The sequence below is a fragment of the Enterococcus rotai genome, from assembly GCF_001465345.1.
GTDB classification, from domain to species: Bacteria; Bacillota; Bacilli; order Lactobacillales; family Enterococcaceae; genus Enterococcus_L; species Enterococcus_L rotai.
Genome location: NZ_CP013655.1, coordinates 3,062,092 through 3,119,762, shown reverse-complemented (window position 1 = coordinate 3,119,762; position 57,671 = coordinate 3,062,092). Strand labels below are relative to the sequence as shown.

The window sequence follows — 57,671 nt, the reverse complement described above, 5'->3', positions numbered from 1 at the left end:
GCAAAGAATAAACCATTAACTAATTTACTTTCCATTGTTTTAGGTTGAATCTCTTTTAGCGAAATACCTCCTCCAGTTACAAAAGACTTTTCAATTGGCAAAGTTTTTTCAGCAGTTATCTTAAAAGACTTTAATTGCTGGATAAATTGATCTAGTTGTTGATCAGAGACTTGTTTAGATGAAAGATCAGACATGATAAGTTGGCTTAAAATAAAATCCATTAGACGTTCTGGAATAAAATTTTTCAAAGCATTTTTGACTGATTTTTCAGGTTGGTCGAAAAACTTTGTATTAACTTCTTTTTTCAGATTTTGCCTTTCTACTTCGGGGAACAGATCTAATTGTAAAGTAACGGGATGCTGTTCGTTTTTAGTCAGTTCTTGATTCACAAAGCTTGAACATCTTAAAGCAGCAGGACCTGAAAGACCAAAATGAGTGAAGAGCAAATCCATCTGATGTGTAACAACTACTTTGCCTTTCTCATTTAAAACAGAAAGAGCAATATTTTGTAATGAAAGTCCTTGTAATGTTTTATCTTGAATAAAGTGATCATTTGAGATAATAGGTGATTCTGTGGCATATAAAGGACTGATGGTATGTCCAAGTCTTTTTGCTAACTTATATCCATCACCTGTGGAACCGGTAGAAGGATAGGTGCGTCCACCTGTTGTTAAAATGACACATGGTGCATAAATTTTTTCATGTTCCAATGCGATTCCAATCGTTTGTCCGTCTTTGTGTAATACTTTCTCCACTTTTGCTTCCGTATAAATTGTCACACCAAGTTGTTCTAATTGGTTGAAGAGTGTTTCTACAATTGTTTTAGAACGATCAGTAACAGGAAACATCCGTCCATGATCCTCTTCTTTTAAGTGGGTGCCATTTGACTCAAAAAATTCCATAATATCATAATTATTGAATTGTGAAAAAGCACTATATAAAAATTTACCATTTCCTGGTATGTGGGCAATGATCTCATCAGCGGGTCGGTTATTAGTGACATTACATCGCCCACCACCAGTCAATAATAGTTTTTTTCCGACACGTTTGTTTTTTTCTATTAGTAAAGTTTTGCTGCCAGCTGTTGCTGCTGCGATAGCGGCCATCATTCCACTAGTTCCAGCGCCAACGACAATAACGTCATATAATTTCATACATTCTCCTCCGATTCAATGGTAGTTTAACACAATTTTCAAAACTTTTTCTACTTTTTTTGCAATTCATAGTAAAAAATTGTGGAAATTTTCAGAATTTAGGTTAAAATAGGATTATAACAATGAGAGGGTGATTAAATGGAAGCAAAACAGTACGTGGAAGAGATTCAAAAGAAGATTCATGAAAACGATCGAGGGCAAGTTGAATACTTGCAAGCAGTAGACGAATTTTTACCAACGGTTGAGGTATTCTTAAAAGAGAATCCAGCATTCATTGAAGCCAACATTTTAGGGGTTTTAATTGAGCCTGAACGAATGTTACAATTCAGAGTACCGTGGCAGGATGATCAAGGCAATTGGCGTGTAAACCGTGGTTACCGAGTACAGTACAATTCAGCGATTGGTCCTTATAAAGGTGGCTTACGTTTTCACCCTAGCGTGAATTTAAGTGTGATGAAGTTTTTAGCATTTGAACAAATTTTCAAGAATAGCCTAACTGGATTACCGATCGGTGGCGGCAAAGGCGGTAGCGATTTTGATCCTAAAGGGAAATCAGATGCTGAGGTCATGCGTTTTTGCCAAAGCTTCATGACAGAGTTGCAAAAACATATTGGACCAAGCACTGATGTGCCAGCAGGTGATATCGGTGTAGGTGCACGGGAGATCGGTTACTTATTTGGGACGTACAAGCGTTTGAGAAATTACGATGCAGGCGTTTTAACAGGTAAACCGTTAGGGTACTGGGGAAGCCAGGCTAGAACGGAAGCAACAGGTTATGGTTGTGTTTATTTCGTAAAACATCTGTTAGCTGATGCAAATGATTCATTTGCAGGTAAAAAAGTCGTCGTTTCAGGAAGTGGTAATGTATCAATCTATGCTATGGAAAAAGCGAAGGAATTAGGCGCAACAGTGTTAACGTGTTCTGATTCAAATGGTTTTATCTATGATCCAGCTGGTATTGATGTTGAATTAGTTAAAGAATTAAAAGAAAAAAATCGTGAACGAATTTCAAAATATGTTGAGACACACAGCGATGCTACTTACTATGATGGTCAGTCTGTTTGGGATTTCGAAGTCGCTTATGATATTGCTTTACCTTGTGCGACTCAAAATGAAATCAATGATCAACAAGCTGAACTCTTAGTGAAAAACGGCGCCAAAGTTGTGGCAGAAGGAGCAAATATGCCTTGTACACTAGCTGCTGTTGAAGTATTTGATAACGCTGGTGTTCTATATTGCCCAGGTAAAGCTGCTAATGCTGGTGGAGTAGCCGTTTCTGCATTAGAAATGAGTCAAAATTCAGAACGTCTATCTTGGTCTTTTGAAAAAGTTGATGGTATGTTAGACGACATTATGAAAAATATTTATGAAACTTGTCGTGATACTGCCAATAAATATGATGCCGCTAATAATTTTGTGCTGGGAGCGAATATTGCTGGATTTGAAAAAGTTGCAACAGCGATGCTTAGTCAAGGTTTAGTTTAAGAGAGGATGGTTAAAAAAGAATGACCGTGATTTTTTCTCACGGTCATTCTTTCATTTTGGAAGAACCACTCAAAATTTCCATTAGAAAATTAGCTTTTTAAGTGTTTTAAAATAAAATTGGTACATACGTTCATAAATTGCTTGAAAAAAGGGTGAAAAGAACGTAAAGTAGATACTGTATTAAGTTTAATTTCAAGGAGGAGAAGGAATGTCACACATTCAATTCGATTATTCCAATTTGACACCATTTGTTGCTGATCATGAATTGGAATACATGCAGACACAAGTGACTGCAGTGGACAAAGCATTAAGAGAAGGAACTGGAGCTGGCAGTGATTTTACTGGCTGGATTGACCTACCAGAAAATTATGATAAAGACGAATTTGCCCGTATTAAAAAAGCGGCTGAAAAAATCCAATCTGACTCAGAAGTTTTAGTTGTGATCGGTATTGGTGGTTCTTACTTAGGTGCAAGAGCAGCTATCGAATTTTTACATCATTCATTTAATAATTTACTACCCGCAGATGAAAGAAAAACGCCACAAATTTTCTTTGCTGGAAATAGCATCAGCTCAACTTATCTAGCTGATTTGATCAATGTGATCGGTGACCGTGATTTCTCTGTTAATGTGATTTCTAAATCTGGAACAACAACAGAGCCAGCAATCGCTTTTAGAGTATTTAAAGAATTATTAGTGAAAAAATATGGTAAAGAAGAAGCAAACAAACGGATTTATGCTACAACGGATCGTGCCAAAGGTGCTGTTAAAGTTGAGGCTGATGCGCAAGGTTGGGAAACATTTGTGATTCCTGACGATGTTGGTGGTCGTTTCACTGTGTTGACACCAGTAGGTTTATTACCAATTGCCGTTAGTGGTGCTGATATCGATGGCCTAATGACAGGTGCTAATGACGCCCGTAAGGAATATGCTTCTACAACTGATTTAAGCAAAAATCAAGCTTACCAATATGCAGCGTTAAGAAATATTTTATATCGTAAAGGTAAAACAACTGAAATGTTGATCAACTATGAACCTGGGATGCATTATTTTTCTGAATGGTGGAAACAACTTTTCGGTGAATCAGAAGGAAAAGATCAAAAAGGTATTTTCCCAGCTGCTGCTGATTTTTCAACTGACTTACACTCAATGGGACAATACGTGCAGGATGGCATGCGCAACTTATTTGAAACAGTTGTAAAAGTGGAAACACCACGTCATGCTGTATCAATCCCTGAATTGGCTGAAGACTTAGACGGATTAGGCTACCTACAAGGCAAAGAAATCGACTTCGTCAATACAAAAGCCTTCCAAGGAACCTTACTTGCCCATACTGATGGCGGTGTGCCAAATATGATCGTTAAGATTCCAGCAATGGATGCTTACTCATTAGGTTATGTTATGTATTTCTTTGAGATTGCGGTCGGTATTTCTGGTTACTTGAATGGTGTGAATCCATTTGACCAAGAGGGCGTTGAAGCATACAAGAAAAATATGTTTGCTCTACTTGGGAAACCGGGCTTTGAAGACTTAGCGAAAGAATTGAATGCACGTCTGTAATCAATATGATAAATTATGTACCGTTAGCAGGAACCTAGAATCCTGCCAGCGGTATTTTTTATTGAGTTTAGAGGACAATGAAAGTTGTAAAATAAAAAAAGCACAAAACTAAATTGTAGTTTTGCGCTTTTTTTATTTGAAATCATCATCTTTCGGATAAGGAAGAATCTGTAATGGATCTTCCTCTTCAATAATATCTTGAGAATGTGAATTCTGCTCATAATGATTTTTTGTTTCCGACTCTGTTCTGAATTCATTATGATAATCTGAATTATTTTGCCTAAATTGCCGCTCTGATGGAGGTGTAGGGGTGTTTTGAGCTAATCGCTCTCTAGCAGCTTCTTCAGCTTGATGTATCTTGTTATGACGTGGTTGCTTATTACCTCCTGTAAACGTTAAATAAATAATTAATGCAATCATAATAATTGTTACTATAATTAAACCAATAAACATGCCGAATGAAATAAACATAATGCTATCCCTCCTTTGTTCAACCTATACTCCATCAGTTTATCAAAAGATCCGTATACAGTCATCTATTTTTCTTGTATATTAGTAATTAAGTTTGATTATTATAAAAAAATAGGGAATTAATGGAGGAATAGAGATGAATACATTGGACGCAATGAATTATTTAAAGAAGAAAAAGTGGATTGATTTAAGTCATGAGATACATGAGTCAATACCTAGGTTCGGTGCTTTTAACGGATCTCAAGAAAAAACATTATTTACAATTAAAAAAGATGGCTTTTTTGCTAAAGAATATACCTTGCCAACACAATATAGCACACACATCGATGCGCCTATACATTTTGCTGAAGGAAAACGTTACTTACATGAAATAAAATTAAAAGAATTAGTTTTACCATTGTATGTGATTCACAAAGAAGACGTTGTTCAACATAACCATGATTATTGTTTGACGGTTCAGGATATACTTGATTTCGAAGCAGAATTTGGTCCGATTCCAGAAGGCTCTTTTGTTGCGTTTGCAAGTGGTTGGTCAAGTCGCTGGAAATCTACAGAAGCCTATTATAATTGTGATAAAGAAGGGGCAGCTCATACACCAGGATGGAGTCTAGCAGCGTTGAAATATTTAAGTGAGATAAGAAATGTTACGGCGATTGGGCATGAGACTTTGGATACGGATAGTGCTGCTGATTTCAGAAAAAATCAGGGATTACTAGGTGAATATTATTGGTTGAAGCAAAATAAGTATCAAGTCGAAGTGATGCGGAATCTGAATCAAGTGCCTGCTGTTGGGAGTGTGATTGTAACTAGTTTTCCTAATCTACTAAATGCTCCAGGTTTCCCTGTACGTTCAATTGCACTATTACCGGATTAAATGAAATGTTAGTATGCGAAAAAGCATACTGAAATCGATTGCTAAATAGCCATATTCTTGATAAAATTATTATTGTATAATAATTATTACAAAATGATTTTGATTATAAGTTGTATGATGACTGGACTAGTGATCGGCTTTTACCTAGGTAAAAACGAATGTATATGCCAACGTTATTTTTGACTATATAGATGACTGCTTTGTCCTGCTCGTACAACTTACGAGGAGGGCTTTTTTTGAAAGTAAGCATTTTTTCTACTTGTGTTGTTGATTTACTATTTCCAAATGTGGGACAGGCGATGGTAGAAGTTTTGGAGCGATTAGGTTGCGAAACAACGTTCCCAGATAAGCAAACTTGTTGTGGACAGCCAACCTACAATAGTGGCTATGCTGAAGAAAGCTATGCCACGCTGAAAAATCAAATCGATTGTTTTGAGGATGCAGAGTATGTGGTGGGACCTGCTGGATCATGTGTGGGAATGCTAAGAGAGTATCGGCACTTTTTAAAAGATGATCCTATCTATGGACCCAAAGCGGAAGCTCTAGCAGCGAAATCATTTGAATTCAGTCAATTTCTATACCGAGTGTTAGGCGTCACTGATGTTGGTGCAACATTAAATGCCAAAGCGACTTATCACCGTTCATGTCATATGACCAGAATTTTGAAGGAACGTGAAGCGCCATTTATCTTGTTGGACCATGTAGCAGGTTTAGAGATGCTTCCATTAAACCATATTGAAAATTGTTGCGGATTCGGTGGTACTTTTTCAGTAAAAATGCCGGAAATATCTGAACAAATGGTTACGGAAAAAATGAATGATGTGATCGACACTGGTGCTGAAATCTTAATTAGTGCAGATATGGGCTGCTTAATGAATATTGGTGGGAAATTCAACCGAGATGGTAAACAGATCAAAATCATGCATATTGCAGAGGTTTTAAATCAACAAGTGGATAAGAAGCGAATGGATCAACCAAAAATAATGACAGTCATTTAGGAGGAAATAGTGTGGGATTAACGACTAGTACGAAGCCTTTCAAACAACGATTAGAAGAGAGTAAAAACGATGTTTTTATGCAAAAAGCTGTAGCAAAAGCGCAAGATGATCAGTGAATCAAACGAGAAGGAGCTAGAGCAGAGCTTGGTCATTGGGAGCAATGGCGAGAACTTGGCGAACAAATCAGGCAGCATACGATTTCGTATTTACCAGATTATCTAGAGCAGTTTAGCGATAAAGTTGCTGAACAAGGTGGAAAAGTCTTTTTTGCTCAGACGGCGGAAGAAGCAACGGACTATGTAAAACAAGTGGTTTTAGAAAAAAATGCAAAAAAAGTAGTGAAATCAAAATCAATGGTAACCACAGAAGTCGATATCGATCCTATGTTGTTAGAGCTAAATGGTGTCAGTGTGATGGAGACCGATTTAGCAGAATTTATCTTGCAAATGGATGATTGGGATGAGCCGTCTCATATTGTTTTCCCTAGTATTCATAAAAATCGCGAGCAAATTCGGCAAGTTTTTGCAGAAAAATTAGGTTATAAAGGGGATAACGATCCAGTTAACTTAGCTCGATGTGCTAGAGAGGTTATGCGTAAGTTCTTCTTGGAAGCGGAAGTAGGAATAACAGGGTGTAACTTTGCGATTGCTGACAGTGGCTTAATCAATCTGAATACGAATGAGGGGAATGCTGATTTAACAATAAGTATCCCTAAAACACAAATCGTCTTGATGGGGATGGAGCGAATCGTACCCAGCATGAGGGAGGCTGAGGTGCTAGATAACCTCTTAGCTAGAAGTGCTGTTGGACAAAGTTTAACAACTTATGTCACTTTTGCGGGTATCAAAAATGAAGATGAATCAGATGGTCCTGAAGAGTTTCATGTTGTGATTTTAGATAATGGTCGTTCTAATGCGTTAGGTACAGCTTTTGAACCTGTTTTACAGTGTATTCGTTGCGGTTCTTGTTTAAACGTTTGTCCAGTATATCGCCATATTGGTGGTCATGGTTATGGATCGATATATCCTGGCCCGATTGGCGCGGTGTTATCCCCAGTGTTAGGCGGCTACAAACAATTTGGAGAGTTGCCTTATGCCTCTAGTCTTTGTGGTGCGTGTACGGATACTTGTCCAGTGAAGATTCCATTACATGAATTATTGATCGAGCATCGACGTGTAATGACCGATGAATTAAAGATGCAACATGGCTTTGATGATTTTCAAATGCGCGTTGTAGGAAAAGCAACAGCAACACCAAGCTTATTTAAAACAGCCATGAAAGTCGATCATATGGGATTAGCACCATTAAGTAAGAAAAAAGACATTACGGTAGATAATATGTTCCAGTACGGTGGCTATGTTGCAAAAGGGCCAGGTCTTGTGAAAGGCTGGACTGATGTTCGTGATTTACCACGTCCACCAAAAAGTTCAGAAAACTTTAGAAGCTGGTATAAAAAGCACAAAGCAGGTGAAAAAAATGACTAATACCAATATACAAAATAGAGAGTCTTTCTTAAATAAGCTGACGGAAAAACTTGGTACAAAACGTCAAAATACTTTAGAGCATCCATTCAAGCCAATTAATGATTTGCCCGAAACAACGCTTGCAGATAAATCTCAAGATGAATTGTTAGAAATTGCTAAAGCACGAGTAGCGAAAATCAATACCACCCTTGTCGAAACCACGAAAGCCAACTTAAAAGCAACGATTAATCAAATGGTCAAATCATTTGGAGGCGGGAAGATACTGCTACCGATTGATAAACGATTTGCCGAATTTGGCTTACAACAGTTTACACCAAATCCAGATCAAGAATTAGAAGCAGCGCAGGAAGAGCTGCTATTTTGGAAACCTGGATCAACTCATAGAGAGACAAATATAGCTAACGCAGAGAATGCAAATATAGCGATAGTTTTTGCTGAATTTCTATTAGCTGAATCAGGCTCAATTGTAGTTGAAACAAATGCAGGTCAAGGTCGTTCGTTACACTTTTTGCCTCAACACTATATTTCAATTATTCCGATGAGCAAGATCGTCCCACGTTCTACCCAAGCGGCTGCATATTATGCAGAGAAACAGAAGAATGGTGAAAAAATCGGGTCAGCGATTCATTTTATTTCAGGACCTTCCAATTCTGGTGATATAGAAATGCAGCTAGTTGTTGGGTTACATGGACCTTTAGCTGTTTGCTATATTGTTGTAAAAGATATGTAACACCATTATCTTAACTCTTTACCTTACTTCATTCCAAAGTAGTCGACTAAATAAAATCTTAAGGGAAAAACGAAAAATTCACCCAAAAAAGAAACAAATCTGTTGAAATTTCTTGGTCTGTGGTAAACTATAGAAAGCAAGTTTTTGGAGGAATGAATTTGAAATCTAAAGAGTTATTAAATACTATATTATTTTTTGTTGGTCTAGCAGCGCTGCTATTTTTATTAAGGCAGTTTGTTTTTACCCCAGTCGTGGTCAAAGGCCATTCGATGGATCCAACATTAGCAGATGGTGAACGCGTAATCGCATTAAAAAATACCGAAATCAAACGCTTTGATATTGTGACGTTTCCAGCACCAGATGAACCGAAAAAAAGTTACATTAAACGCGTGATCGGCTTACCAGGAGATACCGTGGAATACAAGGCTGATGTTCTGTATATTAATGACAAAGAAGTAAAAGAACCCTATTTAGATGAGTTTAAAAGCGCAGTAACAGATGGCTCACCCTTGACGCTTGATTTTACCTTAAGTGAAGTCACAGGTGAGAAAAAAGTCCCTGAAGGGGAATATTTTGTGATGGGAGACAATCGCAGAAATTCAAAAGATGGACGAATGATCGGATTTATCAACAAAAAAGATATATCAGGTGATGTTAAATTCGTCTTATGGCCATTAAATCGTTTCGGTACTATCTAAGTATCGGTTAGATAATAAAAAAGAGTTCTCTTTTAATTAAGAGGCTTTTTTTGTTGGACAATGAAAGGCGTGTTCAAGGTGATTTTATGATAAACTAAGAAGGTAAGACTGAAATAAAGGATGTGATGAAATGAGTTTGCAATTTATTCGAGGAACAGCTGAGATGGACTTGGAAGAGGCGCTTTTGCAAGCATCTGTTCAGTGGTTAGCTGAAGATGATGCACATGAAGTGTTTTATTTAGTGCCCAACCATATGAAGTTTGAACAAGAAATCAATGCCCTTAAACGCATTAAAACCATCCAAAATAATCAAAGTGATTCTATCGCAACAATGCGTTTTCAAGTATTTAGTTTTTATCGATTGGCTTGGTATTATTTACAGCATACTCAATTTTACAGTTCAGAAGTGCTTACCGAAGCTGGAGCTGCAATGGTTTTTAGAAAAATCTTATCAGAAAACGAGGAAGCGTTAAAGGTTTTTCGTGGAGAAGTCAATAAATCAGGGTTTATTCAGCAATTATTTGATCTGTATCAGGAAATAAAAGAAGGCAATGTTGATTTAGATGATTTATTTGCTCACTTATCAGGAGCAAATTCAGATAGTAAAGAGCAAGACCTACAATTAAAAATCCAAGATATTAAATTAGTTTTTTCAAAATTTGAAGAAACTATGAGTCAGTACGGCATAAAATCGGCAGAAATCATCAATTATTTGACGGACTATTTAGAAACAAAAGACCTAAGTCATGTATTATTTGTAGTAAATGGATACCATAATTTTTCTGCTAGAGAGCTAAAATTGCTCGATACATTGATGCGTCGTGGTGGTCAAGTGAAAATATCTTTGGTTTTAGATAAAAAATACCCAAATGACGTGCCGCCATTGATGAATTTATTTTACGAAACAGGTACGACTTATTATAAACTCTATCAATTAGCTAGAAATTCTAATGTAGCGATATTACCCGACTACGTTGAACAAAAGAAAAAGCTGATTAAAAATGACAGCCTTCAAACACTAGAAAAATATTGGGTCAATGCCCAAGAAAGCCATACGAAAAAAGTAAAAGAACAGATCAACGATGATCATCTTCAATTTTGGTGTGCAGAAAATCCTAAAGAAGAAATCAATCATATTGCAAAGGAAATCAGAAGATTAGTTGTTGAAGAAAATTATCGCTATAAAGACATTCAAGTGCTAACACGTGAATTAGATAGCTATGAAACCATGATCGAACCGTTATTTTCCATGCATGAAATTCCTGTTTACTTGGATCGAGATATGGCGATGGAGCAGCATCCGCTAGTGGAATTTATTCAATCATTGTTTGCAATCAATAGTTACCATTATCGTTATCGAGATGTTTTACGCTTTTTAAGAACAGAACTATTTTTTCCGATAGAAGATCAAATGACTATGGAAGAATGGAAAATACAGCGTAATGAATGGCGTCGGAAAATCGATTTAGCTGAAAATGTTGTCTTGGCTTATGGCTATGAGGGCTATCACTGGGAAAAAGAAAAGGACTGGCATTTTATCCGCTACGATTTTGAAGCCGAACAACAAGACGATACAGAATTGATTGAAAAAGATGCTAATGCTGTGCGAAATAGGGTCCAACAAACACTGCCAGCTTTTTTCAAACAAATGCAAAAAGCGCATAAAGGGATCGAAGCGGCAGATTATTTCTATCGTTTCTTAGTCAACAACGGTATCGAAAAGCAGTTGATGATGTGGCGGAACCAAGCCATTGAGAGCGGTCAATTAGAAGCGGCTCGCAACCATGAGCAGACTTGGGAAGCTTTAATGACGTTACTGGATGAATATGTCACGATTTATGGGAATGAATCTTTTGATCTCTCAGTATTTGAAGAAATTTTTTCTAGTGGTTTGGAAGGGTTACGCTATAATAAAGTTCCCACAGCGATCGATCAAGTTCAAATTCGTTCACTTGATCTGGCACGACCTGGACAAGCCAAAATCGTTTTTACGATTGGTTTAACGGATCAAGTTTTACCACAAAAATTTGATAATAAGACATTACTTTCTGATGAAGAGCGGCAATATGTGAATGGCTATCTAGAGGAAGGGCAATTTTTACTAAATGATACTAGAAAAAGCATTGCTAAAGAGCCATTTAAGGCTTATATCATGTTTTCTTCCGCAACAGATCGGTTGTATTTTTCTTACCCAAGTGTAAAAGATACTGCTAAAGACGTTAAAGTCTCGGCATACTTAACGAATATTCAAAAAGATTTAGGCGTACAAATGCAATTGAAAAATGCACTGACAATATTAGATAACGAACAAATTAGTTTAGAGCATGTAGGAACTTATCGCACATTAATCAGTGATTTAACGAACTTAAAGCGTCAGAAAAAAGAAACGCAGGAAGGCATCCTAGCTTTTTGGCTTGCTCTGGAACGTGAGTTAATGAAACAGGAACAAGCGAATTTAGCTCACCGTGTTTTTGAAAGTTTAGGGCATCAAAATCTTCCAGAAAACCTAGAAGAACATCTGGCTGATGAATTATATACAAAACATATTTATACATCCGTTTCTAGGATGGAAAGTTTCTATCGTTGTCAGTATCAATATTTCACTCGATTTGGTCTAGGTCTGAAAGAAAGAGATGTTTTTGGACTGACACCTGCTGCAACAGGAGATTTTTTCCATGAAGCACTAGATCAGTTTTTCAAATTATTGATTACGCAAAACAAGCAGCTATCTGAATTGACTGATCGTGAAGTGAACGAATTTACAGAACAAATCCTCAATGCCGTATTCGGTGAGATTAAATTTTCGATTCTTGATACGTCAAGTCGGATGAATTATATTCGCTATCAATTAGGCCAAACGATCAAAAAAGTTAGTTGGGCTTTAAAACGTCAAAGTGAGCGTAGTGGGATGTCGACGGTTCAGACAGAAGTTTTGTTTGGTCAGATTGCCAGTCAAAAGGGAATCAAAGGCTTAGACTTACCGCTGGCTAACGGTGGTAATATCAGCGTCAGAGGAAAAATCGACCGTTTAGATCAATTAGTGACACCAGATTCTTTATATTTAGGTGTTATTGATTATAAATCAAGCCACAAGAAATTTAATATTACAGAAGCGTACTATGGTTTAGCGATGCAAATGTTGACATACTTGGATGTCGCGTTGATGGATGCTGTGAATCTTGTCGGTCAATCTGCTAAACCAGCAGGCTCATTCTATCTACATGTTCATAATCCAATTCTTCCTTATGAAACAGAAGATAAGAAAGAGCAGCAGCTTTTAAAGAAATTCCAATTTGATGGGTTGTTATTGAATGATCCCGTTTTACTTGAAAATCTGGATAAAAGTTTACAAGCTAAACAAAGCTCGCTGATTTTTCCAATTGAAGAATCTGCTAAAGAAATTATCAAACCAGGACGCCGCCAAGAAGATAAATTTGTGACGGAACCTGAATTAGATGCCTTATTAACGCATAACCGCAGCAAGTTTATCGAAGCTGGTAATAAAGTTACCAGTGGCGAGATTGATTTAAACCCAGCTTATCAAGGGAAAGAGCGAATTGCTTGCCGTTACTGTCCGTTTAGGAGTGTTTGTAATTTTGATGTTATGTTAAAAGAGAATAACTATAATCGAATTGAAACATTGACGAAAAAAGAAGTGATGGATCGTTTAATTGAAAATGAGTCGGAAGGAGGAACTATTGATGAGTAAGACTATCCCGTTACGTCCAGAAAATGAGCAATTTACTGATAATCAATGGCAAGCCGTTTTTGATGGTGATGAGAACATTTTAGTTTCTGCTTCTGCTGGCTCTGGAAAAACAACGGTTCTAGTGCGCAGAGTGATCGAAAAGCTCAAAAGTGGTGTGGATATCGATCGCTTGTTGATCGTAACCTATACAGAAGCGGCCGCAAAGGAAATGAAAGAAAGAATCCAAGTGGCTTTACAAAAAGCAATCACAAATGAGAGTGAGCAAGAGAAAAAAAACCATTTTATTAAACAGTTGACTTTACTTCCAACTGCCAATATTAGTACGCTACACGCATTTTGTTTAACTGTGATCCGTCGTTTTTATTATCTGATCGAAATGGATCCAGTTTTCCGATTATTGACAGATGAAACAGAAATGTTGCTTTTGAAAGAAGATGTTTGGGATGAACTTAGGGAACAATTTTATGGCGAAAACCAAGAAGCTTTTTATCAATTGACAAGTAATTTTTCTAATGATCGAAGTGACGATGGACTGACTCGATTGATCTTTTCCTTGTATGACTTTGCCCGTGCTAATCCGGACCCAGAGGAATGGCTAGCTCATTTGGCTGACAGTTATCAAGTGACTGGGCAATTAGGTGATTCGGTGCTATTCCAAGACTATTTGAAACCTCAAGTGATGGAAAGCCTGTTACGTTGTGTAGAGCGCTACGAAGAGATGATTCGTTTAACTGAAGGAGAAGAAAAGCTAGAAAAAATTGCCAATCTTGCTAGAAATGAAAAAGAATTTGTGGAAACATTCAGCAGTCAGTTAGCAGACAATGATCTAGAGTCAGGCTTTGATATTTCAAAAACAATCACATTTGAACGTTATCCAACAGTGCGAGTAGAAGAATTAAAAGAAACTGCTGCTCAAGCTAAAAACTTACGAGAACAAAATAAAAAAGCGATTAATGCTATTTTAGAAAACCTATTCACGTTATCACCAGAGGAAATGAAAGAAATTTTAGACCGCTCTCGACCACTAGTTGAGGAGATGGCGCAAGTTGGAAAAGCCTTTATTGATACGTATAGCCAACAGAAACTAAAAAAAGGGTTAGTTGATTTCAATGATTTGGAACATTTTACCTTGAATATTTTAGCAAAAAAAGAGGCGGGTGATTGGCTCGCAACAGAAGCTTCAAATTATTATCGTGAGAAGTTTGATGAAGTATTAGTTGATGAATATCAAGACATTAATCGATTACAAGAAACGATTCTTTATTGGTTAAGAAGACCAGCAGCTTCTGAAGGAAACCTGTTTATGGTTGGTGATGTTAAGCAATCGATCTATTCATTTCGTTTAGCTGATCCAACATTATTTATCGAAAAATACAATCAATATGGAGCCAATAAAGAGGGGAAACGAATCGTTTTAGCTGAGAACTTCCGCTCTAGAAAGAATGTATTAGATTTTACCAATTTAGTTTTTGAACAATTGATGGATGAACGTGTCGGACAAATCGCTTATGATGAAGCAGCTCAACTCGTCCATGGTTTTGATCAGTTTGCAGAAGCAGAAAATTATGATACTGAACTGTTGATCTATGAAAAAAAATCAGAACGTGTGGAAGAAATACTCGAATTGGACGATTCTCAACTGATTTTAGAAGATAAAACAGAAGGCGAATTGCATATGACTGCGCTGAAAATCAGAGAGTTGATCGATAAGAACTTTTTGATCTATGACAAAACAACAAAAGAAAATCGACCATTGACCTATAAGGATATTGTGTTGTTGACGCCAACTAAGAAAAATAATTTGACGATTTTAGAGATATTTAAATTAGCAGGTATTCCAATTCAAGTAAATGATGCCCAAAATTATTTTCAAGCAACTGAAATCCAGACAATGGTGGCTCTTTTGCAAATTATTGACAATCCCTATCAAGATATCCCCTTAGCGGCGGTGTTGCGTTCGCCCATTGTAGGATTAAAAGAAAATGAATTAGTAACGATTCGATTAGCTGCTAAGAAAAGTTCTTATTATGAAGCTTTTCTGACCTTTAATCAAAATGAAGCGAAAGAATCTGCCCAACTGGCGTTGAAAGAAAAAACACTGACATTTGCTTCCCAACTTGAACAATGGCGCGAAATGGCCCGAAGAAATCAATTAGCAACCTTAATCTGGCAAATTTATCAAGACACGGCTTATTTAGATTATGTAGGCGGTATGCCAGCAGGGAAACAAAGACAGGCGAATTTATTTGCGCTGGTCGATCGAGCCGCTAGTTATGAACAAACCAGTTTCCGCGGACTATTTCAATTTGTTCGGTTTATTGAAAAAATGCAGGAAAAAGATAAGGACTTAGCAGAACCTGTTATTTTGAGTCAAGAAAATGCTGTTCGCGTTATGACGATCCATGCTAGTAAAGGATTGGAATTTCCAGTTGTTTTCATTTTAGATATGACAAAAGAGTTTAATCTTGGTGATCTGAATGAACGGTATATCTTTGACGATCGACTTGGTGTTGGGATTCGTTATTTAGATCAGACAGATCGGATGCTGTATGAGACATTGCCGTTTTTAGCAATCAAGCAGGCAAAATTGAAAAAATTACTCTCAGAAGAGATGCGCAAATTATATGTAGCGTTGACTCGAGCAGAACAAAAGCTTTATCTTGTGGGGTCATATAACAATCAAGAAGCAACGTTTAAAGAGTGGCTGAAAGTAGCTGATGTTCAAACTAAAGTATTACCAAGCGAAAATCGGTTACAAGGAAAGAGTAGTTTGATGAACTGGGTGGGAATGAGTTTGGTTCGTCATCAGAAAATGGCCGAATTTCAAACGGCGTTTACAACTGAAAAAATCGCTGGGATCACACAACATCCAGCGGGATTCTCGGTTTCCTTCATGACTGAACAAGCTATCCAAGAACAATTTGCTGCCCTTCAATTTATCGATACAGGTTTGAGTAAAGCTGAAAATTCTAAAAGCAGCGACCCTAAAGTAGTAGAGCAAGGGCTATACCGTTTAAATTATGATTATCCCTACCAGCTCTCAACCAAAACGACTAATTACCAATCTGTATCAGAAATCAAACGTGTGTTTGAAGACCCAGATAATAAAGAAATCGCTAAAATAGAAGTAAATGAAAAAAATACACTTCAGCCAACTCCGATGATCGTTCACCGAATGAGTGAAGGTGAGTTGGGGAAACCTAGATTTATCGAAACGATTCGTAAACCATCAGCTGTGGAGATCGGTTCAGCAACACATTATTTATTACAATTATTGGATTTAAACAAAGAGCCAACCAAAGAAAGTATTACCCAATTGATCGAAGAATTAGTTCAAACGAAAATTATTCAAGAAAATGTAGCAAAACAAATCAAGATTGATCAGGTACTCTCTTTTTATCAGACGAACTTGGGCCAACAACTGTTAGAAAATCCAACTAAAGTTGTGCGAGAACAACCATTTTCAATGTTGTTGAGAGCAGAAGAATTGATCAAAGATTATCCCAAAGAAACACAAGATGATTTATTGATCCACGGAATGATCGATGGTTATCTTGAACAAGACAACAACTGTATTCTTTACGACTATAAAACAGATTTTGTTCAAGATATCGAAAATCTCCAAGAGATCAAAAAAGTCATTCAACGTTACCGTGGTCAGTTAAATTTATATCGAAAAGCACTTGCTCAAGCAACAAGCAAAGAGGTAAATAATGTTTTTCTAGTCTTATTATCTGCTGGTATCATTATCGATATGGATGAAGAACAGATCATTGAAAAAATGAAGTAAAACGAAAGCAAATCTACTTACAAATTGTAAGTTGTGTGCTATACTCAGTTCACGAGGTGAGGAAAATGGAGCAAGTAAAAACAACCGAATTTTCACTATGTCCTAAGTTTGAAAAGGCTTTTGCGATTTTAGGGAAGAAATGGAATGGTTTGATTATTGATGTCTTGTTGGAAAATGGTCCTCAACGATTTGGTGAGTTAAGACAAAAAATCCCTGAACTAAGCGATCGCGTATTAGTCGAACGCTTGAAAGAATTAGAAGGTGAAGGGATCATCTCAAAAGCAGTTCGCTGTGACGAGAGTAGCCGTCTTGAATATTTCCTCTCAATCAAAGGCAAGGACTTACAACAAGCAATGGAACAAATCCAACATTGGGCAGAAAAATGGGTCACTGCTGAAGAATGCAGTTGACCTAAGACCTAATTTCTTGTAAACTGTAATCAATTGAATAGCAAAAAGCGTTGATGGAAAAGAGTAATTTGGCTGATACGAAAAGGGAAAACTTGTCTTAGACTGAAAACAAGTTACGTAATCGAAAAATGAAGTTCACTTCCGGAGTTTGTTTGTTCCAAGTGTTCAGACCGGTGAAAGCCGTTATAAGAATTGAGTGCATGATTTTTTGTCATGAAGTAGGATGGTAACACGATAGCTCGTTCCTTTAGATAGGAGCGGGCTATCGTTTTTATTTTATCAAGTACCTACAATTAATGTACTTGGTTCAATTATTATAGAAAAGAAAGGATTAGAAAAATGACATTAAAAGCGCAATTAGAAGCTTTAAGAGATGAAACATTGACGAATATTCAAAATGTAGCGGATCTTAAAGCCTTAAACCAAATCAGAGTGGAAACACTAGGTAAAAAAGGACCCATCACAGAAGTCTTGAGGGGAATGAAAGATTTATCAGCAGAAGAACGTCCAGTAGTGGGGAGCTTTGCCAATGAAATCCGAGATTTATTGACTGAAGCTGTTGAAACTCGCAAGGAAGTTTTAGAGACAGAGGCGTTGAATGCAGCCTTAGAACAGGAAACAATCGATGTAACATTACCAGGTAAACAGATGACACATGGCACTCGTCATGTATTATCCCAAGTGATGGAAGAAATCGAAGATATTTTTGTAGGAATGGGTTATCAAGTTGTAGAAGGCTATGAAGTTGAGTCTGATCATTACAATTTTGAGCGGATGAATTTACCAAAAGATCACCCAGCACGTGATATGCAAGACACTTTTTACATCTCAGATGATATCTTGATTCGCACCCATACTTCTCCTGTACAAGCAAGAACGATGGAAAAACATGATTTTTCAAAAGGTGCACTTCGCATGATTTCTCCAGGGAAAGTTTTCCGTAGAGATACAGATGATGCAACACATAGCCACCAATTCCATCAAATCGAAGGGCTAGTTATTGATAAAAATATTACAATGGGTGATCTAAAAGGCACATTAGAAGTTGTGATGAAAAAAATGTTTGGTGAAGATCGTAAGATTCGTCTGCGCCCAAGTTATTTTCCGTTTACTGAGCCTTCCGTTGAAGTGGATGTTAGTTGCTTCAAATGTGGTGGTGCAGGCTGTAATGTCTGTAAACAAACTGGCTGGATCGAAATTTTAGGTGCCGGCATGGTTCATCCAGATGTTTTATCGATGTCAGGTATTGATCCAAAAGAATATACTGGTTTTGCTTTCGGTTTAGGGCCAGATCGTGTTGCAATGTTGCGTTATGGCGTTAACGATATTCGTAATTTCTATCAAAATGATTTACGTTTCTTAAATCAGTTCAAGGTAAAGGAGTAGTCGACGATGTTAGTTTCTTATAAATGGTTAAGTGAATATTTAGATCTATCAAAAATCTCAGCAAAAGAATTATCTGATCAAATGTCTTTGACAGGGATCGAAGTTGAAGGCGTTGAAGTTCCAGAAGATGGTTTGAAAAAAATCGTCGTTGGTGAGGTCAAAGAATGTGTTCCTCATCCTAATTCAGATCATTTATCGATTTGTCAAGTGGATATCGGTGAAGAAGAATTATCGCAAATTGTATGCGGTGCACCTAATGTGAAAGAAGGGATCAAAGTAATCGTAGCGTTACCTGGATCTCGAATAACAGGGAATCAAAAAATCAAAAAAGGTAAAATGCGTGGAGAAGTTTCGAACGGCATGATTTGTTCTTTACAAGAATTAGGGTATTCAGATAATGTAATTCCTAAAGCTTATTCAGATGGAATCTATTATATGCCGGAAGATGCTGTTAATGGCGATGATGTCTTTTCATACTTAGATATGGATGATCATATTATCGAATTATCGATCACGCCAAATCGTGCAGATGCATTGAGTATGCGTGGTGTTGCGTATGAAGTTGGGGCTATTTACCGTCAAACACCCAAGTTTAATGATGAGCCCTTAAAAGAGGATACAAGTGAAACAGCTGCAGATTACATTTCTGTGGAAGCGACCGACAAAGAAGATACACCAGCCTACCAAATCAGAGTCATCAAAGATGTAAAAATCGCTGAAAGCCCATTATGGCTGCAAACACGTTTAATGAATGAGGGGATTCGCCCAATCAATAATGTAGTTGATATCACAAACTATATTCTTTTATTATTCGGACAACCGTTACATGCGTTTGATTATGATAAACTAGCAAGTAAAGCTATTTTAGTAAGACGTGGTAAAACAGGCGAAGAAATCGTCACGTTAGATGGAGAAACACGCAAAGTATCAGAGGAAAATATCGTCATTACAAATGGGCAAGTTCCTGTTGCTTTGGCTGGAGTTATGGGTGGAGCCAACTCAGAAATTACTGATGAAACAACAACTGTAGCTTTGGAGTCAGCTTTGTTTAATTCACTATCCGTTCGTAGAACATCAAAAGAGTTCAATTTGCGGAGTGAGTCTTCTAGCCGATTTGAAAAAGGGATCAATCATGCAACGATTGGTGAAGCTGGGGATGTGGCTGCTGCGATGATCGCTAAATTAGCTGGAGGAACAGTTGTTTCAGGTAAAGCGATTGGCTCAGAAGTAACACTTGAAGAGGTTATTGTAAGTGTGACGATTTCACGAATCAATGAATATCTAGGAACTAAAATGGATCAAACAACGGTCAGTGAAATTTTTGACACATTAGGTTTTGACTATGTACTTGATCAAGAAAAATATACTGTGACAGTTCCACCTAGACGCTGGGATATTAAGATCGAAGCTGATTTGATCGAAGAAGTGGCACGGATTTATGGGTATGATAACTTACCTTCCACATTGCCAAAAGGTGAGACGGTGGCAGGGAGCTTAACGAGTGGACAACTATTAGTTCGTAAGATTAAGAGTTTACTTGAAGGATGCGGGGCCAGTGAGGCAATTAGCTATGCTTTGACAACTGAGGAAAAATCTCGTCAATTTATGATGAGAGAAAGCCAAACAACAAGTCTACAGTGGCCGATGAGTGAAGAACGTTCTGTCTTAAGAATGAACTTGATTTCAGGATTATTAGATGACGTAGCCTACAATGTTGCCCGTAAAAACAACAATATCGCACTTTATGAGGTTGGACGAGTTTTCTATCAAGACAACGATCCTAAAAAAGAATTGCCATATGAAGAGAACCATCTAGGGATTGTCTTATCTGGGAATAGTAAAGTGAAAGATTGGCAAACAAAGGAAACGCCTGTTGATTTTTACACAGTGAAAGGGATGCTTGAAGAATTATTTGACTCTGTCGGGATTTTAAATAAAATCTCTTACGAAGCCACAAAAGAAAATCAAGATCTACATCCAGGAAGAACGGCTTTGGTAAAATTGAATGATACGGTCATTGGATTCATCGGGCAAGTTCATCCAACTGTAGCAAAAGAATACGAGATTCCAGAAACATATGCCGCTGAATTAAATCTTCAAGCAATCATCGCAGAAGAAAATGACGCATTAGTGTATCAACAAATCTCAAAATTCCCAGCAGTTTCACGGGATATTGCTTTACTGGTCGACGAATCAGTAACAAGCCAAGAATTAGTAGGAACTATTTCCAGAAATGCTGGAAAATTCTTGCAATCCGTTCACTTATTTGATGTTTACCAAGGGGAGAATATCGCTGAAGGGAAAAAATCAATGGCTTATAGCTTGACGTTTGTAAATGCTGAAGCAACTTTGGTTGATGAAGAGATCAATCAATCAATGGAAAAAGTAGAAAAAGCGTTAGTGGAGCAATTTGCTGTAACGATTCGCTAAAAGAAAAAAGTTCCGCAAAACTAAAAATAGTTTTGCGGAACTTTTTTTAGTCGATTAAGCCCAATTTCTAGATAACCATCTTGAAAACTGAGAAATCGAAAAATTAATGACAAAATACATCAAGGCGACAAGGCCATAAATTGCAAAAACTTGACTTGTTTGAGCATAGCGACCCATTAATATATAAGATTTCCCGAAGAGCTCTTGTAGCGCAATAACGGAATATAAAAAACTAGTATCCTTAATTACCGTCACAAATTGAGAAACGATTGCGGGCAATACATTGCGAATGGCTTGAGGTAAAACGATATATATAAGAATTTGAAAATTACTAAATCCTTGAGAACGAGCGGCTTCTTTTTGTCCTTTGTCAACACCATTTAAACCACCACGGATAATTTCAGCTAAAGCTGCGGTTGTAAAAACAGTAAAGCTAACAATTCCAGCAGGAGTAGACTTAATTTTAAAAATTAAGAAAATAACATAGATCCATAGTAAATTAGGTATATTACGAACGATTTCGATATATAAACTAGCTAGAAACTTTAAAGGACCTTTTTTTTGATTTCTTAAAACAGCTAAAATAGTACCGAAAATCGTACTTAAAACAATTGATACAAAAGAAATGTAAAGAGTAAGCTTCAACCCATCGAATAAAAAGCGCAAGTTATTGCCGGTGAGAAGTTGACTCATTTGTTCTGAAAAAGACATATTTGCGACCTCCTATCTGGTATAAGCTTTCTTATTATTTTCTTCTAATTTCCGAGCCAATTTAGCTAACGGGAAGCACAGGATAAAGTAAAGGAACCCTGCTAGCGCAAAAGCTGGAATATAGTTTAGGTTGATCGAAGACCAACTATTTGCTGTAAACATCACATCTGCACCCGAAATAATCGCAACGGTTGAGGTGTTTTTGATTAAATTTACGATTTGATTTGTAAGCGGCGGTAGCATAATCCGCCAAGCTTGAGGCAGTACAACATAGCGCATTGTTTTTCCATAAGAAAAACCTTGCGAATAAGCTGCTTCAAATTGCCCTTTAGGTACAGCACCGATCCCAGAACGAACAACTTCTGAGATATAGGCACCATGGTAAAGCCCCACACAGATGATCGCAATCGTTGTTGTCGAAAAAGTTAGCATTGGGCTAATCAATGGGAAACCATAATAAACAACGATAAATTGAATCAACAATGGGGTGTTCTGGAAAAATTCAACATAAATTCGGCTGATTAGATTCAATAATTTGTTGTGCATCGCAGAGAGGCTCCCAAAAAATATCCCTAATAACATCGCCACGATCAATGATCCGACCGCAAGTAAAATGGTATAAAGGAAAGCATCGCCAAAAAGTCTCCAGTCTTTAAGTAAAGCTTCCCAACGATAAAGCGCAAATGGCCCTGAATTCGCTATAATGAACATTTGATTTCCTCCCAAATTCTAACGAAATTGTATAGAATCGGGAAAAATTAGTCCAGATTCCACGTTTTGTAGATTTTTTCCAAAGTACCGTCTTTTTCCCATTTTTCAATGGATTTATTTAACTGATCGTTTAATTCCGTATTTGCTTTCTTCGTAGCGATTCCGTATTCTTGTGGTGAGAAACCGTCTTTCAGAATTTCTGTACTATCATCTACATAACCAGTTAAAATTGATTTATCTACTGAAAAAGCATCGATTCTTTTAGATGTTAAGGCTGTTTTTAGTTCAGGATATGAGCCTAGTTCTTGATATTTGAATGTTACACCTAATTCCTTTGCCTGCTTTTCAATGGCTTCTTTGGTCGTTGCGGATTGAACGACACCAATTGTTTTACCATCTAAACTAGCAGTGTCGGTAAATTTGTCTGCTTTTCTAACCAAGAAACCAACTTCGTCTTTATAATATGGCGTTGTGAAATTATAGGTTTCTTTCCGTTCATCGGTGATGGTAAACGTTGCGATCACCATATCCAGTTCGCCATTATCTAATAACGGGCCCCGAGTTTTTGCAGTCACACCAACAAACTCAACATTCTCTTCACTACCAGTTAATTCTTTTGCAATCAAGCGCGCGATATCTGGCTCCATACCTTCATTTTTATTCGTATCAGGATTCATATAACCAAAGTTCGGAACATCTTCTTTGACACCGACTTTAATTACACCAGCATCTTTGATTTTTTGAAGATCAGTCGTTCCTTTGTTACCAGAATCAGTCGAATTTTTATCTTCGCCACTACCACAACCGACAATCAAGCCGAGTAATAATGCAAGGGACAATGCACCGAATATTTTTTTTGTTTTTTTCATTTGAAATTCCTCCTTAGGTCTATTTTATTGTATTAATTATGAATGATTTTACTTAAGAACTCTTTAGCACGTTCGTTTTCAGTGCTAGTAAAGAAATGTTCTGGTGTTCCTGTTTCGATGATTTGCCCATCATCCATAAAAATCACTTTATCAGCGACTTGACGAGCGAAACCCATTTCATGAGTGACGCAAATCATCGTAATATTTTGTTTAGACAAGTCAACCATTACATCTAAAACTTCTTGGATCATTTCTGGGTCAAGAGCTGAGGTTGGTTCATCAAACAAGATGATTTCCGGATGCATATTTAAGGCTCTGGCAATCGCGACACGCTGTTGTTGCCCACCAGAAAGCTGGGCAGGATAGGCATTTGCTTTATCTGCTAAACCGACTCTTTCTAAGTATTCCATTCCTGTTTTAGTTGCTTCTTCTTTACTGACACCTTTGACTTTTATGGGTGCTAATGTAAGATTTTGAATAATTGTTTTGTGTGCATAGAGGTTAAAACTTTGAAAAACCATTGCTACTTTTTGACGAACCTTTTGAACGGGAGCTTTAGGTTCTGTGATATCGATGCCATCGACTAATATGTGTCCGTCGGTAACTTTTTCTAAACGATTGATACAACGGATCAGAGTGCTTTTACCGGAGCCAGAAGGTCCGATGATGACAATTTTTTCTCCTTCGTTGACCGTTAAAGAAACATCTTTCAATACATGATGGTCCCCAAAATACTTATTTACATGTTCCAACGAAATCATAGCCATTCTCCTTTATGTATAAAATTATCACATCATTTATAATGATTGTTGATTTATCAGGGATTGAATAGATTGGATAAAAATGAAAAAAAGAACGTTAAAAAGTTAAACTGAGAAAATGATAAGAAATACTTAATAATGAATAGTGTATGTAGAATAGGTTTTATTGAGAAAAAAATGCACTATCCTATTTTCTTTTTATAAAAACAGTTTTCTTTTATATCTAATGATTTCATCATAAATCTATCTGTTTGTTAATGTTAGAAATTATAACATATGAAAAATGAGATTACCAGTTTTTTTTGAAATGCTGAAAAAGAAGAACAATTTCAACACGAATAATCAAATAAAAAATTATTAGAGAAAGAATGATATAATAGAAGAAACGATAATAAAACTTGAAAAAAAACACCAAAAAGTAGAAAATAAGAGTGTTGAAAAAATACTGTAAAGGTTGATTGACTTGAATAATCATGAAGCAATAGGATTTATAGATTCCGGAGTCGGTGGACTTACGGTAGTAAAAGAAGCAATGAGGCAACTTCCGAATGAGCGTTTGATTTATCTTGGTGATACAGCACGCTGTCCGTATGGTCCTAGGCCGGCTGAGCAAGTCGTGCAATTTACTTGGGAAATGACCAATTTTCTTTTAGAGAAGAACATTAAAATGTTAGTGATTGCGTGTAATACAGCGACTGCAGTTGCCTTAGAAGAAATTAAAGCTCAATTGGATATCCCAGTTGTAGGCGTGATTTTACCTGGAACAAGAGCTGCCTTAAAAGCAACAAAAAATAATCGTGTGGGTGTGATTGGAACTGCTGGAACCATCAAAAGCCTTGCCTATGAAACAGCATTAAAGAGTAAAGCGCCGAATACATTTGTTTCAAGTTTGGCCTGTCCAAAATTTGTTCCAATCGTTGAAAGTAATGAGTTTCACTCTTCTGTAGCGAAAAAAGTTGTATCAGAAACGTTAAATCCACTACAATTGAAAAAATTAGATACATTGATTTTAGGCTGTACGCATTATCCATTATTACGCCCTTTAATCCAAAATGTTATGGGAAGTCACGTAAAATTGATTGATTCAGGGGCTGAAACGGTAAGCGAAGTCAGTATGTTATTAGATTATTTTGATATAGCGAATACGCCAAACTATGCAAATGAAGCGAATGAATTTTATACGACTGGATCAGCGAAAATGTTTAAAGCGATTGCTGATGATTGGTTAAACTTAGAAACGATAACTGTTGAGCAAGTTCGCTTACCTATTGAGAAATGAGGAGAAATGAATGATGATCAGACATGATGGAAGACAGGCGAAAGAATTAAGAAAAATCACCATTGAGACAAATGTTTACAAACATCCAGAAGGATCTGTCGTGATTTCTTTTGGGGATACCAAAGTAATTTGTTCTGCGACTGTGGAAGAAAAGGTTCCACCATTTTTAAGAGGCGAAGGGACCGGTTGGGTGACCGCAGAGTATAGTATGCTTCCAAGAGCGACAAATACAAGAAATATCCGGGAAAGTGCCAAAGGAAAATTAACAGGTAGAACAATGGAAATTCAACGTTTGATCGGTCGTTCATTACGTGCAGTGATCGATTTAAAAAAATTGGGTGAAAGAAGTATTATCGTAGACTGTGACGTTGTCCAAGCGGATGGTGGCACGCGAACCGCAAGTATTACAGGCGCATTTGTTGCTATGAAAATCGCAGTAGCTAAAATGCTGAAAAATGGCGACTTACAAGAAGATCCAATCAAAGAGTACTTAGCAGCTGTTAGTGCTGGGATTTTAAATGATGGTCAATGTGTTCTTGATTTGGACTATACAGAAGACTCAACAGCCGCTGTAGATATGAACTTGGTTATGACTGAATCGGGTAATTTTGTTGAACTCCAAGGTACAGGGGAAGAAGCGACTTTTTCAGGGGATGAACTAAACTCGTTATTATTCTATGGCAAAACCGGGATTGAACATTTGATTGCCTACCAAAAAGAAGCGTTAATGTATCAAGCAAGTGAAATGAGTTTTCCAATAGAAGATAAAACGATCGTGATTGCAACAAGAAATCCTGGAAAAGCCAAAGAGTTCACGAAACTTTTCGCTGAAAAAGGCTATCAAGTAAAAACGCTATTAGATTATCCAGAATTACCCGATGTTGAGGAGACAGGGAGAACGTTTGAAGAAAACGCCCGTTTAAAAGCAGAAACAATTGCTGCTATTTTAAAACAACCTGTTTTAGCTGACGATTCAGGTTTGATTGTCGATGCGTTAGATGGCATGCCAGGAATATTTTCAGCCCGCTTTGCTGGCGAACCAACGAATAATGCTGCAAACAACGCTAAATTACTACATGAATTAACTGGAGTACCTAAGGAAAAACGGACAGCGACATTCCATTGCACGCTCGTGTTTGCAGCCCCAGACAAAGAGAGCTTAGTCGTAGAAGGTGATTGGGCAGGCGAAATCGGTACGATTCCGCGTGGTGATCATGGATTCGGCTATGATCCATTATTTTTCGTACCTGAAGAGCAAAAAACAGCAGCGGAACTTTCGGATGAGCGCAAAAATGAAATCAGCCATAGAGGGTTAGCAGTAGCGAAACTAAAAGATCAATGGGAAAATTGGTTGAAAAACTAGGAGGGTGTGCATGAAGTATTTAGTGGTAAGTGATAATCATGGTGATCGAGACGTATTGGTTGATTTAGCCGCGACTTATCGTGGAAAAGTAGATAAGCTGTTTCATTGTGGTGATTCTGAATTGGAAGCTGACGATGTATTATGGAATGATTTTATCGTCGTGAGAGGGAATTGTGATTATACCTCTGAGTTTCCTGAGACTATCGTAGAAAAAATAGGTGAAGATACGATTTTTATGACACACGGTCATCTGGCTAATGTGCGTTCTGGCTTGACTACTCTTGCTTTAAAAGCGGAACAAGTCAAAGCGACTATTGTATTATTTGGTCATACTCATGAAATTGGTTGTGAGGTTCGGACCAATGTTCTGTATTTGAATCCAGGAAGTATTAGCCAACCCAGAGGAGCTATTCAACTAAAATCATATGCGATCATTGAAAGCACGACAGATCGCTTTATCGTTCAATATTATGGACGAGATCACCAACCATTTAAGGAACTGCATTTTGTTTTTAATAAGAAATAATAAAAGTAAAGAAGCGTTTAGGTTGAGAAATAAGCCAGCATTCACGAAAATCGTTTTTCAAATTATTGTGAATGCTGGCTTATTCTGTTCCACCGTTTATTCGAGATTATCGTATTTAATAAAAAAGAGAAACGACTTTCGTCCCAAACACTTTATTTAGTTTCGCCAAAAATCAAGTATGAAGAAACTAAGGTCAAATGTTAATTTTTTTTAAGAGTTATGAAAAAAGTTTGAATTTCAAGACATTTGCATCCGTTTTCTGTACAATGATAGTTGTGGCAAAGAAAATGAAATGGAGGCACTCCAAATGATTGGAACTGCTGTAAAAGAATTACTATTAGAAAAACAAGAAACTTTTTTGATCCCTGCGGAAAATGTCGCAAATGTGATGTGTTTAAATCCGTTGAGTCATGCGTTATTAGTTTTATCTCAAGTAAAGTATTCAAAAATCCCTGTATTGGATAAAGGTGATCGCTTTGTAGGGTTGATCAGTTTATCTGATGTAGTGGATAAAATGTTTGATATTACATCTGTTGATTTTGATAAATTAAAAGATTTTACTGTAGCAGATGTCATGGAAGTTAATGTACCAGTGATCGGTGAACAATGGGAGCTAGAAGATGTCCTTCACTTATTAGTAGATGCGGCTTTTCTTCCAGTTGTTGATAACAATCAATGTTTCAAAGGGATCATTACACGCAAAGAATTGTTAAAAGCAATCAATCATATGGCTCACGAGTTAGAACGTAAAAACATCATTTTACCAAAATCAGATGAAGAGTCTAGAGAAATGAAAGTGATTTAATTTTTGTTCACTTTTTTTCAGTTTTCTGATAAGCTAAACATCTAAATGTAGCAGAGTATTTTTAATACTGAATTAGCTACGTAATTTGAAGGGAGTTATTTGATGGACGCATATGAAATTATTAACTATATCGGGAATGCTGAGAAAAAAACACCAGTTAAAGTTACTTTAAAAGGTAAATTGAAGGAAGTCTCTTTTCCAGACGAAATACAAGCTTTTACTAATTGTAAAACGGGAACTTTATTTGGCGAATGGAACATCATCAAAAAGTTTTTAGAGGATAATCAAGAATACATTCTTGATTATGTCATCGAGAATGATTCAAGAAATTCTGCGATTCCAATGTTGGATATCAAAGAAGTCAATGCCCGTATTGAACCAGGTGCAACAATTAGAGATCAAGTTGAGATTGGCGATAATGCGGTAATCATGATGGGGGCAGTAATCAATATCGGTGCTGTGATTGGCGCTGGGACAATGATCGATATGGGCGCCATTTTAGGTGGACGTGCAACAGTTGGCAAAAATTGTCATATCGGTGCAGGAACTGTGCTAGCGGGTGTTATCGAACCACCAAGTGCAGAGCCGGTTGTAATCGAAGATAATGTCTTGATCGGCGCAAATGCGGTTATCTTGGAAGGCATTCGAGTAGGTGAAGGTGCAGTTGTTGCTGCAGGGGCGATCGTTGTGAATGATGTAGCACCATACACTGTTGTTGCTGGTGTTCCTGCTAAAAAGATCAAAGATATCGATGCAAAAACAAAAAGTAAAACGAATATGATGGAAGAATTACGTAAATTATAATAGCGATATAAAGAGTGAGTCATAGCTAGTAATAGTTTGGGCTCACTCTTTTTTTGTTTAAAGTTGAGTTGTTATATTGAACTTGCAAATGTGTAAGCCAAATACATGACTATTCAATTTTCTATCCGCTTGTTTCCAGCTATAATCGATTATATAAGATTAAGTAGGGGGAACAAGTATTATGAAAAGCAAAAAATTTAAATTAGTTATTGGTGGTATTTTAGTTGGAATATGTGTAGGAAGCTATTTTCTATTTTTTTCCTCCCCTAAAAAAACGGAGCCTAGCTACAATGTTTTTACGTTAAATCAGTTGGATCCATTACTTTTAAAGGGTGAAGTGAAAGCAGCACAAACAGAGGATATTTTCTATGACCAAACATTAGGAACAATTGCAGACATTCCAGTAAAACATGAACAAGAAGTGAAAAATGGCGATGTTTTACTTAATTATTTAAATGGAGAAGCGCAAACTAGAGCAGACCAACAACAAAGAACAGTCAATAAAAGTAGTTTATCAGCTCAACAAGCATCACAGAATCTAAGTCGTGCGCAAACTCGCTATAATGAAGCACAAGCAAGTTTAAATCAAAGTAAAGCTGAATTTGATAGAGAAGTAGACCCAGAAAAAAAAGAAGAACTTAAAAGCAAGGTTGAACAACAAAAAACAGAAGTGACTAGTATAAATAATGAAGTAATTCAAGCACAACAAGCACTAGATTTAGCTAATACGGAAGTAAATGATGAAGCAGCCGCTTTAGAATCAGAACAAGGAAAAGTTACGTCAACTGTTAAAGCGACAATTGATGGTGTCGCGATGGTCAATGAAGCAGGTAAAAAATCATTAGAGCAGCCTTTGGTTCAAGTACTAAGTAAGACCAAACAAACAAAGGGGATTGTGACAGAATATGATTTAGCAAAACTAAAAACTGGGCAAGAAGTCAGCGTAACATCCGTTGGTTCAAACCAAACCGCTCAAGGGAAAATCAGTTCGATCAATCAATTGCCTAAAACAAAAAATGGAGCTGATTCAGAGATCCCTACCTATGAATTTATTGTGGAGGGAGACTTTCCATGGGCATACGGTTCATCTGTTCAAGTATCGTTGCCGCAACCTCAACTAGTTTTACCTGAAAAATCAATTGTTACGAAAGAAGACAAAACTTTTGTATTCATCTATAAAAACGGTCGTGCAGTGAAGACGGATGTCAAAGTGGTTGAGATGAATGGCGTTAAAAATGTAGAATCAGGTGTGACAAAAGGCACTAAAATCATTGGAAACCCAGACGACGTGTTAAAAGATAATACAGAAGTGCAGGTGGTTGAAAATGATTAAACTTGAACAAATCAACAAGTATTATGCTTTAGAAGAAGAAAAGTTACATGTTTTAAAAAATATCAACTTTGAAATTAAAGAAAAAGAGTTTGTCGCAGTTATGGGACCGTCTGGTTCAGGTAAATCAACATTGATCAATCTGATCGGTTTTATTGATAAAAAATTTGAAGGGACCTATTTGTTTGAAGGCAAAGAGATCACAGATTTCTCTGATAAAGAACTTTCTGCAATACGTAATCAATCAGTAGGATTTGTTTTTCAAAACTTTAGTTTGATCGAAAATAACACCGTTTTTGAGAATGTTGAGTTACCGCTACTGTATAATGGTTCAGCTTATACAGATACAAAAAAGCGAGTCCAAGAAGTGTTAGCGAAGGTTGGTTTAGCTGATAAAGGAAATAAATACCCAAAACAACTTTCAGGTGGTCAGCAGCAGCGGGTAGCCATAGCAAGGTCTATTGTGAACTCTCCAAGATTTATTATCGCAGATGAGCCTACAGGGGCCCTAGATTCAAAAACCTCGGAAGATATCATGCAGTTATTTCAGGATTTGAATAAGCAAGAAGGTGTAACCATTATTTTGGTAACACACAATCCTGAGATGGTCTCTTACTGTGATCGGTTGATTCGGGTCAAAGATGGGGCAATTGTTGAAGAGGAGCTGATCAAATGAAAAACTACGTCATTTGGAAGACAGCCTTAAAATCAATTTTAAAAAATAAAAAACGCAGCTTTTTAACAATGTTCGGGATTATTATCGGGATTGCCTCAGTGATCACGATCGTATCCATAGGTAATGGTTTTAAACGAGATATGATCGACAAAATGTCCATGACCAATACAAATGAAAATGTTAGTAATATTACGTTTAACTATTATGATGTCGCCAATGCATTTAAAGAAGGCGAAGTCTTTAAAAAGAGTGATTTAGATTTAATTAAAAACGTCAAAGGAATCAAAAAAGTAGCTTTTTATAAACCTAAAATTATATTGACTGAACGTCAAATAGAACTCAATGTTCGAGGTAAAAAACTGACAAAAAAAGTAGAACGGGTTGAGCAAACATCGGCTCCATTGTTAAGTGGTCGTCAAATAGAACCTAAAGATAATGAAACGTTGAATAAAGTTGTGGTCGTTGATGAAGTGCTGGCTCAGAAACTGTATGGTGAGCCAGAAAAAGCGATTGGTAAAGGCTTTGAAGTCATGAATGAATTATTCACAGTCGTAGGTATCAAAGCGAGTGAAAGTGGCACTTTGTCCATGGAAAATCAAGCTCCGTTAGCGTACTTTCCGATTAAAACCTATGATCACTACTTTAATAAACCAGACAGTCAATCAATTTTGGATTTGGAAATTGATGCAGGTGAAGATAAAGCCCAAGTAACCTCAGAGGCCTTAAAACAGCTCAACTTCAATGGGAGCATGAGAAATATTGGGGAGTATGAAGTGTATAATCCCAAATCAGATATTGATCAGATGGGGAGCATTTTGGATAATCTAACACTTTTCATTTCTGCTGTCGCGGGTATTTCGTTGTTTATTGCCGGGGTGGGGGTTATGAATATGATGTACATTTCTGTTTCAGAACGTACGAAAGAAATCGGTATTCGCCGAGCTTTGGGTGCTACAGAAAAAGATATCCGAAAACAATTTTTAGCTGAAGGGCTAACGTTGACACTCCTTGGTGGGATGATCGGTTATTTACTAGGAATGATCTTAGGCGTTGTTTCCTCGATCTTTCTACCATTCGCAGTACGTCCGGATTTATTTACAATAGGATTAGCTGTAGGGATTTCGGTTCTGATCGGTGTTATCTTTAGTTATATGCCAGCATCTGCCGCATCTAAGAAAGACTTGATTGATATTATGAAATAATCAAAAAAAGCCGACTAAATGAAATTTTAGTTGGCTTTTTTAGTAATGTCACATGTTCTTATTGTTTCTGTAATTGATCATCGAGCACGGAAACAGCTTTTGCTAAAAAATGATTGATCAGTTCTAGTTCTGATTCAGAATACTCTTGTGCTAAATGTCGCATAGCAATATCTAATGGTTGATAGGCACTTTTTATTTCTTCTCTGTCGTCATATGTCGGTACAATAATCACACGCCTTCGGTCATTTGGATCTTTTTCTCGTCGAGCATAGCCGATTTTTTCTAATCGGTCGATCAAAGCAGTAATGGTTCCAGTAGATAAACCAGTTTTATCGGCTAATTCTCCTGCTGTAAGTGGGCCTAGCTCGTTCAATAGGTCGATTGAGATATAATCATTGGCTGGAATTCCTAAAGATTGTACGATTGCTTGTTGATGTAAAATAGAACGTGAGCCAAATCCTCGTAATAAAGTGGTGAGTTGATCAGTTGTTTGGTTAGTCTGCGGGTTTTGATTGTTTGACAAATAAGCTTCCTCCCTTTATGCTTAATTTATCTCGTTCGACGAGATTCTTTTATATCGAAATATAATTAGCTAAATCTATCATAACAAGCTTCCTATTAACTGTAAAGCAAAGCAGGAATCGAGGGTGAATCAAATGAAAACAGTGATTATTTATGGAACTAAGTCTGGTGCATCAAGAGAATGTGCACAACGTTTAGGGAAAGAAATAGAGAATACAACAATCATTGATATTGATCAAGTCCAACCAAATATAGAGGAATTTACTCATGTGATTATTGGGGCAGGTGTACGAAACGATAAAATGTATAAACCGATCAGAGATTTTTTGAAAAAAAATCAAACAGACTTATTATCTAAAACGATTGCTTGTTATTTATGTAATTCAAAACCAAAAACAACAGAAGCGGTGATTGCAGCAAGTATTCCAGAAGCAATTCGGGCACAGGCGATTGAAATTGTATCGTTCGGCGGTTATAAGCCTTCATGGGTTCCCGTAAGCCCTGAAAACAAGCTAAAAGGAATTGATTTAGAGAAAATCAGTGAATTTGCTCAACACTATTTAGAGCACTTATAAAAGCTGAATAAGGTTAAATTTGCTAAAAGTCAGAAAATTTCTCTTAGTCAAGGATTGACAGAAGAATTATTTTATTTAACAATAAGATATAGAGAAATAGAAAAGAGGCAGATGAACAGTGATTCAAGAACAATTGATCGAGATTCGCAGACAACTTCACCAAATACCAGAAATTGGTCTGGAAGAAGAAAAAACACAAAAACACTTATTAGAAATTATCCTGTTGCTTGATAAAGAGTTTATAGAGTATAAAACATGGCGAACTGGAATCATGGTTTTTGTTCATGGCAAGAATCCCAAAAAAACGTTTGGTTGGCGTGCTGATATTGATGGCTTGCCAATTACTGAAGAGGTAGCATCTGATTTCCAATCTAAGCATGAGGGATATATGCATGCTTGCGGACACGATTTTCATATGACAATCGGTTTAGGCTTGTTGGAACAAATGACAGTTGAGCAACCTGAAAATAATTACTTATTTTTATTTCAGCCAGCAGAAGAAAATGAAGCGGGCGGTATGTTGATGTATGAGGCGGGAGCTTTTGGTGCTTGGTTACCAGATGAATTTTATGGTCTGCATGTAAATCCAGCGTTACCAGTTGGGCACATTACAACGAAGGTCGGCACACTATTTGCAGCAACTTGCGAAGTTCAAATCACTTTAACGGGGAAAGGCGGTCATGCTGCATTTCCTCACGCTTCAAATGATATGATCGTAGCTGGAATGAGTCTAGTTCAACAAGCTCAAACAATCGTTAGCCGAAATGTTGATCCAGTTGAGGGAGCGGTAGTGACGTTTGGTACCTTTCATGCTGGTTCAGCGACTAATGTGATTGCAGGTGAAGCAACAATATCCGGCACAATTCGGACATTAACAGAAGCGATGAACCAATTGACTCAAATCAGAATCAGAGAAATTGGCGAAGGAATTGCAAAGTCATTTAACTGCGAGGTCGTTGTATCATTAGATCAAAAAGGGTATGTTCCTGTAATTAATGATCCGCAAACAACAGAAAAATTTATCTCCTTTATGAAACAAGAGCCTGATGTTGTATTTGAAGAGGCAGAAGTGGCTATGACGGGTGAGGACTTCGGGTATTTATTATCCAAGGTTCCTGGCACAATGTTTTGGCTCGGAGTTGATAGTCCTTATGGTCTGCATTCTGCTAAGTTTGAACCAAAAGAAGCAGCAATTCCATTTGCAGTAGAACATATCAGTCATTTTTTGAAATTTTTGGATAAATAGAAAGATGATCCTGACTGTAAAAAGCCAGGATCATTTCTTTATTTTAATGTAATCGGTGTATTTGGAATGGTGAAGTTTGCTTCAGATAGTGTTTTTACATACTGTGCTAAAAACTCTTCTCTGATCGGTGCTTGTTTTCCGTTTAAAACGTACATAGTTGTACGAACGGCAAAATTTCCATTTCCTAAATCAACCATTCCAAAAATCGTTGGACCATTTTGAATGATCTCAGCATATTTTTCTTTCAATTCTTGATTGACTTGATCAATAAGCGCTGTGATTTGATCATACCCTTCATCTGGCATGATACGCACATCAATCAGGACTTGCATGTTTGATCTAGAAAGGTTACTGATTGTGGTGATGTTTCGGTTAGGAATAAAATGAACAGTTCCATCTAATGCTTTCATCTGGGTTGTTCTAAGACCAACGGCAGTAACTGTTCCCTCAATGCCAAGAGCAGTTAAACGTACATAGTCGCCAACATCCATTTGTTGTTCTAAAATGATAAAAAAACCAGTGATAATATCATTCATAAAGCCTTGTGCTCCCAGACCAATTGCCACACCAGCAATCCCAGCTCCTGCAAGAAGTGAACCGACAGGAACGCCGATCACCGTAAGTAGTGAGTAAATGAAAAAGAAAAAGAGCGTGTATTGAAAAGCGTTATTGATCAGTGTATGTAGTGTTTTCAAACGACTTTCACTGAAAGATTGTTTTTTACTGTAGTTGCCATATGTTTTATCTATAAGTGTTTTACCTATCCGGTTAAGCAGGGCAAAAAGTAAAATAAGAAATAATAGGTAAATCACTTTTTCAATCAATGTTGCAATAATTTGATCCCAATTGATTCCATTCCAAAAACGTTGCAGTGCATTGACTTTGTTTTCAGTGACAGCTTTGATATCAAGAGCAGAATCCATGGTACTGTCAACCGTTGTATTGGATCCTGATTGGCCAATATTAAACAAGGAAATCCCAACTTTCTTTTTTAGCGATAATTACTCTATCATTATACTTGAATTTGAAAAAAGATGTCATTATTTCTGTAAAAAGCTTAACAAATTCATTGGAAATGTGTTACAATATTCTGAAAATAAGGAGTGATCATATGACAATTGATTGGGATAACTTAGGCTTTGATTATATAAAAACACCATTTCGCTACATTTCAACTTGGAAAAATGGCCAATGGGATGAAGGAACGTTAACAGAAGATAATACATTGCATATTCATGAAGGTTCAGCAGCATTACATTACGGACAGCAATGTTTTGAAGGGCTAAAAGCTTATCGCTGTAAAGATGGATCAATCAATTTATTTAGAGTAGACGAAAATTCTAAACGAATGAATCGTAGTGCGAAGCGATTATTGATGGCTGAAGTTCCAGAAGCTAAATTTATCCACGCAATTGAAGAAGTTGTAAAAGCGAACGAGGCATTTGTTCCGCCATATGGTAGTGGTGCTACGTTATATATTCGCCCGCTTTTGATCGGTGTTGGAGAAGGGATCGGTGTAAAACCTGCTCCTGAGTATCTATTTACAGTTTTCTGTATGCCTGTAGGTGCTTATTTTAAAGGAGGTTTAACACCAACGAACTTTATCTTTTCTGATTATGATCGTGCTGCCCCTCAAGGAACTGGAGCAATTAAAGTTGGTGGAAATTACGCAGCTAGTTTTATGCCTGGCGAAGAAGCTAAGGAAAAACACTTCTCAGATTGTATTTACCTAGATCCCAAAACACATACTAAAATCGAAGAAGTCGGTTCTGCTAATTTCTTTGGAATCACTAAAGATGATCGTTTCATTACACCGTTATCCCCTTCAATACTACCAAGTATTACGAAGTATTCGCTACTTTATTTAGCGGAGCATAATCTTGGAATGGAAGCTGCAGAGGAAGATGTTTATATTGATTCTTTAGATCAATTTAAAGAAGCTGGTGCTTGTGGAACGGCTGCAGTCATCTCGCCAATCGGAGGGATTCAAACATATGATGACTTTCATGTATTTTACAGTGAAACAGAAGTCGGTCCAGTAACACAAAAACTTTATGATGAGTTGACTGGCATTCAGTTTGGAGATGTAGACGCTCCAGCTGGCTGGGTTAGAAATATAAACGTATAATAAATAAAAAAACGTCAAGGTTCGCTTTGACGTTTTTTTTATTGAGTCAAGACAATTTAGAAAAGCACTCGTATTTTGAATTTAGGTTTAGTATAATGAATTCTAGGGGATTATTTTATTCAATATACTAAAAAGAGTTGGGGAGTTAAGATGAAAAAATTTATTTTGGTTTTTGTATTATTAGTAACATTGGCAGGTTGCAATAAGCCACTTACGAAAGAAGCAACACTTAAGCGGATGGACGCACAGGAAGGTAAGATAGACAGCTATTCATTAGATATGGATCTTAGTGTAAAAGTGAGTGCCTTAGGACAAAAAAATAACTCAGCTGTTGAAATGAGTTCAGAAGTTGATCGCAAAAATAATGCGTATAGTATCGATTCAACCAATGCAGATGGAGAAGAACTTGAATTTATCATTAAGGATGGTAAAGCATACTTAGAAGATCGACCTGGTGTTTGGAAGAAAACAGCAAAGGTTGATGCCAAAGAATTTAGCAACCAAGCTGATTATAGTGTGCCATTAGAATTACTTGGGTTAGTATCAGAAGATCTAGAGTTTGAAACGACGGATGATGAGTATCATTTCATGTATGATGGTTATGATAAAAAATTATATAAAACATTGAAAAAATATTATAATATTTCATTTACAGGTTTTGATACGGAGGATGATTTGACGATTACAATGAATGTAAGTGTTGATAAAAAAACATTTAACGTAAAAGAAATGGTAACAAAGGTTATCGGTGAAAATAAAAAAGGAAAAGTCATTGTCAGTATTGACTCAGAGTTTGATAATTTCAATACAATTGAAAAAATAGAGTTACCCGAGGAAGATTAATTTTTGATCAATCAAAAAAGAAAACGACAAAGTCATTTGTTGTTTTCTTTTTTTGTACTTAAACAAGAAAGAATAGAGCTATTTTTGATCAGAAAGGAAATTAATTGCGTATTACTATTTTAGAAGAATGATCAAGAATAGGAGATGCTCATGAAAAAGAAAGTGTTGTTTACAATTTTAATGATGATTACAATAACATTACCAAGTTTGGCTGTTGGTGCACCAATTAAAGAGCTGCAACGATCTCAAACGACAGATTCATCAAACTATTTGGAAAATCGCAATGAAGAGATAAGGGAAAATCAACCTGTAAAAGAAGAACAAGTAGTTGAAGTGCCTACCTCATACCTAGCTGATAAGACTTTTGAGAAGGTGGATGAGGAAGTGGATACAGCGTTATTGATCAAAAATCAAAAAATAGAAGACTTTATTCAGGCTATTAGTGGTTTTGCTGAAAGGCTTGCATCTAAATATGACTTGTATGCTTCGGTGATGATTGCCCAAGCAATTTTAGAGTCAGGAGCTGGCAGTAGTCGTTTATCTGAGGCGCCATTTTACAATTTATTTGGAATTAAAGGAGATTATAAAGGCAGATCAATCGTCATGGAGACGCAAGAAGATGATGGTGAAGGTCATTTTTATATCATTGAGGCACTATTTCGGCACTATCCGTCATATGAAGAATCTTTAGAAGATTATGCTCGCTTGTTAAAAAAGGGATTAGTTGGAAATTCTGATTTTTATAAAGGGGCTTGGAAAAACGAAACAAACAATTATCAGGAAGCAACGGCTTTTTTGACTGGAAAATATGCTACGGATATCCAATATGCTGAAAAATTAAATCAATTGATCGCAGTTTATCAATTAACGAATCATGATGAATATAGTAAGGAGGAAATCAATGAACGACAAAAAGATAATTGCTCAACGATTGATGAACTGAAAAAGAATGAGTACTCAATAAGAATTAATTCGATACGCGAACTAACCAATTAGAGTAAATGGTTAGTAAGGATTATTTTCAATAGAAAAGTAAAAGTTACGCCCATATAATCTACATATTTTGCTTCTGATATTTTAAGGAGTATACTAAAATTAGTATTACTTTTTCAAAGAAAGGATGAAAAAAAGATGTCATTTAAGAAAACAAAAGAGTTAGCGAATGGTTCAATTATTCCGCGTTTAGGTTTAGGGGTCTGGCAAGTGAAGGACGGAGCGGAAGCAGTTGATTCTGTAAAATGGGCTTTGCAAGCTGGTTATCGCTTGATCGATACTGCTGCAGCTTATAAAAATGAAGTCAGTGTTGGTGAAGGGATTCGAGCATCAGGTATTCCAAGAGAAGACATTTTCGTAACAACAAAATTATGGAATGAAGATCAAGGTTATGAGTCAACGCTAAAAGCGTTTGATGAAAGTGTAACAAAACTTGGTTTGGACTATGTTGATCTTTATTTGATCCATTGGCCTGTAGAAGGTAAATATAAGGATTCTTGGCGTGCTATGGAAGAAATCTATCAAAGTGGTCGTGCGAAAGCGATCGGGGTATCAAACTTCCATGAACATCATCTTGAAGAGTTGTTGAAAGAAGCTAAAGTCGTTCCAATGGTTGATCAAATCGAAATTCACCCTACGTTGACACAAGAACCATTACGTAAATTTTTATCAGAGAACAACATTGCAGTTGAAGCGTGGTCTCCATTAGGACAAGGCAAAATTTTAGAAAATCCAACGTTAGTTGAGATCGGTAAAAAATACAATAAAACAGCAGCTCAAGTGATCATCCGTTGGCATTTGCAAAGTGATATCATCGTAATTCCAAAATCAGTTCATGAGGAACGGATTAAACAAAACTTTGATGTTTTTGACTTTGAATTAAGCGGAGCAGATATGGAACAAATCAACAACCTGAATACAAATGAGCGTTTAGGTCCTGATCCAGATAATTTTGATTTCTAAATCAAAATAGACTAATTAAAAAGTACGGTAGAAGATCGATAGTTGTCGATTTCTTACCGTACTTTATTTTTATAATTGATTTACAAAATAGTCGAATAATTTAAATTCTTTAGAGTCAACCTCATAGCGAAGCTCTGGGTGCCATTGAACGCCTAACAATCGTTGGCTCGCATCAATCGCTTCAATTCCTTCTACGATCCCATCTGCCGATTTTGCAGTGATTTTTAGAGACGATGCCAACGTGTTGATTGCTTGATGATGATAAGAATTGACGCGGTATGTTTGTCCAAATACTTGATACAAAGTGCTGTCTTCTTCAATTTGAATGCTGTGAGTTGCGAATTGTGGTTGTGTTGGTTGCTGACCATGTTTTATAGTCCAGTCAGTGTATAACGATAAATCTTGATATAAAGTTCCACCTAGCGCAACATTGATTAATTGCATGCCACGGCAAACAGCAAAAATCGGTTTATGTTGTTTGATCGCTTCTTTGATTAAAGCCAATTCAAAGAGATCACGATTTCGATTCGTTTCTTCAAGTTTAGGATGTGGCTCTTCTCCAAAGAAATCAGGCGAAATATCTTGTCCCCCTGCTAACAATAATTTGTCGATTTTAGAAATATAGGCAGCAGCAGTTTCCTCTGCACCGATAGGTAAAATGATAGGTAATCCGCCTGCATTTTGAACAGCCGTCACAAATCCTTGTGGCGTATAACTCACATGGTTTCCGTTAAATACATCAACCGATTGAATAATTTGATTTCCAGCAATACCGATAGTTGTTGTCATTTGATCACGTCCTCAATTAATATGTAGAATAACAGTGTATCACTTTTTCAAAAAATAAGGTTACAAATCAACTTTAAATCAGTTGCAACTAGTTAAGTACGGTAATTAGTCAAAAAGAAACAGTCACTCACACCTTAGGTAAGACCTAAAAAGTAAGTAACTGTTTTTAGACTAGCGAGTACGAATAACTTCGATTTTGTAGCCATCTGGATCAGTAATAAAATAATATGATGGCGGAGTACCTGGTAAACCTTTCATATCCGTAACGGTGAAACCAGCATTTTTTTGTTCTTCATGAAGCTTCTCAATTTCATCTGTGCTAATTGCGATATGACCATAACCGTCTCCTAAATTGTACGCTTCATGATCATAATTATACGTTAGCTCTAGTTCATAACCGTCACCAGGTAAAGTTAGGTAAACTAAAGTAAATTTATGTTCTGGGAAATCACGACGGCGGCTTTCTTCAAAATTGAATGCTTTTTGATAAAACACCAACGATGCTTCTAAATCTTTGACACGAACACAAGTGTGAGCCATTTTCATATGAGTTATCTTCCTTTCAGAAATGGGTAATTATCGCAGATCATAACAAAAATCTGCAGATATTTTTATAGTAGCATAGACTTTATGGAAAATGTGAGTAAAACGATAAGATAATACTTGTTCATGAGAAAATTCTCATGTAAAATTAGGTTAAAAGAAAAGGGAGTTGTTTTTATGGAAACACCGTCATTCGGTGAAAAATCGGAAACACTAGTATATAAAAAAAGGCTGGGTGCTTATATTATTGTATCAAGAAGTAATGGTGCAGAAATAGTCTTAGTTCAAGCACCAAATGGAGCTTATTTTTTACCGGGCGGCGAAATTGAACCAGGCGAAACAAAAGAAGTAGCGATTCATCGGGAAATGCTCGAAGAACTCGGGGTAGAAGTGGAGATTGGTAATTATTTGGGACAAGCAGACGAATACTTCCATTCAAGGCATCGAAGTACCGATTATTATAATCCAGGCTATTTTTTTGTTGCAGATAGTTGGAAACAAGTATGTGAACCATTGGAGAAAACCAACACGATCAGTTGGGTATCCGTGGAGCAAGGAATTAAGTTGCTAAAACGCGGTAGTCATAAATGGGCGGTGCGTCAATGGCAAGCAGAGCAACAAAAATAAGCAAATAGAGTCAAGAAAGCAAATCGAAACTGATTTGTTTTCTTTTTTTTGAAAATGAAAACAATTATGGAAAAATCATGAGAAAATACAATCGATTTCTTGAATTTAAACGATTCGGTTCAATTATTGTTTATAAGAAAGCTATTTATTGAAATGAATAAGTCGATCAAGAAACCGTTTGATCGAGATATATGACATTTGATGAATCCTTTTTATCAGATAGCTGATTTTGTTGAACTTCCTTGATTTTCAAGACCACTCTTTGTTTCAGAGGCAAACAAAATAAGGAATCAAAAGAGATTGAAACCCTTTCATAAACAGCTTATATTGAAAAGGAACCAATAAGTCGTACGCTTGGTGAAATTCAAAAGGGGTGTTGCATATTGTTAAGTGAGATGATAAAACCAGAATTTATTCAGCTAGATGTTGAAGCGCTAGATTGGGAGGATGCGATTAGAAGATCTGCCGAACCTTTACTAAATGGAGGGAAAATCACAGCTGACTATATCGAAAAAATTATTGAAACAACACAAACGCTTGGACCATATATTGTAGTCACAAAACATGTTGCACTGCCTCATGCGCCTACACAATGTGGTGCACTGGATTTAGCAATGGGAATTACAACGTTAAAAAATCCTGTGGTGTCTGGTAATGAAAGTAATGATCCTGTTAAGTATCTTTTTTGCATGAGCGCTAAAGATAGTGAATCGCATCTAGAGTCAATGGCTGAGCTAGTTAATTTATTAAGTGATCAACGTTTTTATCAGATTTTAGACACGGCGGAAAAACCAATGGATATTTTAAACTATATCATTAAAACAGAATAGGAGATGAAACGGATGCATAAAGCACTTGTAGCATGTAGAGCAGGAGTAGGTTCAAGTTTGATGTTAAAAATCAAAACAGAGCAAGTCATCAAAGAAAATGGGTTTCCAATCCAAGTTGAACATTCCTCATTAGATGCAGTACCGGGATTTGACGGTGATTTATTGATTACTTTAGCGGATGTTGCTAAGGAACTAGAAACACAGGGATTAAAACAAACAATCATTGGCATCAATAACATAGTAGATAAAGTTGAGATTGAAAGTAAATTAAGTCATTTTTTGAATAGCTGACACCGCTGTACACATAAGGAGATGAAAAAAAGTGGATTTTATTATTAGTTTTTTAAGTACACCAGCAATTTTGCTTGGTATTGTTGCCTTTGTTGGACTTGTCGCTCAAAAGAAGACAGGAACAGAAATTTTAACTGGAACATTTAAAACGATTATCGGCTTTATGGTTTTTAGTGCGGGTGGCGCATTGATGACAGGTGCTTTGCAAAATTTCAATAAACTGTTTCAAACAGGGTTCAATATTGTCGGCGTTGTTGCTTCACCTGAGGCTGCAACTGCTATGGCACAAGAGCAATATGCTTTGGTGACATCCTGTACGTTGATTTTAGGATTTGTAATGAACTTAATTTTTGCGCGGATCACACCAATGAAAAATATCTTTTTTACAACGGGTCATAGTTTATTTTTCGCCTGTGTTCTGTCATTGATCATCAAATCCCACGGTATTTCAGATGTTGCTGCAATTATTATTGGCGGAACAATCTTAGGATTTTGTTCAGCAGCGTTGCCTCAGCTATGTCAACCATTTATGCGAAAAATTACTGGGAGTGATGATGTTGCGATCGGCCATTTTAATATGATTGGTTACTCATTGTCAGGCTATATTGGTAAACTGTTTAGTAAACATGAAGATAAAAGTACAGAACATATCAATTTTCCTAAATGGCTATCTTTTTTCAGAGACTTTTTAATGGGTGTTGCAGTGATTATGTTGATTCTATTTTATGTATCCGCTTTAAAAGCTGGTCGTGAGGTTACACAGGAATTGGCTGGCACTACTCATTGGCTAGTTTTCCCAATGATTCAAGCATTTACATTTACTGCAGGAATGTCGATTTTAATGACGGGTGTTCGGATGTTCTTAGCGGAAATTACAGCAGCATTCGTTTCAATATCAGAGAAGTTTATTCCGAATTCTCGTCCAGCTCTAGATGTACCAACCGTTTTCCCATACGCTCCAACAGCCGTGATCGTAGGTTTTCTGTCAGCGTACGCTGCAGGACTCGTTGGTGTAGCAATCATGGTGATCTTTAAATTTCCAATTGTGATTATTCCAGCAGCGCACATTTGCTTTTTCTCTGGAGGAACAGCTGGTGTTTTTGGAAACTCAACTGGTGGATGGCGTGGTGCGGTTGCAGGATCCTTTATTGTTGGGTTATTACTAGCATTTTTGCCAACGATTCTTTATCCGGTTTATGGCAGCATGGGCTTGGAAGGTTCGACTTTCCCTAATATTGATTATAATGTGATCGGTATTTTTATTGAAAAAGTATTAAATCTATTTTCTTAATCGAATAGATTGGAGGCTGAGATAAAATGGAAACACAAGAAACAGATCAAGTATTGTTTCGCTTTTTTGAAACTACATCTGGAGAAATCAATAAATTTATTCAAACAATATCAGTAGAACATTTACTTGAAGCAAAGGAATTGATTCTTTCTTCAGAAAAACAAGGAGGGCGCGTTCATGTGACAGGGATCGGTAAGCCTGGTCATGTTGCTGAATACATTGCGTCACTATTATCATCTACAGGCACACCAGCCTATTTTTTAGATGGTACAGAAGCGATCCATGGTTCCGCGGGACAAGTTCGATCTGGTGACATTGTCCTTTCAATTTCAAATAGTGGTGAAACAGCAGAACTCAAAAAAACAGTTCAAACACTTAAAAATAATGGCGCTAAAATTATTTCTATTACAGGCAAAAAGAATTCTTGGCTTTCAAAAAATAGTGACTGTTTTTTGTTTGCTGGTGTAGAGCAGGAGGGTGATCCTTTAAATAAGCCACCTCGAGCTTCTATTTTGGTAGAAGTACTTCTACTTCAAGCGTTAAGCGTCTTATTACAGCAGGAAAAGGGCATCACCAATACAGAATACGTGAAGTGGCATCCAGGAGGAACTTTAGGGCAAAGTATGTTAACCCAGTAAAGAAAGGACGGACGATAATGAAAGCAGAAGGAATCATTACGGCGATGGTCACGCCCTTAGATCAAACGAATAAAATTGATGCTAATGCCACCAAACAATTAGTCAATCGTTTGATCGATAAAAAAGTAAATGGTTTGTTTATCCTTGGCACAAATGGGGAATTTCATGTTTTAAGTGATTTAGAAAAGTTGCGGTTTGCTGAAATAGTGATTGCCGAGACTCGTGGTAGAATCCCTGTTTATGTAGGGACAGGAGGAAACAGTACGGACCAAGTCATTTCTTTATCCAAAGAAATGACAAGTCTTGGTGCAGATGCGTTATCTGTGATTACGCCATACTTTGTAGCGCCAACGGAAGCGGAATTGATCCAACATTATTTAACAATTGCCGAAGCGAATATCGCACCTATTTTACTATATAATATACCTAAAAATACTGGAACGAATATTAGCCGACAGTTAGTGGAGCAGGTAGCTGGGCATCCAAATATTATTGGTATCAAAGATAGCAGCGGGAATATCGAAATGATCAAAGAATACTTAACGATAGCTAAAAAACATGATTTTTCAGTTTTATCGGGATCTGATTCTTTGATATTATCTGCTTTAAAAGCTGGAGCCACCGGAGCTATTGCAGCTACTTCCAATGTTTTAACTGAAATCGATGTGGCTATTTATCGTCACTGGTTAGAAGGTGAAATAGAAAAAGCACAGGTGATGCAGGATAGTATAGAAGAATTTCGACGCATTTTAAAGCTAGGAACGATTCCATCGGTGTTAAAAGCTGCTGTTTGTCACCAAGGTATCGCAGTTGGAACAGCACGATTACCAGTTCAACCGCTGAGTGTCGAAGCATTATCAGAAGTAACGCAGGTCATGGATGAGTACACAGAAAAATTTGGATCGTTATAGAGGAGGGCCAACGATGTTCCGAACAAGTATATTAAATCGAATCGAAGAAACAAAAATTATGGCGATTGTCAGAGTAGAGACGTTAAAAAGAGCAATCGAGATTGCGGATGGCTGTCTAGCAGGCGGAGTGGATTGTCTAGAAATCAGTTATACATTACCAAATGCTGGTGAAATGATCAAACAATTGAATGAACAATACCAAGAGAAATTATTGGTCGGTGCTGGAACTGTGTTAGATAGCGAAACGGCTAGATTGGCTATTTTAGCAGGAGCAAAGTTCATTATTGCACCGAACTATAATGAATCTGTTTGTAAACTTTGCAATCGATATCAAATTCCTTATATGCCAGGCTGTACTAGCGTAACCGAAATGCTGACGGCAATCGAAGCTGGAGCGGCAATGGTTAAAGCTTTTCCCATTTCAAGCTACTATGGGCCAAGCTTGATAGCAACATTAAAAACACCAACACCTTATCTGCCAATCATGTCATCTGGCGGTGCTAATTTAACGAATATTCATGAGTGGTTAGAAAGTGGCGTGGATTGTATAGGGGTTGGCAGTCTTTTGACGAAAGGCACTCAAGAAGAGATCATGGAGAATGCTAAACAACTAAAACAAGCCGTCATTAAACACAGAACACAAAAAAATTAGATCTACTATTAAAAAAAGTTGCTTTTGGAGGAGGGGATTGAATGACTGATGAGCGATCCAGAAAACTAATGAAACGTTTGATCGAACGTTCGATACACGAAATAAATGAATTAGCTACACAAACTGGTTTAACTAAAAGACAATTAGAATATTCGTTAGAAAAAATAAATGAATTGCTTGCATTAGAAACCGAAGCCAAATTAGTGATCGAAAATAATCGGATCATTTTAACCAACCAACTCCGAGAGCATTTTATTGCAATACTTTCAGACAAGACATATGCTAAAGGGTATTTGATGAACGCTTTTGAACGAGCAAAATATCTGTATTTATTACTATTTTATTATGCAGATGAGTATCTTTCAATCAATCATTTTATTGAAGAACTCGGAGTTGGCAAGACAACGATCGTCAATGATCTGAAAAATTTAACAGTTGAGTTGGAAAGTAAAAATATTCAACTTGTTTATACAAGAAAAGATGGTTATCGATTATCAGGAAATGAAGAGCACATTCGTTATCATTTGATGAAAATGATTATTTTAGATTCAACTGAAAATAACACGGTCTTTATCTATGATCAGTTTATCGAAAAACATCACATTGAAACAGTCGAAGCAACGAAACAGCTGATTGAAGAATATACAACACAATATGGTCTTTCATTTGTAGAAAATCGCTTGATTGAATTTTTATATACATTTATTTTTCTAAAGAAACGACTGCTGACAACTACAACTGTTTTTTATGACCAATTCCAGTTGAATGCTTTGATTGCTATGAAGGAATATCAATTTGCTAAAAGTATATTAGCCCAATCTGGCATTGATGATGAGTCCGCTTATTTGTATCTTTGTGCATGGATTTTAGGCTTGTCTGTAGGACGTCCGAATGACTCTACTAAGGACTATGAAACGATTCTGGAACTTGTTAAGCGGATTATTTTACGATTTGAAGCGATATCGGGTATTCGTTTTAATAATCAAGAGTTAGTAGTTCGCCAACTATATGCTCATCTGAGGCCAGCGTATTACCGTTTATATTTTAAGCTGCCGATTGTTAATCCGTTACATAATCGGATCAAAGATGAATATCATGAATTATTCAATATTGTTGAGGAAACATTAAAACCGATTGCTTCATTATTTGAACATCCGATTCCTGAAGACGAGGTTGCTTTTTTAACTATGCATTTTGCTTCTTTATGTTCAAATTTCGATGAATACACGACTTCTCAAAAGGTCGCGTTGATCGTTTGTCCAAATGGGATAGGGAGTTCATCGATTGTGTACACAGAGCTGAAATCTCTGTTTCCAGAGCTATCCTTTTTAGGCCCAGTCGAAACGAAGGAGATTGAACGGCTGTCAGACTCTTATGATTTGATTTTTTCGACTGTTCCAAATATTCGACTTTTTTATACGAAGAAGCCTGTATATATTGTTAGTCCGATCATGAATACACAAGAAAAATATCGCTTGATCAGTGATGTATACACGCAAATCGGTAATTTTAATTTTAAGTTGCCAAGTGTTGGGAAAATTATGGAAATCATTCAACGACATACGGCTGTATTAGAAGGCTCTGCGCTAGAAAAAGAGTTATATGAGTACTTGATCAACCAAGATGAGCCAAGCCAATTGGATGATGGTGGTCCAAGTTTGTTTGAAATAACAGCTCCTGAATTGATTCAGTTAAATATGCCTGCAAAAAACTGGGAAGAAGCGATTCGTCTTTCAGCAGCATCATTATTGAAAGAAGGACGGATTACCCGAAACTATATTGACACCATAATCGAAACCGCAAAAAAAGAAGGACCTTATATGGTGATCTCTAAACATGTAGCCTTACCCCATGCTAGACCGATAGATGGGGTTGAGCAGTTAGGGATGAGTATCAGTGTCCTGAAACAGCCGATTCTATTCGGTAGTAAGGAAAATGATCCAGTCAAATATATATTTTGTCTAGCTGCTACTGAAAATAATCGACATTTAAATGCAATGGCAGAATTGGTTCATTTATTAGATGATCCTCAATTTTATTCTTTGCTTGATACATGTCAAGATCCCTACGAGGTTTATCAATATCTAACTCGAAAGAAACGATCCTTAGTAGAAAACAACTAAGATGGCTACTAAAAAAAGCAGTTTGCAAAATTACTGCAAGCTGCTTTTTAATTTGAATCAACGATGAGGTCGAGACAGAAGGGGGTATTCCGAGAGCCAATTAGGGACTGTGTACCATGCTCGTACCTCGCTGTGTTTACAGCAATAAGACTATTACATATATTTTAGCAAAATTTCTGCAACACCGTCTTCATCATTACTTGTTGTTTGAATATCGGCTGCTTGCTTCACACTTTCAGTTGCATTTCCCATCGCAACACCGATACCAGCATACTCAATCATAGATAGATCATTTTCGTTATCACCGATCGCCATTGTTTCTGCTTGAGTAATCCCTAAATGTTCTGCAAGCTTTGCTAATGCATTGCCTTTACTTGCTTCTTTATTTAAGATTTCATAGTAAAATTCAGTACTTTTGACGGTTGTGTACTTATCGACAAACGTTTCAGGTAACTGCTTGATTGCCTTATCTAAAATAGCTGGTTCATCGATCATCATCATTTTAATGATCGACATATCTGACGTCATTTCTTCAACGGTTCGGTATTTAAGTGGCATATCTACTAGATAGGCTTCGTGTACTGTATATTTACCAATATCACGATTGGCGGTGTAGATTGCTTGGTCATCAATCGTGTGCAAATGGACACCTACTTTGCGTGACATCGCTTCGATTTCTAAAAAGTCATCATGGCTTAAGCCATACTGAGAGATGATTTCATTTGATTTTGTTGCTTGGACTAGAGAACCATTGTAAGTAATCACGTAATCATTATCACCATACAAATCTAATTCGGCTAATTGCTCTTTAACGCCTGGCAAAGGTCGTCCTGTACATAAAACAATATACATGCCATTTTCGTTCGCTTTTTGCAGTGTCTCTTTCACCTTAGGGCTGATTTTCCGGTTTGAATCTAGTAATGTTCCATCAATATCGATTGCAACTAATTTGACTGTCATAACTTCCTCCTGTAATAACTTCTTATTTTTTCCCTTCAACTAATGCACCATTGTGAATATAGGCAGCAAATTCACGGTAAGTATCATCAAATAAATCATAATGTTGTTGTCTTTTAGGGTCAACCATTTCTTTTGGAAAATAAAAGCGTTCATCGATCTGCGTTTGACCTGCAAGCGCTGCGACTAGGTGACTGATTTTAGATAATTCGATCAAGGTACCATCTTTTTGCATTATTTCAATTTGTGTACGATGGCTATTTTTTTCTGGACGATAAAAGTCGTATGGTAGATCATAGCTTGAATTGATAGCAGTATAATATTTTGGATTATAACCGACCTTCTCAATCAATGCTTGGAGATGGCGGATCGTCACAGAAGCTTGATCACCAGAAAACGTGACTGATTTTAGTGGTTTACGAATCAAGAAACGATTAGCCAAATCATTCAGAATTTGATCTGGTAAAGAAGTCCATTGCGTAAAGTAAGTGTTCAATACGCCATCATCTAATTTTAGATATTCCTGCAAAGAAAAATTCCCCTTAAAAAAAGGAACCAAAAGTTGGGAATGGAGTTGATAATCTTCAGGCTGTTGTTCATACAATTCCTTAGCACGATGAAGTAAATGATCTAAAATAACTTCCATTCCTCTAGAAACAGGGTGGAAATAGACCTGAACATACATTTGATAGCGACTGACAATATAGTCTTCAACCGCATGCATACCGTTCATGGCAAAGGCCAAACCATCTTTATAAGGACGAATTACTCGTAAAATCCTTGTCAGGTCAAATGTTCCATATTCGGTTCCAGTAAAATAAGCATCTCGCAATAAGTAATCCATCCGGTCAGCGTCGATTTGACTAGAAATCATTTGAACAACTTGGGGATTCGGATATTTTTTAGTAATAACACTAGCCACTTTATTTGGAAAATCAGCTGAAACACGATTCAATATTTGAAAAACTTCTGTCTCTGGTGAAGTAATGATTTCTACTGTGATCGCTTCATGATCCGTATTGAAAATATGTTCAAACGTATGAGAGTACGGACCGTGACCGACATCGTGAAGTAAAGCAGCACAAAGCGTCACTAACCGTTCATTATCATCCCAACCATCCGGCCCGATTCGCTCAGATGAATAATTACGTTGAAAAATATCACAAATACGGCGAGTAATTTCATAGACGCCCAAAGAATGAGCAAAACGACTGTGCTCTGCACCATGAAAGGTAAAAGAAGAGGTGCCTAATTGTTTGATTCTCCGTAAACGTTGGACTTCTGCAGAATTGATTAGATCTAAGATAACTTGGTGTTGGACATGAATATAGTTATGGACTGGATCTCTAAAAACTTTTTCGATTGGTAAAATTTGATATTTATATGGTGTTGGCATATTTTCACTCCTTATCGCTGGTCAGTCCAATAATTGGTTTCGCTGCTGCATTTTATTCATTTGTTTGCTGATTTCAGAAGTAAACCATTCAGATGTGAATAATGTTTGTAGTGTTTGGTCATCAAATAGGTTTGGTTTATTCTCTGCTAAGACAGCAAGCAATCGTTGTTTCACATCTTGGACAGTCAGTGTTTTATGAAGCAAGTCTTCTAAATTTGCCATCACAGTTGGATCAACTGGAGGGTAGCCATTTTCACCAAAACTTTCAGACAAACTAGCTTTATAAAAACGGCGAACACTTTCCCCACGTTTTTGTTGGTCACCATTGACACTGATATACAACATAATCGCCGTGCCATCCTTTACTCTTCGTTGAGCTGTCCCAGCAAATTTTTTACCATTGATGCTCAAATCAAATGTACCAGGACAGTAAGATTCGCTGATTTCAAATGCCCCAATAGGATGGTCAGAATCTTCAAAAGCCAATTTAATCCAGCTCCACATAAGCGTATAGGCTTCATCAATGCTCATTTTTTTAGTCGTAGGATTTGGGAGTATCAGTGAAACATTTAAAACACCTTCATCTGCAATCACACCTAAGCCGCCAGCATTTCTGATTACGACGTTATAGCCATCCTGTTTCAAAGCAGTCAATCCACTGTTCAAATCGACAACCCGAGTATCTTTCATACCAAGAATCATCGCTTGATCAAGTTGCCAAAAATGAACGATCGGCTGCTGATTAATCCCGGAGAATGTAGTTAAAACATCGGTCAAGGCAAAAGGCAGAAAATAATCTGGTTTCGTCAATAATTCTTGATCATATATAAAGATTGTATTGGCTGTGAATAATTCATTTAAATTAGTCATCTTGATCCTCATCCTGTTTTACGCGGGAAACGTAATCTTTCACTTCTTTATTCATTTGATTATATTCATTTGTAAAGCGCATCGGTTTACTAATGATGCGCATCGGCATAGTGGCTAAAAATTTACTGAAGTCTTGTCTAGCTTCTTCAGTTAAACGACCGGGTTTAGAAACTAAGCGTTCATATAAATAATGATAAAATTGATTCATTGCATCAATATCGATACTCATTTGATTGTGACACTCAGTACATTCGATACTGGAAATGATCTCATTCATATATTGAATGTCATGGAGCGTTTCTTTTTGGCAATGCATACAAAATAACATCGCTTCTTCATCATGAAATAACATTTGTCTCCACCTCCATGTTCTATTATATACGATTTAAACGAAAAATCATGCTAATCTGAGCAGAAATGACTTGGAAAAGAGAGAATTTTTAAGGAAAACCAAAAATTGACGAGAAAATCTTGCTATCACTTAAAGAAAACTATAGAATGTTTACATATGATTCAGGAGAGAACAATTGTAAAAAGGAGTGAGAAAATGAAACAAGTAACAGCAAAAAAGGACCCAAACACATCAATTGATGAGCGAGAGGCATTAAAGAAAATGTGGCAAATACGAATTTTTGAAGAAACGCTTCAAGAACTTTTTGATGCTGGGGAGCTATATGGAACGATGCATTTGTGTATCGGACAAGAAGCAACGGCGGTTGGTGGCGCGAGTCTTTTAAATGAAAGTGACTGGATCGTTTCAACTCATAGAAATCACGGCCACTGCATCGCTAAAGGAACAGATATTAGAAGTATGTTTGCTGAGATGCTGGGAAAAAAAACAGGTACAAATGAAGGCAAAGGTGGTAGCATGCATATTGCAGATCTTGCAGTTGGAAATCTAGGATCAAATGGTATCGTGGGCGCAGGCTTTCCCATTGCGGCAGGGGCGGCTTTGAGTGCCCAAATGCAGGGAACAAAACAAGTTGTCCTTTGTTACGCTGGAGATGGTGCGACCAATGAGGGGAGTTTTCACGAAGCTTTGAACTTGGCCTCTATTTGGCAATTACCAGTTATTTATTTCATTGAAAATAATCAATATGGAATGAGTAGTTCGATTGAACAAATGGTCAATATAGAGAAACTGTCTGAGCGTGGTAAAAGCTATGGCATCGAGGGTGTAACGATTGATGGTAATGATCTATCAGTTGTCTCAAATACTGTTTCTAAAGCAGTGAAGAAAGCCAGAAACGGTGGTGGACCGACACTAATCGAAGCGTTGACCTATCGGCACAAAGGTCATTCAAAATCAGATAAGTTGAAGTACCGCTCAGAGGATGAGTGTCGTCAGTGGCAAGAACATAATGACCCTATTTTACGCTTGGAAAAAAAACTGCTTCAACATAATGAAATTACAAGCAAGGAAATCAGACAGTTAGAACAATCGACCCGACAAGAAATGGCTGATTTAGTCGCTTCAGTAAAATTAGATGATGAGCCTACGAAAGCGGATTTGTGGACTCATGTTTATGCGGAGGAAAAAATATGAGAACAGTCACGTATTTACAAGCAATCAATGAAGCACTAGATGAAGCGTTGGGGCTAGATGAGCATGTGTTTCTTTTAGGGGAAGATATTGGAGTATATGGTGGCGGCTTTGGTGCCACTAGCGGACTTCAAGAAAAATATGGAAAACAACGTGTTCGCGATACGCCAATCTCTGAGAGTGCGATTGCAGGTGCTGCAGTAGGTGCGGCTATGACCGGTATGCGTCCCATAATGGAATTACAATTTTCTGATTTTATTACTGTGGCAATGGATCAGTTGGTCAATCAAGCAGCGAAAATCCATTATATGTACGGTGGGAAAGCGACTGTTCCTCTTGTGATGCGGACTGCAGCTGGATCAGGTACAGGCGCTGCGGCTCAACATTCTCAAAGCTTGGAAAATTGGATGGCACATATTCCAGGCTTAAAAGTAATCCAGCCAACTACGCCTTACGATGCAAAAGGCTTGCTTCACGCTGCGATAAAAGACAATAACCCTGTTATGTTCTATGAACACAAACTGTTATATCAAACGGAAGGTGTCGTGCCAGTAGAACCTTACACGATACCAATTGGTGTGGCTGATGTTAAACGTTTAGGGACTGATGTTACAATCATTGCGACGGGGATCATGGTTAGTAAATCTTTAGCTGCTGCTGAAATCGTAAAAGTAAAAGGCATTTCAGTGGAAGTCATTGATCCAAGAACGTTGGTTCCCTTAGATAAAGAAACACTATTAACTTCAGTCGAAAAGACGAATCGAGTGATCATCGCAACGGAAGCAGTTAAAAATAGCGGATTTAGTAGTGAACTAGTTTCAATCATCGCCGAGTCTAAAATCAGTATGAAGTTAAAAGCGCCGATTGTCCGATTAGGCGGAGAATTTGTCCCGATGCCTGCTCAAAAGGCGTTAGAGGCCCAAGCAACACCTCAAATTGCTTCGTTAGTTCAAGCAGTGGAACAACTAATGAAAGAGGCTGACATTTAACGATGAAAATTAGTGAAGATCGTAGAAAAATGTTAAAAATCGTCACGATGTATTACGAGCAAGGTATGACACAAGCCCTAATTGCCCAAAAAATGGGGATCTCTCGACCCGTTATATCAAAAATTTTACAACAGGCAAAAGAATCAGGGGTTGTTTCCATTTCAATCAAGGATGAATCTGCGTATGCGGTTGAGTTAGGGTTGCGTATTGAGCAAAAATACCAACTTGATGATGTAATCGTCGTTCCTACAAATGAACAAAAACAAAGTCAATCAGTCAAAAAAGAAGTCAGCCGAATTGCTGCATTTTATCTTAAAGAACGATTGAATGTCGGGATGAACATCGGTTTATCATGGGGCACAACACTAGCAGATCTGATCGATGAGATGCCTTATTGTTCATTTCCAACGATAAACGTTGCTCCTTTAGTTGGTGGTGTCTCTAGTGAGCATCTTTACTTTGATACAAACCATTTAGTGTTCAGATTAGCTGAAAAACTCAATAGTCGTTGCCAGTATTTTTATGCCCCAGCATTAGCTGAAAGTATCGAATTAGCCACGGTTTTAAATAAGTCTCAATTGGTTAGCAAAGCTCTGGCACAAGCAAAACATGTTGATTTTGCGATTATCGGCGTAGGGAATCCGAATGAAAGTTCTACTTGGAAACGACTTGGCTATATCGAAGAAAATGAATTAGAAATTATCAAAGAAACAGGGGTCAAAGGGGATGCCGTAGCATCCTTATTTGACAAAAATGGTCAAACAGTGAACAATGAAATCAGCCAGAGAATGTTAGGCATTAAGGTAGAGGATTTAGTCAATATACCAGATGTCATGGTGATTGGCTGCGGCGAGGAAAAAGTAGAGAGCATCAAACCATTATTGATTGGGAGCTGTTGTTCCATTTTGGTTATTGATCAAACGATTGCGGAAGCTTTGGCTTGAAATCACGCGGAAAAAGGATAGAATATACTAAGGATAAAAGTGTTATGGTTCATTTTTCCTATTTTTCAGTCGAGCCAGAACGAGTCCGCTACGCTTTTAATTCTATCTAGGTTTATAGGCTAGACTTTCGGAAAAAAGACAAAAATGAAGTGTGACCAAAAGCGTCACAATTCATTTTTCCTATTTTTCTGTCAAGTCTAAACGAGCCTATTCACCTTTTAACTTAAGGAGAGTGTTCTAATGGATTTATCACAAGGAACGCCAGTATCCATTCAATTGAAAACAGTTGTGGATCAAGCTGGTGAGAAAAAGAATTTTTATTTTGATTTGGAAGGTCAAATCGTAAAGATTGGCGATACTTTGTATATTCGCTATAAAGAAGAACAAGAAGAGGGCGAACCTGTACCTGTAACGATCAAAGTTGAGCCAGACGGTAAGATTCAGTTGATTCGGGCAGGTGGTCTGAGAATGCGGTTGAAGTTTGCTTATCAGGAACGTTTGGAAACGAGCTATAAAACACCTTATGGGCTATTCCAAATCACGACGTTTACCCGTAATTTACGTTTTAGTTTGAAAGATCAGCCAGTTGCTGGTAGTATTTTGATTGATTATGATTTATACTCTCAGGCAGAAAAAATAGGGGAATATCATTTAGAACTAGAATTTACTGCTTAATTATGCAATAATCAATTGATTTTTTCTTCATGTTTTTGTATGATAAGGAGTAGACTGTGAAAGGACGTGTACCGTTTGGAAATTAATGTATTTGACGGGTTGAACAAAGATGAATTATCCATGATCGAAGTTGCGCACGCAATTTTAGAACAACGTGAAGATGTGATGGACTTCTCTGATTTAGTAAACCAAATTCAAAACTATCTTGGAAAATCTGACAGCGAAATTCGTGACTCTTTAGCACAATTTTATACTGACTTAAATATTGATGGCAGTTTTATCTCTCTTGGAGATAACCGTTGGGGCTTGCGCTCATGGTATCCAATCGATTCTATCGACGAAGAAGTAACACATGGTTTGGATGAAGATGAAGAAGACAAACCTCGCCGTAGAAAACGTAAGAAAGTCAACGCCTTTATTATTGATGCCAATGATGAAGATGTGATCGACTACAACGATGATGATCCGGAAGATGCTGAATTAACGGATGAAGACGATGACGATATTCTTTATGATGATGACGACGATGAAGAAGATGAAGAAATCAAAGCGTATAATTCAGATCTGCAAGAAATCGGTGCAGATTCTGATGACGAAGAAGAAGAGTTACCAGGAATCGAAGAAGATCTGACCATTATTGATGAAGATGATGTGGATGATGACTTCGATGACGAAGATGAATATGCTGATCCTGAAGAAGAAGCATAAAATTTAACATGAGTGTTCTCGAATAGAGACCACTCATGTTTTTCCGTCTAAACTATAAATTGATGGATTTTTAAAATCAGCAGAAAAAAATGAATCAAAATGATTGACAAATGGTCTATATCTTTGTAAACTATCACTGTTAACAAAAACAAATAGCGTTTTCATGTGACTAGATAATACTAGGCATGGAAGAATTTCAAAAAAATATGATATACTCATATTTTGACGGGATTGTTCTATGCTTTTTTTGTTGTCTTGGTACAAGTTAACGGACAATCTACTTCTGCAGAAGAGGAATGTTTATGAAAATTAAAAAGGTGCTCAATCAAAATGCTGTACTCGTCATCGACAAAGAACAAGAAAAAGTAGCTGTTGGCAAAGGCGTGGGTTTTAACAAAAAGAAAAATGATGTGTTATCCCCACAACAAGTAGAGCGGATGTTTGTGATGGAACCTGAAGGCTTGAAAAAGCTTCAAGTTTTATTATCACAAATCGATGAAAAGTATTTTTTTGTCACAGAAGAAATCATTGCTCACGCTGAGACGATTCTTGGTGAAAAGCTGAATGAACATATCAATATTGGTTTAAGTGATCATATTGCGTTTGCTGCTGAGAATATCCAAAATAATATCATTGTGCGAAATAAGCTTTTAAATGAAATCGAGATTCTTTATACAGAAGAGTTTTCAATAGCACAGTGGGCAGTGGATTATTTGACGCAAACGTTAGGGATTCCATTTAGTTATGATGAAGCAGGCTACATTGCGATCCATATCCATAGTGCTCGTAGTGGACGCACGGATAACAGTAAAAGTATCCGTGAGGTCACAATCGTTTCAGAAATTATTCATTTAATCGAGCAGGAATTAGGGATCAACATCCATGATGAAAAGATGAGTCTGAGTTATTCGCGACTAGTGAATCATTTACGATTGTTTATTCACCGTTTTCAACAAAGTCAGTATGCAGTGTTGGACGATGAGATTTTGGATGTCGTAAGGAAGAAATACGCAGAAAGTTATGAGATATCGAAAAAAGTTCAAGTTTTGTTAATGAGAAATTTTCACTATCAAGTACCAAACGAGGAATTAGGTTATCTAGCTATTCATATTGAACGGCTGAAGATGATCAAATAAAAGACAAGGGGAGATACAAAAATGAAAGCATATATGCAAAGAATGGGACGCTCATTGATGCTTCCTGTAGCTGTATTACCAGCTGCTTCTCTATTAGTGGGGATTGCAAACTGGATTGTAGGAACTGTTGGACCAAGTGCTGCAACAACATTTTTAATGAATGGCGGATTAGCTATTCTTGATAATTTGGCATTATTATTCGCTGTTGGTTTAGCTTTAGGCATGTCAAAAGATAAAGACGGTTCTGCAGCACTTGCAGGGTTAGTTGCATATT

54 protein-coding genes, 1 pseudogene and 1 other annotated feature (2 of these 56 only partly in view) are annotated in these 57,671 nt (G+C 37.0%); of the genes and pseudogenes, 41 read left to right on the top strand and 14 right to left on the bottom strand.

Annotated elements, in window-relative coordinates; genetic code table 11:
• Positions 1-1,154: the 5' portion of a BaiN/RdsA family NAD(P)/FAD-dependent oxidoreductase gene (locus ATZ35_RS13890; protein ID WP_208927761.1), read on the bottom strand. It extends 136 nt beyond the left edge of the window; the window shows 1,154 of its 1,290 coding nt (coding positions 1-1,154); the start codon lies at positions 1,152-1,154; its stop codon lies beyond the left edge, outside the window.
• A 138-nt stretch (positions 1,155-1,292) separates the two neighbouring features.
• Between ATZ35_RS13890 and gdhA the strand changes: the two genes are divergently transcribed.
• Positions 1,293-2,639 (top strand): NADP-specific glutamate dehydrogenase, encoded by a 1,347-nt coding sequence (gdhA, locus tag ATZ35_RS13885; RefSeq protein ID WP_208927760.1) that lies wholly within the window; start codon positions 1,293-1,295, stop codon positions 2,637-2,639.
• A gap of 208 nt (positions 2,640-2,847) precedes the next feature.
• The gene (locus ATZ35_RS13880) at positions 2,848-4,197 is read left to right on the top strand and encodes a glucose-6-phosphate isomerase (RefSeq protein WP_208927759.1); all 1,350 of its coding nucleotides are present in this window, start codon (positions 2,848-2,850) and stop codon (positions 4,195-4,197) included.
• A gap of 132 nt (positions 4,198-4,329) precedes the next feature.
• On the opposite strand, the gene ATZ35_RS13875 is transcribed toward ATZ35_RS13880, so the two are convergent.
• Positions 4,330-4,668, bottom strand: a complete 339-nt coding sequence (locus ATZ35_RS13875; RefSeq protein ID WP_208927758.1) for a hypothetical protein — start codon at positions 4,666-4,668, stop codon at positions 4,330-4,332.
• Between the two features lie 136 nt (positions 4,669-4,804).
• Here ATZ35_RS13875 and ATZ35_RS13870 point away from each other — a divergent pair, with 136 nt between their 5' ends.
• The 10 genes and pseudogenes from ATZ35_RS13870 (at position 4,805) to pheT (ending at position 21,177) form a co-directional block, all read left to right on the top strand.
• Positions 4,805-5,542, top strand: coding sequence for a cyclase family protein (locus ATZ35_RS13870; protein ID WP_208927757.1), 738 nt, complete (start codon positions 4,805-4,807; stop codon positions 5,540-5,542).
• Between the two features lie 236 nt (positions 5,543-5,778).
• On the top strand, positions 5,779-6,540 hold the full coding sequence (locus ATZ35_RS13865; RefSeq protein ID WP_208927756.1) for a (Fe-S)-binding protein: 762 nt from the start codon (positions 5,779-5,781) through the stop codon (positions 6,538-6,540).
• Between the two features lie 11 nt (positions 6,541-6,551).
• A pseudogene (locus ATZ35_RS13860) lies at positions 6,552-8,024 on the top strand (LutB/LldF family L-lactate oxidation iron-sulfur protein).
• Positions 8,017-8,754, top strand: coding sequence for a LutC/YkgG family protein (locus ATZ35_RS13855; protein ID WP_208927755.1), 738 nt, complete (start codon positions 8,017-8,019; stop codon positions 8,752-8,754). The pseudogene ATZ35_RS13860 and the gene ATZ35_RS13855 overlap by 8 nt, the downstream one beginning before the upstream one ends.
• Before the next feature lie 152 nt (positions 8,755-8,906).
• On the top strand, positions 8,907-9,452 hold the full coding sequence (lepB, locus tag ATZ35_RS13850; protein ID WP_086279351.1) for a signal peptidase I: 546 nt from the start codon (positions 8,907-8,909) through the stop codon (positions 9,450-9,452).
• Between the two features lie 130 nt (positions 9,453-9,582).
• A complete protein-coding gene (locus ATZ35_RS13845) occupies positions 9,583-13,161 on the top strand; it encodes a PD-(D/E)XK nuclease family protein (protein ID WP_208927754.1) in 3,579 nt (1,192 codons plus the stop codon).
• Positions 13,154-16,951 (top strand): helicase-exonuclease AddAB subunit AddA, encoded by a 3,798-nt coding sequence (addA, locus tag ATZ35_RS13840; RefSeq protein ID WP_208927753.1) that lies wholly within the window; start codon positions 13,154-13,156, stop codon positions 16,949-16,951. The genes ATZ35_RS13845 and addA overlap by 8 nt, the downstream gene beginning before the upstream one ends.
• A 65-nt stretch (positions 16,952-17,016) precedes the next feature.
• Positions 17,017-17,361 (top strand): winged helix-turn-helix transcriptional regulator, encoded by a 345-nt coding sequence (locus tag ATZ35_RS13835; RefSeq protein WP_086444400.1) that lies wholly within the window; start codon positions 17,017-17,019, stop codon positions 17,359-17,361.
• A 41-nt stretch (positions 17,362-17,402) separates the two neighbouring features.
• Positions 17,403-17,611 (top strand) — a binding site (T-box leader).
• Between the two features lie 89 nt (positions 17,612-17,700).
• A complete protein-coding gene (pheS, locus tag ATZ35_RS13830) occupies positions 17,701-18,747 on the top strand; it encodes a phenylalanine--tRNA ligase subunit alpha (RefSeq protein ID WP_086279355.1) in 1,047 nt (348 codons plus the stop codon).
• A gap of 6 nt (positions 18,748-18,753) precedes the next feature.
• Positions 18,754-21,177 carry a phenylalanine--tRNA ligase subunit beta gene (pheT, locus tag ATZ35_RS13825; RefSeq protein ID WP_208927752.1) on the top strand — a complete coding sequence of 808 codons (2,424 nt, stop codon included), beginning with the start codon at positions 18,754-18,756 and terminating at the stop codon, positions 21,175-21,177.
• 54 nt (positions 21,178-21,231) lie between these two features.
• Here the strand turns inward: pheT and ATZ35_RS13820 are convergent, their stop codons facing one another.
• The 4 genes from ATZ35_RS13820 to ATZ35_RS13805 are packed head-to-tail and all read right to left on the bottom strand — an operon-like array spanning position 21,232 to position 24,229.
• Positions 21,232-21,870 (bottom strand): amino acid ABC transporter permease, encoded by a 639-nt coding sequence (locus tag ATZ35_RS13820; protein ID WP_208930498.1) that lies wholly within the window; start codon positions 21,868-21,870, stop codon positions 21,232-21,234.
• Between the two features lie 30 nt (positions 21,871-21,900).
• Positions 21,901-22,599 carry an amino acid ABC transporter permease gene (locus ATZ35_RS13815; RefSeq protein WP_208927751.1) on the bottom strand — a complete coding sequence of 233 codons (699 nt, stop codon included), beginning with the start codon at positions 22,597-22,599 and terminating at the stop codon, positions 21,901-21,903.
• Between the two features lie 47 nt (positions 22,600-22,646).
• A complete protein-coding gene (locus ATZ35_RS13810) occupies positions 22,647-23,468 on the bottom strand; it encodes a transporter substrate-binding domain-containing protein (protein ID WP_208927750.1) in 822 nt (273 codons plus the stop codon).
• 32 nt (positions 23,469-23,500) lie between these two features.
• Positions 23,501-24,229, bottom strand: coding sequence for an amino acid ABC transporter ATP-binding protein (locus ATZ35_RS13805; RefSeq protein WP_208927749.1), 729 nt, complete (start codon positions 24,227-24,229; stop codon positions 23,501-23,503).
• Between the two features lie 463 nt (positions 24,230-24,692).
• Between ATZ35_RS13805 and racE the strand changes: the two genes are divergently transcribed.
• The 8 genes from racE to ATZ35_RS13765 all read left to right on the top strand — a co-directional run bounded on the left by racE (position 24,693) and on the right by ATZ35_RS13765 (position 32,214).
• On the top strand, positions 24,693-25,508 hold the full coding sequence (gene racE, locus ATZ35_RS13800; protein WP_208927748.1) for a glutamate racemase: 816 nt from the start codon (positions 24,693-24,695) through the stop codon (positions 25,506-25,508).
• Positions 25,509-25,521: 13 nt separating this feature from the next.
• Positions 25,522-26,871 carry a ribonuclease PH gene (rph, locus tag ATZ35_RS13795; protein ID WP_244148248.1) on the top strand — a complete coding sequence of 450 codons (1,350 nt, stop codon included), beginning with the start codon at positions 25,522-25,524 and terminating at the stop codon, positions 26,869-26,871.
• 10 nt (positions 26,872-26,881) lie between these two features.
• Positions 26,882-27,397 (top strand): metallophosphoesterase, encoded by a 516-nt coding sequence (locus ATZ35_RS13790; RefSeq protein WP_208927747.1) that lies wholly within the window; start codon positions 26,882-26,884, stop codon positions 27,395-27,397.
• Between the two features lie 307 nt (positions 27,398-27,704).
• Entirely contained in the window at positions 27,705-28,202 is a 498-nt protein-coding gene (gene cbpB, locus ATZ35_RS13785) for a cyclic-di-AMP-binding protein CbpB (RefSeq protein ID WP_208927746.1), read from the top strand.
• Between the two features lie 102 nt (positions 28,203-28,304).
• Positions 28,305-29,006, top strand: coding sequence for a 2,3,4,5-tetrahydropyridine-2,6-dicarboxylate N-acetyltransferase (gene dapD, locus ATZ35_RS13780; protein WP_208927745.1), 702 nt, complete (start codon positions 28,305-28,307; stop codon positions 29,004-29,006).
• A 181-nt stretch (positions 29,007-29,187) separates the two neighbouring features.
• Positions 29,188-30,339: an efflux RND transporter periplasmic adaptor subunit gene (locus ATZ35_RS13775; RefSeq protein WP_208927744.1), complete on the top strand. Its 1,152-nt coding sequence runs from the start codon at positions 29,188-29,190 to the stop codon at positions 30,337-30,339.
• Positions 30,332-31,012, top strand: coding sequence for an ABC transporter ATP-binding protein (locus ATZ35_RS13770; RefSeq protein ID WP_208927743.1), 681 nt, complete (start codon positions 30,332-30,334; stop codon positions 31,010-31,012). The genes ATZ35_RS13775 and ATZ35_RS13770 overlap by 8 nt, the downstream gene beginning before the upstream one ends.
• Positions 31,009-32,214, top strand: a complete 1,206-nt coding sequence (locus ATZ35_RS13765) for an ABC transporter permease (RefSeq protein ID WP_208927742.1) — start codon at positions 31,009-31,011, stop codon at positions 32,212-32,214. The genes ATZ35_RS13770 and ATZ35_RS13765 overlap by 4 nt, the downstream gene beginning before the upstream one ends.
• Before the next feature lie 58 nt (positions 32,215-32,272).
• On the opposite strand, the gene ATZ35_RS13760 is transcribed toward ATZ35_RS13765, so the two are convergent.
• The gene (locus ATZ35_RS13760; RefSeq protein WP_208927741.1) at positions 32,273-32,737 is read right to left on the bottom strand and encodes a MarR family winged helix-turn-helix transcriptional regulator; all 465 of its coding nucleotides are present in this window, start codon (positions 32,735-32,737) and stop codon (positions 32,273-32,275) included.
• A 133-nt stretch (positions 32,738-32,870) separates the two neighbouring features.
• On the opposite strand from ATZ35_RS13760, the gene ATZ35_RS13755 reads away from it, so the two are divergent.
• Positions 32,871-33,311: a flavodoxin domain-containing protein gene (locus ATZ35_RS13755; RefSeq protein ID WP_208927740.1), complete on the top strand. Its 441-nt coding sequence runs from the start codon at positions 32,871-32,873 to the stop codon at positions 33,309-33,311.
• Positions 33,312-33,429: 118 nt separating this feature from the next.
• Entirely contained in the window at positions 33,430-34,557 is a 1,128-nt protein-coding gene (locus ATZ35_RS13750) for an N-acetyldiaminopimelate deacetylase (RefSeq protein ID WP_208927739.1), read from the top strand.
• Positions 34,558-34,595: 38 nt separating this feature from the next.
• On the opposite strand, the gene ATZ35_RS13745 is transcribed toward ATZ35_RS13750, so the two are convergent.
• Entirely contained in the window at positions 34,596-35,480 is an 885-nt protein-coding gene (locus tag ATZ35_RS13745) for a mechanosensitive ion channel family protein (protein ID WP_375179448.1), read from the bottom strand.
• A 188-nt stretch (positions 35,481-35,668) separates the two neighbouring features.
• Here ATZ35_RS13745 and ATZ35_RS13740 point away from each other — a divergent pair, with 188 nt between their 5' ends.
• The 4 genes from ATZ35_RS13740 (at position 35,669) to ATZ35_RS13725 (ending at position 39,484) form a co-directional block, all read left to right on the top strand.
• Positions 35,669-36,685, top strand: a complete 1,017-nt coding sequence (locus ATZ35_RS13740) for a branched-chain amino acid aminotransferase (RefSeq protein WP_208927737.1) — start codon at positions 35,669-35,671, stop codon at positions 36,683-36,685.
• 150 nt (positions 36,686-36,835) lie between these two features.
• Complete coding sequence (locus ATZ35_RS13735) at positions 36,836-37,528, top strand: membrane lipoprotein lipid attachment site-containing protein (protein WP_208927736.1); 693 nt, start codon at positions 36,836-36,838, stop codon at positions 37,526-37,528.
• A 150-nt stretch (positions 37,529-37,678) separates the two neighbouring features.
• The gene (locus tag ATZ35_RS13730; protein WP_244148170.1) at positions 37,679-38,524 is read left to right on the top strand and encodes a glucosaminidase domain-containing protein; all 846 of its coding nucleotides are present in this window, start codon (positions 37,679-37,681) and stop codon (positions 38,522-38,524) included.
• 135 nt (positions 38,525-38,659) lie between these two features.
• Positions 38,660-39,484 carry an aldo/keto reductase gene (locus ATZ35_RS13725; RefSeq protein WP_208927734.1) on the top strand — a complete coding sequence of 275 codons (825 nt, stop codon included), beginning with the start codon at positions 38,660-38,662 and terminating at the stop codon, positions 39,482-39,484.
• A gap of 69 nt (positions 39,485-39,553) precedes the next feature.
• Here the strand turns inward: ATZ35_RS13725 and ATZ35_RS13720 are convergent, their stop codons facing one another.
• Both ATZ35_RS13720 and gloA read right to left on the bottom strand, forming a co-directional pair.
• Entirely contained in the window at positions 39,554-40,273 is a 720-nt protein-coding gene (locus tag ATZ35_RS13720; RefSeq protein ID WP_208927733.1) for a gamma-glutamyl-gamma-aminobutyrate hydrolase family protein, read from the bottom strand.
• 171 nt (positions 40,274-40,444) lie between these two features.
• Positions 40,445-40,819, bottom strand: a complete 375-nt coding sequence (gene gloA, locus ATZ35_RS13715; RefSeq protein WP_208927732.1) for a lactoylglutathione lyase — start codon at positions 40,817-40,819, stop codon at positions 40,445-40,447.
• 174 nt (positions 40,820-40,993) lie between these two features.
• On the opposite strand from gloA, the gene ATZ35_RS13710 reads away from it, so the two are divergent.
• The 8 genes from ATZ35_RS13710 (at position 40,994) to ATZ35_RS13675 (ending at position 48,179) form a co-directional block, all read left to right on the top strand.
• On the top strand, positions 40,994-41,443 hold the full coding sequence (locus tag ATZ35_RS13710; protein ID WP_208927731.1) for an NUDIX hydrolase: 450 nt from the start codon (positions 40,994-40,996) through the stop codon (positions 41,441-41,443).
• 383 nt (positions 41,444-41,826) lie between these two features.
• The gene (locus ATZ35_RS13705) at positions 41,827-42,273 is read left to right on the top strand and encodes a PTS sugar transporter subunit IIA (protein ID WP_208927730.1); all 447 of its coding nucleotides are present in this window, start codon (positions 41,827-41,829) and stop codon (positions 42,271-42,273) included.
• A gap of 12 nt (positions 42,274-42,285) precedes the next feature.
• Entirely contained in the window at positions 42,286-42,564 is a 279-nt protein-coding gene (locus tag ATZ35_RS13700; protein WP_208927729.1) for a PTS sugar transporter subunit IIB, read from the top strand.
• Between the two features lie 31 nt (positions 42,565-42,595).
• Entirely contained in the window at positions 42,596-43,855 is a 1,260-nt protein-coding gene (ulaA, locus tag ATZ35_RS13695) for a PTS ascorbate transporter subunit IIC (RefSeq protein WP_208927728.1), read from the top strand.
• A 26-nt stretch (positions 43,856-43,881) separates the two neighbouring features.
• The gene (locus tag ATZ35_RS13690) at positions 43,882-44,493 is read left to right on the top strand and encodes an SIS domain-containing protein (protein WP_208927727.1); all 612 of its coding nucleotides are present in this window, start codon (positions 43,882-43,884) and stop codon (positions 44,491-44,493) included.
• 17 nt (positions 44,494-44,510) lie between these two features.
• Entirely contained in the window at positions 44,511-45,404 is an 894-nt protein-coding gene (gene dapA / locus ATZ35_RS13685; RefSeq protein ID WP_208927726.1) for a 4-hydroxy-tetrahydrodipicolinate synthase, read from the top strand.
• 13 nt (positions 45,405-45,417) lie between these two features.
• The gene (eda, locus tag ATZ35_RS13680) at positions 45,418-46,056 is read left to right on the top strand and encodes a bifunctional 4-hydroxy-2-oxoglutarate aldolase/2-dehydro-3-deoxy-phosphogluconate aldolase (protein ID WP_208927725.1); all 639 of its coding nucleotides are present in this window, start codon (positions 45,418-45,420) and stop codon (positions 46,054-46,056) included.
• 41 nt (positions 46,057-46,097) lie between these two features.
• Positions 46,098-48,179 (top strand): BglG family transcription antiterminator, encoded by a 2,082-nt coding sequence (locus ATZ35_RS13675; RefSeq protein WP_208927724.1) that lies wholly within the window; start codon positions 46,098-46,100, stop codon positions 48,177-48,179.
• 153 nt (positions 48,180-48,332) lie between these two features.
• Here ATZ35_RS13675 and yidA read toward each other — a convergent pair whose 3' ends face one another.
• From yidA to ATZ35_RS13655, 4 genes are read right to left on the bottom strand one after another with little or no spacing between them, the layout of a single operon-like run.
• A complete protein-coding gene (gene yidA, locus ATZ35_RS13670) occupies positions 48,333-49,139 on the bottom strand; it encodes a sugar-phosphatase (RefSeq protein ID WP_208927723.1) in 807 nt (268 codons plus the stop codon).
• Between the two features lie 22 nt (positions 49,140-49,161).
• The gene (locus ATZ35_RS13665; protein ID WP_208927722.1) at positions 49,162-50,532 is read right to left on the bottom strand and encodes an HD domain-containing protein; all 1,371 of its coding nucleotides are present in this window, start codon (positions 50,530-50,532) and stop codon (positions 49,162-49,164) included.
• 21 nt (positions 50,533-50,553) lie between these two features.
• Positions 50,554-51,402, bottom strand: coding sequence for a lipoate--protein ligase family protein (locus ATZ35_RS13660; protein ID WP_208927721.1), 849 nt, complete (start codon positions 51,400-51,402; stop codon positions 50,554-50,556).
• Positions 51,395-51,754 carry a hypothetical protein gene (locus tag ATZ35_RS13655; protein ID WP_208927720.1) on the bottom strand — a complete coding sequence of 120 codons (360 nt, stop codon included), beginning with the start codon at positions 51,752-51,754 and terminating at the stop codon, positions 51,395-51,397. Before ATZ35_RS13655 ends, ATZ35_RS13660 begins: the two co-directional genes overlap by 8 nt.
• A 195-nt stretch (positions 51,755-51,949) precedes the next feature.
• On the opposite strand from ATZ35_RS13655, the gene ATZ35_RS13650 reads away from it, so the two are divergent.
• The 7 genes from ATZ35_RS13650 to nagE form a co-directional block, all read left to right on the top strand.
• Positions 51,950-52,948, top strand: coding sequence for a thiamine pyrophosphate-dependent dehydrogenase E1 component subunit alpha (locus tag ATZ35_RS13650; protein WP_208927719.1), 999 nt, complete (start codon positions 51,950-51,952; stop codon positions 52,946-52,948).
• Positions 52,945-53,934, top strand: coding sequence for an alpha-ketoacid dehydrogenase subunit beta (locus tag ATZ35_RS13645; RefSeq protein WP_208927718.1), 990 nt, complete (start codon positions 52,945-52,947; stop codon positions 53,932-53,934). The genes ATZ35_RS13650 and ATZ35_RS13645 overlap by 4 nt, the downstream gene beginning before the upstream one ends.
• Positions 53,935-53,936: 2 nt before the next feature.
• Positions 53,937-54,878: a sugar-binding transcriptional regulator gene (locus ATZ35_RS13640; protein WP_208927717.1), complete on the top strand. Its 942-nt coding sequence runs from the start codon at positions 53,937-53,939 to the stop codon at positions 54,876-54,878.
• A gap of 240 nt (positions 54,879-55,118) precedes the next feature.
• Positions 55,119-55,553: a YwiB family protein gene (locus ATZ35_RS13635; protein ID WP_208927716.1), complete on the top strand. Its 435-nt coding sequence runs from the start codon at positions 55,119-55,121 to the stop codon at positions 55,551-55,553.
• 75 nt (positions 55,554-55,628) lie between these two features.
• Complete coding sequence (rpoE, locus tag ATZ35_RS13630; protein WP_176271434.1) at positions 55,629-56,261, top strand: DNA-directed RNA polymerase subunit delta; 633 nt, start codon at positions 55,629-55,631, stop codon at positions 56,259-56,261.
• A gap of 302 nt (positions 56,262-56,563) precedes the next feature.
• Entirely contained in the window at positions 56,564-57,397 is an 834-nt protein-coding gene (locus tag ATZ35_RS13625; protein WP_208927715.1) for a PRD domain-containing protein, read from the top strand.
• 21 nt (positions 57,398-57,418) lie between these two features.
• A protein-coding gene (nagE, locus tag ATZ35_RS13620; RefSeq protein ID WP_208927714.1) for an N-acetylglucosamine-specific PTS transporter subunit IIBC crosses the window boundary here: on the top strand, positions 57,419-57,671 show its 5' end (the start). Its footprint extends 1,742 nt past the window's final position; the window shows 253 of its 1,995 coding nt (coding positions 1-253); its start codon is at positions 57,419-57,421; its stop codon lies beyond the right edge, outside the window.

Bases quoted from the DNA above. Each gene is read 5' to 3' on its own strand.
- addA (WP_208927753.1), top strand. From the start codon at position 13,154: ATGAGTAAGACTATCCCGTTACGTCCAGAAAATGAGCAATTTACTGAT.
- gloA (WP_208927732.1), bottom strand. From the start codon at position 40,819: ATGAAAATGGCTCACACTTGTGTTCGTGTCAAAGATTTAGAAGCATCG.
- eda (WP_208927725.1), top strand. From the start codon at position 45,418: ATGTTCCGAACAAGTATATTAAATCGAATCGAAGAAACAAAAATTATG.
- ATZ35_RS13730 (WP_244148170.1), top strand. From the start codon at position 37,679: ATGAAAAAGAAAGTGTTGTTTACAATTTTAATGATGATTACAATAACA.
- ATZ35_RS13625 (WP_208927715.1), top strand. From the start codon at position 56,564: ATGAAAATTAAAAAGGTGCTCAATCAAAATGCTGTACTCGTCATCGAC.
- ATZ35_RS13870 (WP_208927757.1), top strand. From the start codon at position 4,805: ATGAATACATTGGACGCAATGAATTATTTAAAGAAGAAAAAGTGGATT.
- ATZ35_RS13765 (WP_208927742.1), top strand. From the start codon at position 31,009: ATGAAAAACTACGTCATTTGGAAGACAGCCTTAAAATCAATTTTAAAA.
- ATZ35_RS13735 (WP_208927736.1), top strand. From the start codon at position 36,836: ATGAAAAAATTTATTTTGGTTTTTGTATTATTAGTAACATTGGCAGGT.
- cbpB (WP_208927746.1), top strand. From the start codon at position 27,705: ATGATTGGAACTGCTGTAAAAGAATTACTATTAGAAAAACAAGAAACT.
- ATZ35_RS13810 (WP_208927750.1), bottom strand. From the start codon at position 23,468: ATGAAAAAAACAAAAAAAATATTCGGTGCATTGTCCCTTGCATTATTA.
- ATZ35_RS13655 (WP_208927720.1), bottom strand. From the start codon at position 51,754: ATGTTATTTCATGATGAAGAAGCGATGTTATTTTGTATGCATTGCCAA.
- ATZ35_RS13645 (WP_208927718.1), top strand. From the start codon at position 52,945: ATGAGAACAGTCACGTATTTACAAGCAATCAATGAAGCACTAGATGAA.
- ATZ35_RS13755 (WP_208927740.1), top strand. From the start codon at position 32,871: ATGAAAACAGTGATTATTTATGGAACTAAGTCTGGTGCATCAAGAGAA.
- lepB (WP_086279351.1), top strand. From the start codon at position 8,907: ATGAATTTGAAATCTAAAGAGTTATTAAATACTATATTATTTTTTGTT.
- ATZ35_RS13720 (WP_208927733.1), bottom strand. From the start codon at position 40,273: ATGACAACAACTATCGGTATTGCTGGAAATCAAATTATTCAATCGGTT.
- ATZ35_RS13635 (WP_208927716.1), top strand. From the start codon at position 55,119: ATGGATTTATCACAAGGAACGCCAGTATCCATTCAATTGAAAACAGTT.
- ATZ35_RS13770 (WP_208927743.1), top strand. From the start codon at position 30,332: ATGATTAAACTTGAACAAATCAACAAGTATTATGCTTTAGAAGAAGAA.
- ATZ35_RS13710 (WP_208927731.1), top strand. From the start codon at position 40,994: ATGGAAACACCGTCATTCGGTGAAAAATCGGAAACACTAGTATATAAA.
- pheT (WP_208927752.1), top strand. From the start codon at position 18,754: ATGTTAGTTTCTTATAAATGGTTAAGTGAATATTTAGATCTATCAAAA.
- ATZ35_RS13820 (WP_208930498.1), bottom strand. From the start codon at position 21,870: ATGAGTCAACTTCTCACCGGCAATAACTTGCGCTTTTTATTCGATGGG.
- ATZ35_RS13855 (WP_208927755.1), top strand. From the start codon at position 8,017: ATGACTAATACCAATATACAAAATAGAGAGTCTTTCTTAAATAAGCTG.
- dapD (WP_208927745.1), top strand. From the start codon at position 28,305: ATGGACGCATATGAAATTATTAACTATATCGGGAATGCTGAGAAAAAA.
- ATZ35_RS13690 (WP_208927727.1), top strand. From the start codon at position 43,882: ATGGAAACACAAGAAACAGATCAAGTATTGTTTCGCTTTTTTGAAACT.
- ATZ35_RS13640 (WP_208927717.1), top strand. From the start codon at position 53,937: ATGAAAATTAGTGAAGATCGTAGAAAAATGTTAAAAATCGTCACGATG.
- ATZ35_RS13745 (WP_375179448.1), bottom strand. From the start codon at position 35,480: ATGGATTCTGCTCTTGATATCAAAGCTGTCACTGAAAACAAAGTCAAT.
- pheS (WP_086279355.1), top strand. From the start codon at position 17,701: ATGACATTAAAAGCGCAATTAGAAGCTTTAAGAGATGAAACATTGACG.
- ATZ35_RS13700 (WP_208927729.1), top strand. From the start codon at position 42,286: ATGCATAAAGCACTTGTAGCATGTAGAGCAGGAGTAGGTTCAAGTTTG.
- ATZ35_RS13880 (WP_208927759.1), top strand. From the start codon at position 2,848: ATGTCACACATTCAATTCGATTATTCCAATTTGACACCATTTGTTGCT.
- ATZ35_RS13845 (WP_208927754.1), top strand. From the start codon at position 9,583: ATGAGTTTGCAATTTATTCGAGGAACAGCTGAGATGGACTTGGAAGAG.
- dapA (WP_208927726.1), top strand. From the start codon at position 44,511: ATGAAAGCAGAAGGAATCATTACGGCGATGGTCACGCCCTTAGATCAA.
- ATZ35_RS13815 (WP_208927751.1), bottom strand. From the start codon at position 22,599: ATGTTCATTATAGCGAATTCAGGGCCATTTGCGCTTTATCGTTGGGAA.
- ATZ35_RS13740 (WP_208927737.1), top strand. From the start codon at position 35,669: ATGACAATTGATTGGGATAACTTAGGCTTTGATTATATAAAAACACCA.
- ATZ35_RS13675 (WP_208927724.1), top strand. From the start codon at position 46,098: ATGACTGATGAGCGATCCAGAAAACTAATGAAACGTTTGATCGAACGT.
- ATZ35_RS13775 (WP_208927744.1), top strand. From the start codon at position 29,188: ATGAAAAGCAAAAAATTTAAATTAGTTATTGGTGGTATTTTAGTTGGA.
- ATZ35_RS13875 (WP_208927758.1), bottom strand. From the start codon at position 4,668: ATGTTTATTTCATTCGGCATGTTTATTGGTTTAATTATAGTAACAATT.
- gdhA (WP_208927760.1), top strand. From the start codon at position 1,293: ATGGAAGCAAAACAGTACGTGGAAGAGATTCAAAAGAAGATTCATGAA.
- yidA (WP_208927723.1), bottom strand. From the start codon at position 49,139: ATGACAGTCAAATTAGTTGCAATCGATATTGATGGAACATTACTAGAT.
- ATZ35_RS13725 (WP_208927734.1), top strand. From the start codon at position 38,660: ATGTCATTTAAGAAAACAAAAGAGTTAGCGAATGGTTCAATTATTCCG.
- ATZ35_RS13835 (WP_086444400.1), top strand. From the start codon at position 17,017: ATGGAGCAAGTAAAAACAACCGAATTTTCACTATGTCCTAAGTTTGAA.
- ATZ35_RS13660 (WP_208927721.1), bottom strand. From the start codon at position 51,402: ATGACTAATTTAAATGAATTATTCACAGCCAATACAATCTTTATATAT.
- ATZ35_RS13805 (WP_208927749.1), bottom strand. From the start codon at position 24,229: ATGATTTCGTTGGAACATGTAAATAAGTATTTTGGGGACCATCATGTA.
- ATZ35_RS13650 (WP_208927719.1), top strand. From the start codon at position 51,950: ATGAAACAAGTAACAGCAAAAAAGGACCCAAACACATCAATTGATGAG.
- ATZ35_RS13790 (WP_208927747.1), top strand. From the start codon at position 26,882: ATGAAGTATTTAGTGGTAAGTGATAATCATGGTGATCGAGACGTATTG.
- rph (WP_244148248.1), top strand. From the start codon at position 25,522: ATGATCAGACATGATGGAAGACAGGCGAAAGAATTAAGAAAAATCACC.
- ATZ35_RS13665 (WP_208927722.1), bottom strand. From the start codon at position 50,532: ATGCCAACACCATATAAATATCAAATTTTACCAATCGAAAAAGTTTTT.